At 48.9% G+C, this 45,003-nt stretch carries 63 protein-coding genes and 1 pseudogene; 49 read left to right on the top strand and 15 right to left on the bottom strand.

The annotated features are described in order from the left end of the window. From tuf to HZB31_11715, 46 genes and pseudogenes are all read left to right on the top strand, one after another. Window positions 1–208, top strand: a 208-nt coding sequence (gene tuf / locus HZB31_11940; protein MBI5848632.1) for an elongation factor Tu, incomplete at its 5' end; no start/stop codon positions are given. A gap of 2 nt (window positions 209–210) precedes the next feature. Next, entirely contained in the window at window positions 211–516 is a 306-nt protein-coding gene (gene rpsJ, locus HZB31_11935) for a 30S ribosomal protein S10 (GenBank protein MBI5848631.1), read from the top strand. Then, window positions 513–1,127, top strand: a complete 615-nt coding sequence (gene rplC / locus HZB31_11930) for a 50S ribosomal protein L3 (protein MBI5848630.1) — start codon at window positions 513–515, stop codon at window positions 1,125–1,127. Before rpsJ ends, rplC begins: the two co-directional genes overlap by 4 nt. Window position 1,128: 1 nt before the next feature. Further along, the gene (rplD, locus tag HZB31_11925; GenBank protein MBI5848629.1) at window positions 1,129–1,758 is read left to right on the top strand and encodes a 50S ribosomal protein L4; all 630 of its coding nucleotides are present in this window, start codon (window positions 1,129–1,131) and stop codon (window positions 1,756–1,758) included. Beyond that, window positions 1,755–2,045: a 50S ribosomal protein L23 gene (gene rplW / locus HZB31_11920; GenBank protein MBI5848628.1), complete on the top strand. Its 291-nt coding sequence runs from the start codon at window positions 1,755–1,757 to the stop codon at window positions 2,043–2,045. Before rplD ends, rplW begins: the two co-directional genes overlap by 4 nt. After that, a complete protein-coding gene (rplB, locus tag HZB31_11915) occupies window positions 2,045–2,863 on the top strand; it encodes a 50S ribosomal protein L2 (GenBank protein MBI5848627.1) in 819 nt (272 codons plus the stop codon). The genes rplW and rplB overlap by 1 nt, the downstream gene beginning before the upstream one ends. Before the next feature lies 1 nt (window position 2,864). Further along, the gene (rpsS, locus tag HZB31_11910; GenBank protein ID MBI5848626.1) at window positions 2,865–3,149 is read left to right on the top strand and encodes a 30S ribosomal protein S19; all 285 of its coding nucleotides are present in this window, start codon (window positions 2,865–2,867) and stop codon (window positions 3,147–3,149) included. A gap of 4 nt (window positions 3,150–3,153) precedes the next feature. Then, entirely contained in the window at window positions 3,154–3,489 is a 336-nt protein-coding gene (gene rplV, locus HZB31_11905) for a 50S ribosomal protein L22 (protein MBI5848625.1), read from the top strand. A gap of 14 nt (window positions 3,490–3,503) precedes the next feature. After that, window positions 3,504–4,166, top strand: coding sequence for a 30S ribosomal protein S3 (gene rpsC / locus HZB31_11900; protein MBI5848624.1), 663 nt, complete (start codon window positions 3,504–3,506; stop codon window positions 4,164–4,166). A 12-nt stretch (window positions 4,167–4,178) separates the two neighbouring features. Continuing rightward, complete coding sequence (gene rplP / locus HZB31_11895) at window positions 4,179–4,598, top strand: 50S ribosomal protein L16 (protein MBI5848623.1); 420 nt, start codon at window positions 4,179–4,181, stop codon at window positions 4,596–4,598. Further along, window positions 4,595–4,795, top strand: a complete 201-nt coding sequence (rpmC, locus tag HZB31_11890) for a 50S ribosomal protein L29 (protein MBI5848622.1) — start codon at window positions 4,595–4,597, stop codon at window positions 4,793–4,795. Before rplP ends, rpmC begins: the two co-directional genes overlap by 4 nt. 20 nt (window positions 4,796–4,815) lie before the next feature. Next, window positions 4,816–5,076, top strand: a complete 261-nt coding sequence (gene rpsQ, locus HZB31_11885; GenBank protein MBI5848621.1) for a 30S ribosomal protein S17 — start codon at window positions 4,816–4,818, stop codon at window positions 5,074–5,076. Beyond that, window positions 5,073–5,302 (top strand): annotated as a pseudogene (locus tag HZB31_11880) (uL14 family ribosomal protein). The gene rpsQ and the pseudogene HZB31_11880 overlap by 4 nt, the downstream one beginning before the upstream one ends. Window positions 5,303–5,310: 8 nt before the next feature. Next, window positions 5,311–5,628 (top strand): 50S ribosomal protein L24, encoded by a 318-nt coding sequence (locus HZB31_11875; GenBank protein ID MBI5848620.1) that lies wholly within the window; start codon window positions 5,311–5,313, stop codon window positions 5,626–5,628. A gap of 2 nt (window positions 5,629–5,630) precedes the next feature. Beyond that, window positions 5,631–6,173 carry a 50S ribosomal protein L5 gene (gene rplE / locus HZB31_11870; GenBank protein ID MBI5848619.1) on the top strand — a complete coding sequence of 181 codons (543 nt, stop codon included), beginning with the start codon at window positions 5,631–5,633 and terminating at the stop codon, window positions 6,171–6,173. A gap of 13 nt (window positions 6,174–6,186) precedes the next feature. After that, on the top strand, window positions 6,187–6,372 hold the full coding sequence (locus HZB31_11865; GenBank protein ID MBI5848618.1) for a type Z 30S ribosomal protein S14: 186 nt from the start codon (window positions 6,187–6,189) through the stop codon (window positions 6,370–6,372). Window positions 6,373–6,381: 9 nt separating this feature from the next. Beyond that, window positions 6,382–6,777 carry a 30S ribosomal protein S8 gene (gene rpsH / locus HZB31_11860; GenBank protein ID MBI5848617.1) on the top strand — a complete coding sequence of 132 codons (396 nt, stop codon included), beginning with the start codon at window positions 6,382–6,384 and terminating at the stop codon, window positions 6,775–6,777. Window positions 6,778–6,790: 13 nt separating this feature from the next. After that, the gene (gene rplF, locus HZB31_11855; protein ID MBI5848616.1) at window positions 6,791–7,333 is read left to right on the top strand and encodes a 50S ribosomal protein L6; all 543 of its coding nucleotides are present in this window, start codon (window positions 6,791–6,793) and stop codon (window positions 7,331–7,333) included. 54 nt (window positions 7,334–7,387) lie between these two features. Further along, a complete protein-coding gene (gene rplR, locus HZB31_11850) occupies window positions 7,388–7,747 on the top strand; it encodes a 50S ribosomal protein L18 (protein ID MBI5848615.1) in 360 nt (119 codons plus the stop codon). Window positions 7,748–7,777: 30 nt separating this feature from the next. Next, entirely contained in the window at window positions 7,778–8,287 is a 510-nt protein-coding gene (gene rpsE / locus HZB31_11845; protein MBI5848614.1) for a 30S ribosomal protein S5, read from the top strand. Further along, window positions 8,287–8,466, top strand: coding sequence for a 50S ribosomal protein L30 (rpmD, locus tag HZB31_11840; GenBank protein ID MBI5848613.1), 180 nt, complete (start codon window positions 8,287–8,289; stop codon window positions 8,464–8,466). Before rpsE ends, rpmD begins: the two co-directional genes overlap by 1 nt. A gap of 18 nt (window positions 8,467–8,484) precedes the next feature. Then, window positions 8,485–8,925 (top strand): 50S ribosomal protein L15, encoded by a 441-nt coding sequence (gene rplO, locus HZB31_11835; GenBank protein ID MBI5848612.1) that lies wholly within the window; start codon window positions 8,485–8,487, stop codon window positions 8,923–8,925. Between the two features lies 1 nt (window position 8,926). Then, window positions 8,927–10,234: a preprotein translocase subunit SecY gene (gene secY, locus HZB31_11830; GenBank protein ID MBI5848611.1), complete on the top strand. Its 1,308-nt coding sequence runs from the start codon at window positions 8,927–8,929 to the stop codon at window positions 10,232–10,234. 77 nt (window positions 10,235–10,311) lie between these two features. Next, window positions 10,312–11,061 (top strand): type I methionyl aminopeptidase, encoded by a 750-nt coding sequence (gene map / locus HZB31_11825; protein MBI5848610.1) that lies wholly within the window; start codon window positions 10,312–10,314, stop codon window positions 11,059–11,061. 21 nt (window positions 11,062–11,082) lie between these two features. Beyond that, window positions 11,083–11,301: a translation initiation factor IF-1 gene (infA, locus tag HZB31_11820; protein MBI5848609.1), complete on the top strand. Its 219-nt coding sequence runs from the start codon at window positions 11,083–11,085 to the stop codon at window positions 11,299–11,301. A 19-nt stretch (window positions 11,302–11,320) separates the two neighbouring features. Further along, window positions 11,321–11,434: a 50S ribosomal protein L36 gene (gene rpmJ / locus HZB31_11815; GenBank protein MBI5848608.1), complete on the top strand. Its 114-nt coding sequence runs from the start codon at window positions 11,321–11,323 to the stop codon at window positions 11,432–11,434. Between the two features lie 16 nt (window positions 11,435–11,450). Continuing rightward, window positions 11,451–11,825, top strand: a complete 375-nt coding sequence (gene rpsM / locus HZB31_11810; protein ID MBI5848607.1) for a 30S ribosomal protein S13 — start codon at window positions 11,451–11,453, stop codon at window positions 11,823–11,825. 3 nt (window positions 11,826–11,828) lie between these two features. Beyond that, window positions 11,829–12,215, top strand: coding sequence for a 30S ribosomal protein S11 (rpsK, locus tag HZB31_11805; protein MBI5848606.1), 387 nt, complete (start codon window positions 11,829–11,831; stop codon window positions 12,213–12,215). Between the two features lies 1 nt (window position 12,216). After that, on the top strand, window positions 12,217–12,843 hold the full coding sequence (gene rpsD / locus HZB31_11800) for a 30S ribosomal protein S4 (protein MBI5848605.1): 627 nt from the start codon (window positions 12,217–12,219) through the stop codon (window positions 12,841–12,843). Between the two features lie 76 nt (window positions 12,844–12,919). Next, on the top strand, window positions 12,920–13,912 hold the full coding sequence (locus HZB31_11795) for a DNA-directed RNA polymerase subunit alpha (GenBank protein ID MBI5848604.1): 993 nt from the start codon (window positions 12,920–12,922) through the stop codon (window positions 13,910–13,912). Between the two features lie 30 nt (window positions 13,913–13,942). Next, complete coding sequence (gene rplQ, locus HZB31_11790) at window positions 13,943–14,368, top strand: 50S ribosomal protein L17 (GenBank protein MBI5848603.1); 426 nt, start codon at window positions 13,943–13,945, stop codon at window positions 14,366–14,368. Window positions 14,369–14,983: 615 nt separating this feature from the next. Continuing rightward, complete coding sequence (locus HZB31_11785) at window positions 14,984–16,687, top strand: ammonia-forming cytochrome c nitrite reductase subunit c552 (protein MBI5848602.1); 1,704 nt, start codon at window positions 14,984–14,986, stop codon at window positions 16,685–16,687. Window positions 16,688–16,860: 173 nt separating this feature from the next. Further along, window positions 16,861–19,632 carry a nitrate reductase catalytic subunit NapA gene (gene napA, locus HZB31_11780; protein MBI5848601.1) on the top strand — a complete coding sequence of 924 codons (2,772 nt, stop codon included), beginning with the start codon at window positions 16,861–16,863 and terminating at the stop codon, window positions 19,630–19,632. A gap of 11 nt (window positions 19,633–19,643) precedes the next feature. Continuing rightward, the gene (gene napG, locus HZB31_11775; protein ID MBI5848600.1) at window positions 19,644–20,456 is read left to right on the top strand and encodes a ferredoxin-type protein NapG; all 813 of its coding nucleotides are present in this window, start codon (window positions 19,644–19,646) and stop codon (window positions 20,454–20,456) included. 1 nt (window position 20,457) lies between these two features. After that, on the top strand, window positions 20,458–21,264 hold the full coding sequence (gene napH / locus HZB31_11770) for a quinol dehydrogenase ferredoxin subunit NapH (GenBank protein MBI5848599.1): 807 nt from the start codon (window positions 20,458–20,460) through the stop codon (window positions 21,262–21,264). Between the two features lie 31 nt (window positions 21,265–21,295). Next, the gene (locus HZB31_11765) at window positions 21,296–21,841 is read left to right on the top strand and encodes a nitrate reductase cytochrome c-type subunit (GenBank protein MBI5848598.1); all 546 of its coding nucleotides are present in this window, start codon (window positions 21,296–21,298) and stop codon (window positions 21,839–21,841) included. A 20-nt stretch (window positions 21,842–21,861) separates the two neighbouring features. Beyond that, the gene (locus HZB31_11760; protein MBI5848597.1) at window positions 21,862–22,155 is read left to right on the top strand and encodes a chaperone NapD; all 294 of its coding nucleotides are present in this window, start codon (window positions 21,862–21,864) and stop codon (window positions 22,153–22,155) included. A 67-nt stretch (window positions 22,156–22,222) separates the two neighbouring features. After that, window positions 22,223–23,173: a permease gene (locus HZB31_11755; protein ID MBI5848596.1), complete on the top strand. Its 951-nt coding sequence runs from the start codon at window positions 22,223–22,225 to the stop codon at window positions 23,171–23,173. A 12-nt stretch (window positions 23,174–23,185) separates the two neighbouring features. Further along, window positions 23,186–23,425 (top strand): thioredoxin family protein, encoded by a 240-nt coding sequence (locus tag HZB31_11750; GenBank protein ID MBI5848595.1) that lies wholly within the window; start codon window positions 23,186–23,188, stop codon window positions 23,423–23,425. 6 nt (window positions 23,426–23,431) lie between these two features. Beyond that, complete coding sequence (locus tag HZB31_11745; GenBank protein MBI5848594.1) at window positions 23,432–23,809, top strand: metalloregulator ArsR/SmtB family transcription factor; 378 nt, start codon at window positions 23,432–23,434, stop codon at window positions 23,807–23,809. Then, on the top strand, window positions 23,806–24,888 hold the full coding sequence (gene arsB / locus HZB31_11740) for an ACR3 family arsenite efflux transporter (protein MBI5848593.1): 1,083 nt from the start codon (window positions 23,806–23,808) through the stop codon (window positions 24,886–24,888). The genes HZB31_11745 and arsB overlap by 4 nt, the downstream gene beginning before the upstream one ends. Further along, window positions 24,888–25,982 carry an acetyl-CoA synthase subunit gamma gene (locus HZB31_11735; protein ID MBI5848592.1) on the top strand — a complete coding sequence of 365 codons (1,095 nt, stop codon included), beginning with the start codon at window positions 24,888–24,890 and terminating at the stop codon, window positions 25,980–25,982. The genes arsB and HZB31_11735 overlap by 1 nt, the downstream gene beginning before the upstream one ends. After that, window positions 25,979–26,275: a 4Fe-4S binding protein gene (locus HZB31_11730; protein ID MBI5848591.1), complete on the top strand. Its 297-nt coding sequence runs from the start codon at window positions 25,979–25,981 to the stop codon at window positions 26,273–26,275. Before HZB31_11735 ends, HZB31_11730 begins: the two co-directional genes overlap by 4 nt. Before the next feature lie 96 nt (window positions 26,276–26,371). Next, the gene (locus HZB31_11725) at window positions 26,372–27,277 is read left to right on the top strand and encodes a cation transporter (GenBank protein ID MBI5848590.1); all 906 of its coding nucleotides are present in this window, start codon (window positions 26,372–26,374) and stop codon (window positions 27,275–27,277) included. A gap of 41 nt (window positions 27,278–27,318) precedes the next feature. Continuing rightward, window positions 27,319–27,912 (top strand): sigma-70 family RNA polymerase sigma factor, encoded by a 594-nt coding sequence (locus HZB31_11720; protein ID MBI5848589.1) that lies wholly within the window; start codon window positions 27,319–27,321, stop codon window positions 27,910–27,912. Window positions 27,913–27,968: 56 nt separating this feature from the next. Beyond that, on the top strand, window positions 27,969–28,226 hold the full coding sequence (locus HZB31_11715) for a carboxymuconolactone decarboxylase family protein (GenBank protein MBI5848588.1): 258 nt from the start codon (window positions 27,969–27,971) through the stop codon (window positions 28,224–28,226). Between the two features lie 163 nt (window positions 28,227–28,389). On the opposite strand, the gene selB is transcribed toward HZB31_11715, so the two are convergent. Continuing rightward, the gene (gene selB / locus HZB31_11710) at window positions 28,390–30,273 is read right to left on the bottom strand and encodes a selenocysteine-specific translation elongation factor (protein ID MBI5848587.1); all 1,884 of its coding nucleotides are present in this window, start codon (window positions 30,271–30,273) and stop codon (window positions 28,390–28,392) included. Between the two features lie 126 nt (window positions 30,274–30,399). On the opposite strand from selB, the gene HZB31_11705 reads away from it, so the two are divergent. Continuing rightward, a complete protein-coding gene (locus HZB31_11705; protein MBI5848586.1) occupies window positions 30,400–30,705 on the top strand; it encodes a hypothetical protein in 306 nt (101 codons plus the stop codon). A gap of 20 nt (window positions 30,706–30,725) precedes the next feature. Here HZB31_11705 and HZB31_11700 read toward each other — a convergent pair whose 3' ends face one another. The 12 genes from HZB31_11700 to kdsB form a co-directional block, all read right to left on the bottom strand. Continuing rightward, window positions 30,726–32,132, bottom strand: coding sequence for an L-seryl-tRNA(Sec) selenium transferase (locus tag HZB31_11700; GenBank protein ID MBI5848585.1), 1,407 nt, complete (start codon window positions 32,130–32,132; stop codon window positions 30,726–30,728). Between the two features lie 68 nt (window positions 32,133–32,200). After that, window positions 32,201–33,013, bottom strand: a complete 813-nt coding sequence (gene queC / locus HZB31_11695) for a 7-cyano-7-deazaguanine synthase QueC (protein MBI5848584.1) — start codon at window positions 33,011–33,013, stop codon at window positions 32,201–32,203. A gap of 120 nt (window positions 33,014–33,133) precedes the next feature. Then, on the bottom strand, window positions 33,134–34,183 hold the full coding sequence (locus tag HZB31_11690) for a DUF4388 domain-containing protein (protein MBI5848583.1): 1,050 nt from the start codon (window positions 34,181–34,183) through the stop codon (window positions 33,134–33,136). Continuing rightward, window positions 34,174–35,841: a tetratricopeptide repeat protein gene (locus tag HZB31_11685; protein MBI5848582.1), complete on the bottom strand. Its 1,668-nt coding sequence runs from the start codon at window positions 35,839–35,841 to the stop codon at window positions 34,174–34,176. Before HZB31_11685 ends, HZB31_11690 begins: the two co-directional genes overlap by 10 nt. Then, window positions 35,838–36,422 carry a glycerol-3-phosphate 1-O-acyltransferase PlsY gene (plsY, locus tag HZB31_11680; GenBank protein MBI5848581.1) on the bottom strand — a complete coding sequence of 195 codons (585 nt, stop codon included), beginning with the start codon at window positions 36,420–36,422 and terminating at the stop codon, window positions 35,838–35,840. Before plsY ends, HZB31_11685 begins: the two co-directional genes overlap by 4 nt. After that, window positions 36,419–36,961: a CDP-diacylglycerol--glycerol-3-phosphate 3-phosphatidyltransferase gene (gene pgsA / locus HZB31_11675; GenBank protein MBI5848580.1), complete on the bottom strand. Its 543-nt coding sequence runs from the start codon at window positions 36,959–36,961 to the stop codon at window positions 36,419–36,421. The genes plsY and pgsA overlap by 4 nt, the downstream gene beginning before the upstream one ends. Continuing rightward, window positions 36,942–37,487: an HAD-IIIA family hydrolase gene (locus HZB31_11670; GenBank protein MBI5848579.1), complete on the bottom strand. Its 546-nt coding sequence runs from the start codon at window positions 37,485–37,487 to the stop codon at window positions 36,942–36,944. The genes pgsA and HZB31_11670 overlap by 20 nt, the downstream gene beginning before the upstream one ends. Further along, the gene (locus HZB31_11665) at window positions 37,488–38,462 is read right to left on the bottom strand and encodes a KpsF/GutQ family sugar-phosphate isomerase (GenBank protein ID MBI5848578.1); all 975 of its coding nucleotides are present in this window, start codon (window positions 38,460–38,462) and stop codon (window positions 37,488–37,490) included. A gap of 6 nt (window positions 38,463–38,468) precedes the next feature. Continuing rightward, window positions 38,469–38,948 carry a hypothetical protein gene (locus tag HZB31_11660; GenBank protein ID MBI5848577.1) on the bottom strand — a complete coding sequence of 160 codons (480 nt, stop codon included), beginning with the start codon at window positions 38,946–38,948 and terminating at the stop codon, window positions 38,469–38,471. Continuing rightward, window positions 38,945–39,793 (bottom strand): 3-deoxy-8-phosphooctulonate synthase, encoded by an 849-nt coding sequence (gene kdsA / locus HZB31_11655; GenBank protein ID MBI5848576.1) that lies wholly within the window; start codon window positions 39,791–39,793, stop codon window positions 38,945–38,947. Before kdsA ends, HZB31_11660 begins: the two co-directional genes overlap by 4 nt. After that, window positions 39,790–41,463, bottom strand: coding sequence for a CTP synthase (locus HZB31_11650; GenBank protein ID MBI5848575.1), 1,674 nt, complete (start codon window positions 41,461–41,463; stop codon window positions 39,790–39,792). Before HZB31_11650 ends, kdsA begins: the two co-directional genes overlap by 4 nt. Further along, complete coding sequence (gene kdsB / locus HZB31_11645) at window positions 41,442–42,218, bottom strand: 3-deoxy-manno-octulosonate cytidylyltransferase (GenBank protein ID MBI5848574.1); 777 nt, start codon at window positions 42,216–42,218, stop codon at window positions 41,442–41,444. Before kdsB ends, HZB31_11650 begins: the two co-directional genes overlap by 22 nt. A 125-nt stretch (window positions 42,219–42,343) precedes the next feature. On the opposite strand from kdsB, the gene HZB31_11640 reads away from it, so the two are divergent. Next, entirely contained in the window at window positions 42,344–43,597 is a 1,254-nt protein-coding gene (locus HZB31_11640; GenBank protein ID MBI5848573.1) for a tyrosine--tRNA ligase, read from the top strand. Window positions 43,598–43,600: 3 nt separating this feature from the next. Next, window positions 43,601–44,266 (top strand): MgtC/SapB family protein, encoded by a 666-nt coding sequence (locus tag HZB31_11635; protein MBI5848572.1) that lies wholly within the window; start codon window positions 43,601–43,603, stop codon window positions 44,264–44,266. Here the strand turns inward: HZB31_11635 and HZB31_11630 are convergent. Both HZB31_11630 and HZB31_11625 read right to left on the bottom strand, forming a co-directional pair. Continuing rightward, window positions 44,263–44,598: a hypothetical protein gene (locus tag HZB31_11630; GenBank protein MBI5848571.1), complete on the bottom strand. Its 336-nt coding sequence runs from the start codon at window positions 44,596–44,598 to the stop codon at window positions 44,263–44,265. The two genes, HZB31_11635 and HZB31_11630, sit on opposite strands and share 4 nt — an antisense overlap. After that, window positions 44,595–45,003, bottom strand: a 409-nt coding sequence (locus HZB31_11625; GenBank protein MBI5848570.1) for an NUDIX hydrolase, incomplete at its 5' end; no start/stop codon positions are given. The genes HZB31_11625 and HZB31_11630, both read right to left, overlap by 4 nt.

Genomic DNA, 45,003 nt, shown 5'->3' with positions numbered 1-45,003 from the left:
CTATAGGCCGCAGTTCTACTTCAGGACCACGGACGTGACCGGAGTAGCAGAGCTGCCTGAGGGCGTGGAGATGGTAATGCCTGGTGACAACGTCAGTATGACGGTAGAGCTGATTTCGCCGATCGCGATGGAGAAGGAATTAAGGTTTGCAATCAGAGAAGGTGGTCGCACGGTTGGTGCCGGTGTCGTCACCGAGGTCATGGTTTAAACGTGAATCAAAAGATAAGAATAAAATTGCGGGCATATGACCATAAGGTCCTTGACCAGTCGCTGAAAGAGATCGTGGATACAGCGCAAAGAACGGGTGCGCGGGTTGCGGGGCCTATTCCCCTTCCTACGCATATCAGCAAAATAACGGTGTTGCGGTCTGTCCATGTTGATAAGAAGTCAAGGGAGCAGTTTGAAATCAGGACACACAAGAGGCTGATCGATATACATGATGCAACGCCGCAGACCGTGGACGCGCTCATGAAACTGGAGCTGGCGGCAGGCGTTGATGTGGAGATAAAACTATGACAGGAATTCTTGGCAGAAAGCTTGGGATGACCCAGGTTTTTGATGAAAGTGGCAGGATATATCCTGTGACTGTTGTTGAGGCGGGACCGTGCTGTGTTCTGCAGATAAAGACAAAAGAAAACGATGGATATGAGGCTATCAAGGTCGGCTTCGGTGAAATCAAGAAAGAAAAAAATGTGAACAAGGCCATGAAGGGTATATTCAAGAAGGCTGGAACGGGCTATTATCGTCTCCTTAAGGAGTTTCCGATGATCGACATCAAGGTCGGCGAGATGATTACAGTTGACAAGTTTCAGAAGGGAGATCTTGTCTCGGTGGCCGGAGTATCGAAGGGTAAGGGTTTCCAGGGTGTAATGAAGAGACACAATTATTCTGGTGGCCCTGCCTCCCATGGATCTACTTCCTATAGAGAAGTTGGTTCTATTGGCGCAAGCTCCTTCCCCTCCAGAGTTTGGAAGAATAAGGGGATGCCTGGACATATGGGCTCTGAGCTCGTTACGGTCAAAAACCTGAAGATAGTAGATGTCAAGGCCGAGCAAAACCTCATTCTTATTTTGGGTGCAGTCCCCGGATCAAAAGGGACATATCTCGAAATCAGAAAGGAAAACTAAGATGGCAGAAATCGATATAAAAGATAAAAACAATTCAACCGTTGGCAAGATAAATGTTCCTGACGCGGTGTTTAGTGTAGCAGCAAAGCAGGGAGCTGTGCATGACTCCATCGTGAATTACCTTGCTAATCAGCGTCAGGGAACCGCTGCGACAAAGACCAAGGGTTTTGTAAGTGGTGGTGGCAGGAAACCATATAAACAGAAGGGAACGGGGCGTGCAAGGGCAGGTAGCAGCCGTTCACCTCTCTGGAAGGGTGGAGGTACGGTATTTGGACCTCAGCCGAGAGATTATTCTTACAGTCTGCCGAAGAAAGCAAAAAAAGCTGCGTTGCATAGTGCTCTTTCTGCGAAACTGGCTGACAACGAGATAATGGTTATTGATGGAATATCTCTTGATAAGCCGAGTACCAAGAGCATTCTTGCGATTCTCAAAAATCTTGGGCTTGACGGAAAGTCAACGCTGATTGTTATGCCCGAGAAAAATGATAATGTTGTCCTGTCGGCAAGGAACATTCCGGGAGTCAAGGTCGCCAGAGTGACGGACCTCAATACCTATGAGGTGGCTGTGCATAACGTGGTGTTGATCACAAAGCAGGCTGTTGAGATGCTTGCGGAGGCGGGAAAGAAATGAAAAATGTTTTTGATGTAATTAAGAGGCCTCTCTTTACCGAAAAAGGAAGCAGTCTGAAGGAGTCTGAGAATAAGGTTCTTATCGAAGTTGCGAGAGAAGCGAATAAGATAGAGATAAAAAAAGCGGTCGAAGAACTTTTTAAAGTAAAAGTCGAGAAGGTTGCAACTATCAAGGCGCACGGCAGGATGAAAAGATATGGAAAGTTTTCCGGAAAGACGTCTGACCGCAAAAAGGCCTTGATTTCCCTCAAAGAGGGAGAAAAACTCGATTTCATCGAAGGTGCATAATGGGAATTAAAAAATATAAACCAACATCTCCCGGCAGGCGTTTCCGCACAGTTATGGATTATGCTGAGTTGACAACTGATAAGCCTCTAAAGTCCTTGGTTAAAAACCTTAAAAAGACTGGCGGAAGAAATAATCTTGGGCGCGTAACGGCATGGCAAAGAGGCGGCGGTAACAGGACAAAATACCGGATTATCGATTTCAAAAGAGACAAGGTTGGCGTGCCAGCTACAGTTGCCACGATTGAATATGATCCGAACAGATCAGCGCGCATTGCGCTCTTGAGTTACCGGGACGGTGATAAGCGATACATTATTTCTCCCGTAGGTCTTGGTGTGGGAGATGAGCTTGTTTCGGGTAGGGGTGCGGAGATAAAGGTTGGCAATGCATTGCCGCTGAGCGATATGCCACTTGGAACATTTATCCATAATATTGAGCTGAAGTCTGGCCAGGGCGCAAAGATGGTTAGAAGCGCTGGGACTTCGGCACAGCTGATCGCAAAGGATGATGACTATGTCCAGATCAAGATGCCGTCCGGTGAAGTAAGAAAGGTTCTTGCTCGCTGCATGGCAACCGTTGGCCAGGTGAGTAATCCCGAGCACGAGAACATATCCTTCGGCAAGGCCGGCAGATCCCGTTGGATTGGCAGGCGGCCTCATGTAAGAGGAGTTGTCATGAACCCTGTGGATCACCCGCTTGGCGGTGGTGAGGGCAGGAGCTCCGGTGGGCGGCCTCCATGTACTCCTTGGGGTGTGCCCGAGGGGATCAAGACGAGACGCAATAAACGGACGAATACGTTCATAGTTAAGAGGAGGAAGTAAATTGCCACGCTCATTAAAAAAGGGTCCATTCGTGGATGAAAAACTGCTGAAGCGGCAGCAGGATATGGTCACTTCAGGCGATAAGAAGCTTATTAAGACCTGGTCGAGGCGTTCTGTAATCTTGCCCGAATTCATCGGGTATACCTTTGCAGTGCATAATGGCAGGAAGTTTATACCGGTCTATGTAACGGAAAATATGGTTGGGCATAAGCTTGGCGAGTTTTCTCCGACAAGAACATTCAAGGGCCATTCAGGCTCAGGCAAGACCACTACGGTAAAGGGCTGATTCTATGGAGGCAAAAGCAATTCAGAAATACGCAAAACTTACGCCGCGCAAGGCTAAACGGGTAATGGAACTTATTAAGGGAAAGAGGGCTGGGGATGCACTGATTTCACTTAGGTTTATGCCATACAGGGGCGCAAGATTTATCGAAAAGGTTTTGAAGTCCGCGATGTCAAATGCGGAGCAGAAAAGCGCGAACACGGACTCGGAGGCATGGGTGATCAGTAAGGCTGTTGCTGATGCGGGATCTACCATGAAGAGGATTGAGCAAAGATCAATGGGCAGATCGAATGTAATTAAAAAGCGGTCCTGCCACATAACACTGGTATTAACCGAAGAATAATTCAGGAGGAGATTTTGGGCCAGAAGACACATCCGATAGGAAACAGGCTGGGCATTACCAAAACGTGGGATTCAAGGTGGTATCTCAAGAAAGGATATGCCGACCAGCTGCTCGAGGACATTGCGATCCGCAAGGAGATCAAAAAGAGGCTGTTCCATGCAGGTGTGTCGAAGATCGAGATCGAGCGCGCTGGTCAGAAGATCAGGCTTATTATATATACTGCCAGACCCGGAATAATAATCGGGAAAAAAGGCTCCGAGGTGGAGAAGCTTCGAAAGGATGTAGAAGCGATGAGTGGCAAGCAGGCTTCCGTTGACATCAAGGAGATCAGAAAACCTGAAATTGACGCTCAGCTTGTTGCTGAAAATATTGCCCTGCAGCTTGAAAAAAGAGTTGCCTTCAGACGGGCAATGAAGAAGTCGGTATCATCAGCGATGCGCTTTGGAGCTCTTGGTATAAAGATAACCTGCTCGGGCAGACTGGCCGGAGCTGAAATAGCCAGAACGGAATGGTATCGCGAGGGAAGAGTTCCCCTGCATACATTCAGGGCGGATATCAACTTTGGTTTTGCTCAGGCCAGGACAACATTTGGCATCATCGGTGTCAAGGTATGGGTGTATTTAGGAGATGTGCTGCCTGAAGTTGGCAAGGCTGAAGCCCAGGTAGCGGCGATATAAGGGGTATACGTTATGTTAATGCCGAAGAAAGTTAAATTCAGAAAGATGCAGAAGGGAAACATGAACGGCAAGGCCTATCGAGGGTCTGATGTTTCTTTCGGGGAGTTTGGTCTCAAGGCAATGGAGCCGGGCTGGATAACATCAAGACAGATCGAGGCGGCCAGAATTGCAATTAATCGCCATGTGAAGAGGGGTTGTAAAGTCTGGATCAGAATATTCCCCGATAAGCCGATTACCAAGAAGCCCGCTGAGACCAGAATGGGTAAGGGAAAGGGTGCTCCCGAATACTGGGTAGCCGTGATAAAACCGGGAAGAATTATCTATGAGATGTCGGGTGTAACTGAGGATGTGGCAAAAGAGGCCCTGAGGCTTGCGTCTCATAAGCTTCCCCTCTCAATGAAGTTTGTCAAAAGGGAGGAGAGCGTACAATGAAGGCCGGAGAGTTACGCGAAACGACAGTGGAAGAACTCAGGAAAAAAGAGCAGGACCTGAGAAAAGAGCTCTTCAATCTTAGATTTCAGCAGGCAACGGGAGAGATCGAAAACCCTATGCGTATCCGAGCAATTAAGAAAAACATTGCAAAGATACTGACGGTAATAACCGAGAAGAACAAGCAAAAGGCTTCATAAAAAGGATCTGGAAGGGAACCATGATTAACAAGGTCTATACAGGAAAAGTCGTAAGCAATAAAATGGAGAAAACCGTTGTCGTTGCGGTAACGAGGATGTTTCAGCACCCTGTCTACAAAAAGACGGTGAAGAAAGTCTCTAAGTTCAAGGCCCATGATGAGGTCAATCAGTGCAAAGTTGTCGATGAGGTCAAGATCACGGAGACACGCCCCCTGAGTAAGGACAAAAGATGGATTGTCCTCGAAATCCTTGATAAATCGGCGAGGAGTGCAAAAAAATGATCCAGATGAGCAGCATCCTTGAGGTAGCAGACAATTCAGGCGCTAAAAGGGTTCAGTGTATTAAGGTCCTCGGCGGATCAAAGAGGAGGTATGCCGGACTCGGAGACGTTATCGTCGTCAGTCGCAGGGTGAACCCATTGGAACAAGAATTTTCGGACCAGTCGCAAGAGAGCTAAGATGGAAAGAGTATATGAAGATAATTTCCCTTGCTCCTGAAGTGCTGTAGGAGGAGAGATGAGTTTAGGAATAAAGAAAGAAGATGCCGTGGTCATTATCGCCGGCAAAGAGAAGGGCAAAAAAGGCCGTGTCCTTGCAGTCAACCGGGATAAGCATCAAGTCCTTGTCGAAAAGATCAACATCATCAAGAAGCATATGAAGCCGAACAAAAAGTATTCTCAGGGCGGCATTATTGAAAAAGAGGCTCCGGTTCATATATCCAATGTCCTTCTTTCCTGTCCCAAGTGCAGCAAGCCAACGAAGGTCGGCGTGACTGTTCTTGAGAGTGGCGAAAAACATAGGACATGCAAAAAATGCAAGGAGGTCATTGACTAATAATGACTCCACGACTGAAAGAGAAATATACCAAAGAAATCATTCCTGCCATGATGAAAGAGTTTTCCTATGGCAACATTATGGAAGTCCCCAGGTTACAGAAAATTGTGCTTAACGTCGGGCTTGGCGAAGCCATCCAGAACATTAAGCTCCTTGAGTCGGCTCAGAAGGAACTTGCAACGATTACGGGACAGAAGCCAATTGTCTGTAAGGCGAAGAAGTCAATAGCAACATTCAAGCTCAGGAAGGATATGCCGATAGGCAGCAAGGTTACGCTGAGAGGCAGTTCCATGTATGAATTTTTGGACAGATTTATCAGCATTGCTTTGCCGAGGATCAGGGACTTCAGGGGTGTTTCTGGCAAGTCATTTGATGGCAGGGGCAACTATGCTATAGGTCTAAAAGAACAGTACATATTCCCTGAGATTGATTATGACAAGGTGGAAATGGTTCACGGACTTGATGTAATCGTATGCACTTCGGCCAAGACAGACAAGGAGAGCAAGGCGCTCCTTCGTTACTTCGGCATTCCCTTTAGAAATTAGAGAGGTATTGAACATGGCAAAAACATGCATGATAGAGAAGTCAAAGAGGCCGCCGAAATTTGCGGTGCAGGCCCATAACAGATGTAAGATATGCGGAAGACCGCGAGGCTATCTCAGAAAGTTTGGGATGTGCAGAATCTGTTTTAGACATCAGGCGCTCCGGGGTCAGATTCCCGGAGTTACAAAATCAAGCTGGTAGAGGTGACGGATGGTAACTGACCCAATTGCAGATATGCTGACAAGGATAAGGAATTCTGTCATGATACGGGCTGAAAAGGTTGATATTCCTGCTTCGAAGATGAAGCTTGAGATAGCCAAGATCATGAAGGAAGAAGGGTTCATCAGGGCATACAAGATTCTGAAAGACAAAAAGCAGGGTATCCTGAGGGTTACGCTCAAGTATGCGCCCGACAATGAACCCGTGATAAGCGGAATAAAAAAGATAAGCAAGCCAGGAAGAAGAGTGTATGTCGGTCATGATACGGTTCCGATGGTTATGGGCGGTGTGGGCATATCCGTGCTGACCACGTCAAAAGGTCTGATGAGCGACAGGACATGCCGCCGCGAAAATGTTGGCGGTGAAGTGCTCTGCTATATCTGGTAAAAGGAGAAGCGGGATGTCAAGAATCGGAAAGAAGCCAGTAGATATTCCATCGGGAGTGAATATCACATTGCTGGATAATACTATAAAAGTGAAGGGTCCAAAAGGAGAGTTGCAGTGGGCGCACCCTTTTGGGACAAGAGTATCGGTTGCCGCAACCAATATAGTGGTTGAGCGGGCTGATGATACTAAGAAGAACAAGGCGTTGCACGGCCTCACAAGAAATCTGATCTCCAACATGGTGACGGGTGTGACGACCGGATATCAGAGAGTGCTCGATATTGTCGGTGTTGGCTACAGGGCTCAGGTGCAGGGGAAGAAGATCGTTATGACCCTTGGTTATTCCCACCCTGTTGAATTTAATCTGCCGGATGGTATCACTGCGGCGGTTGATCAGAAGCAGACGCAGATAACCCTGAACGGTATTGACAAACAGAAGATCGGCCAGGTTGCTGCCAACCTAAGGGAATTAAGAAGCCCCGATGCGTACAAAGGCAAGGGCGTCAGATATTCCGGAGAGCGCTTAAAGCTAAAAGTTGGCAAGACGGGCAAGAAATAGTCAGTAGTATTTGGCCCATGGACGGAAATCATAGGCTTTAATCAGGAGGACATTTTGGCTAAGAGTAAAGAGATAGGCAGGAAGAGGCGCCATGTGCGCATTAGAAGGAGAGTTATCGGTACGACTGAGCGGCCGAGGCTTTCTGTATATAGAAGTCTGAATCAGATATATGCTCAGGTCATCGATGACTCAAAGGGTGTAACCTTTGTATCTGCATCTAGCCTTGACGCATCTTTTAAGAGTGCGAAGGGAAAAGGGAATATTGCGATGGCAAAAGAAGTTGGTGGGCTGATCGCTAAAAGGGCCGTTGAAAAGGGGATCAAGCAGATCGTTTTTGACAGAAGCGGGTACCTGTATCACGGAAGGATCAAGGCTCTTGCCGATGGCGCGCGAGAGGCAGGGCTGGAATTTTAATGAAGATTCATATTGTTGCAAGGAGGTAAGGTGGGAAGGATTGACCCAGAAGGACTGAATCTCAAAGACAAGGTGGTTTTTATCAATAGAGTCGCCAAAGTCGTCAAAGGTGGAAGAAGATTTTCTTTCAGTGCCCTTGTTGTGGTCGGTGACGGTGCCGGCACGGTTGGTATTGGGAAGGGTAAGGCTACCGAAGTTCCCGAGGCGATACGGAAGGCGGTCGAACAGGCCAAGAAGTGTCTCCTGAAGTTTCCGCTTAAGGAGGGGACAATTCCTCATCGGATAATCGGACGGTTCGGAGCGGGAAGCGTTGTAATGAATCCTGCCCAGAAGGGCACGGGTCTTATTGCAGGCGGCGCGGTCAGGGCAATCCTTGAGGTCTCCGGTATTCAGGATATTGTCGCAAAGTCACTTGGCAGTAATAATCCCTATAACACGGTTAAGGCAACCGTTGACGGGTTGGTGAATCTCAAAGATCCCGATGTAGTTTCAAGGCTTAGGGGTCGAAGTGAAGAGGAAGCACAGGAGGCTGCAAGCTGATGCTGAAGATAACATTAAAGAGAAGCTATATCGGAATTCCCGAGAAGCAGCGGAAGGTTCTTGCATCGCTCGGTCTGAAAAAGATCGGTAGAAGTGTTACGCAGGCAGAAAATGAAGCAATCAAGGGAATGGTTCACAAAGTCTCTCATCTCGTGGCAGTGGAACGAGTAGATAAATAATCAGGAGGTTGGCGTCCTATGAGAATAGAAGATATACAGCCTGCTGAGGGAAGCAGGAAAAGAAGAAAGAGGGTTGGACGAGGAGTTGGCTCGGGCCATGGTAAAACTTCCTGTAAGGGGCACAAGGGCCAAAAAGCCCGCTCTGGGGGACCTAAGGGTGCCGGCTTTGAGGGCGGTCAGATGCCGCTCCAGAGAAGAGTGCCGAAAAGGGGTTTTACGAACAACTTCGGCGTCGAGTACGCTATTGTGAATCTTGATGCCATTGAAAAACTGAGATCAGAAGGCACAATCACTCCTGAACTGCTTTATAGTAAGGGGGTCATTAAGAACATGAAGAGTGGGCTTAAAGTTCTCGGTAACGGCTCCGTTCAGGGACCTGTGACGGTCAAAGCTATGATATTTAGCGCATCTGCTGCCGCGAAAATTGAGGCAGCCGGCGGAAAGGCAGAGGTGTTATAGCTTGACTTTTCTTTCAAGAATTCAGAACATATTTAAGGTCGAGGAGCTTAAGAACCGCATATTCTTTACCCTTGCGCTCCTTACGGTATACAGAATAGGCTGCCACATCCCCACTCCTGGAATTAATGGTGAAGAGCTGAGCAAGTTTCTCACCCAGAACGCCGGGGCATTTATGGGATTTTTCGATATGTTCTCGGGAGGCGCACTCTCAAGGGTCACCATATTCGCGCTTGGTATCATGCCCTACATTAGTGCATCGATTATTATGCAACTTCTGACTGTGGTTATCCCGTCCATCGGCAAACTCGCGAAGGAAGGCGAGGCTGGCAGGAAAAAGATCGTGAAATATACGCGATATGGCACAGTGCTCATCGCTGCGATACAATCATTTGGCATCGCAGCAGGACTTGAGAAGATGCAGGGTGGCTTATTTGTACAAAATCCAGGCATTGCCTTTAAGCTGATTACCATGATTACGCTTACGTCTGGCACTGCTTTCATCATGTGGCTTGGCGAGCAGATTACGGAGCGCGGTATTGGAAACGGAATTTCACTTATTATCTTCGCAGGTATTGTTGCCAGGTTTCCTAATGCAATCATCAGTACTATCCGTCTCATACAGGCCGGTGAGCTGAATCTCTTTTTTGTGATATTTCTTGTTGTAATGATGGTGGGTGTTGTTGCTGCTATTATTATGCTCGAACGAGGGCAGAGAAAAATACCCGTGCAATATGCTAAACGCGTTGTGGGCAAAAAAGTCTATGGAGGCCAGTCTACGCATCTGCCGCTGAAGGTTAATACGGCTGGCGTAATTCCGCCGATATTTGCCTCATCGATTATTATGTTTCCTGCGACTGTCGCCGGGTTTATTGAGATTCCTTGGGTACAAGCTTTTGCAAAGCAGCTTTCACCCGGAACTGTTATATATACGATGCTCTATGTAAGCATGATATTCTTTTTCGCATACTTCTATACCGCAATTGTATTTAATCCTGTTGACATTGCCGATAATCTCAAAAAATATGGCGGCTTTGTCCCGGGTATCAGACCAGGTCAAAAAACATCGGAATATCTCTACAAAGTTCTTTCGAGATTAACATTTGTTGGCGCTATTTATTTGGCTGTCGTGTGCGTCATACCGGAAGTGCTGATACGGAGATTTAACGTCCCGTTTTACTTTGGGGGGACATCACTCCTTATTGCAGTTGGCGTAGCGCTTGATACGGTATCTCAGATTGAGTCACATCTCGTTACCCGCTCATACGAAGGTTTTTTGAAAAAAGGCAGGATCAGGGGAAGAAAAAATTAGGCCTGAGTATATTAGGCTGATTAGAGATAATACTGAGTATGAGGATAGAAAAAGCATTGCCTTGCTTGAGGGATTAGGTGATTTATCTTAAGTCTCCTCAAGAGGTAGAGATTATGGCGCTGGCCGGCCAGATCGTAGCTGAAGTGATGGGATCACTGAAAAAGGTCATTGCGGTCGGTGCAACGACAAGAGATATAGAGCAATTTGCTGACGACCGAATCAAGTCTCTCGGTGGAAAATCCGCTTTCAGGGGATACAGGGGCTACCCATCGAGCATCTGCGCTTCGCTCAACGAAGAAGTTGTGCATGGTATCCCGTCTTCCAGAAAGCTGAAAGAGGGGGACATAATCAGTGTAGACTTAGGCGTCTTGTATAAAGGTTTTTTTGGCGATGCTGCCTATACGTTCCCTGTCGGTAAAATCGACGAGGAAGCTGCCTTGCTTATGAAAGTGACGGAAGAAGCTTTATACTGCGGCATAGATAAGGCTGTTGTTGGAAACCGGGTAAGTGATATTTCGCATGCCATACAGAACCATGCTGAACAGTATGGATTTTCCGTTGTTAGGACCTTTGTGGGGCATGGCATTGGTCGTCAACTGCATGAGGAACCGCAGGTGCCAAATTTTGGGGCTCCCGGGCATGGTCCCCGATTGAGAGAGGGGATGACACTTGCTATCGAGCCTATGATAAATGCCGGGACCTTTGAGGTAAGAGTTTTGGAGGATGGCTGGACCGCAGTTACTGTGGACGGCAGGCGGTCAGCGCATTATGAGCATACGATTGTGGTTATGCCCGACAGGGCAAGAATATTGACTAAATTTCATTAAAGTGGGTATAATTGTCGTTCTATGGCGAAAGAAGATAATATTGAAGTTCAGGGAACAATAGTGGAAACTCTGCCAAATGCAATGTTCAGGGTGGAGCTGGAAAATGGCCAGGTCATACTGTCCTATGTATCAGGCAAGATGAGGATGAATTTCATAAAGATACTTCCGGGCGACAAGGTTACGCTTGAGCTTTCCCCCTACGATTTAACCAGGGGGAGAATTACTTACAGGTTTAAATAGGAACTGAAGGAGATAGCGTATGAAGGTCAGATCATCAGTAAAACCAATCTGTTCTAAGTGTTCGGTAATAAAGAGAAAAGGTGTAATCAGAATTATTTGCGACAACCCGAAGCACAAACAGCGCCAGGGTTAAGTTAAGGAGGTTTCAATTGGCAAGAATCGCCGGAGTTGATTTGCCCAAGAACGAGCGAATCGAGATAGGTCTCACAAGGATTTTCGGTATCGGCCGTCCGCACTCGAAAAAGATACTTAATGAAGCAGGTGTGAACCCCGACACCAGAGTAAAGAATCTTACTGATGAGGATACGGTCAAGATAAGGGCCGTGCTTGAGAGGGACTACAGGGTCGAGGGCGACCTGCGCCGCGACATTTCTCTGAGTGTTAAGCGACTCACGGATATCGGCTGTTACCGGGGGACAAGGCACAGAGCCGGTTTGCCGTGCAGAGGGCAACGGACCAAGACGAACGCTCGCACGAGAAAAGGTCCGAGAAAAGCGGTAGTCGGCAAGAAGAAGGAGGCATAGAGGATGACACAGAAGAAGAAAGGCATCAAGAGAGATAGAAAAAGCATCAGCTCTGGTGCTGCTTACATACAGGCGACGTTTAATAATACTATCGTGACCATAACGGATCAGATTGGTGGTGTTATAACATGGGCAAGCGCCGGCCATATGGGGTTCAAAGGATCAAGGAAGGGCACGCCTTATGCGGCGCAAATGGCTGCTGAAGCAGCGGCAAAGAAGGCTGTCGATGCCGGCATGAAGCAGGTTGACGTATATGTGAAAGGCCCTGGATCGGGCAGAGAGTCAGCCATTAGGGCACTTCAGGCTGCCGGTCTCGATATCAATCTCATCAAGGATGTTACCCCCGTGCCTCACAATGGATGCAGGCCGCCGAAGAGGAGGAGAGTGTAAATTGGCTAGATATTCAGGAGCATTATGCAGGATCTGCCGCAGGGAAGCTGAAAAGCTTTTCCTTAAAGGGGATAGATGCTATACAGAAAAGTGCGCTATTGAGAGGAGGCAGTATCCTCCGGGACAACATGGACAGCGCAGGAGCAAGCTTTCTGACTATGGAGTTCAGCTCAGGGAAAAACAGAAAGTAAGAAAAATTTATGGTCTTCTTGAAAAGCAGTTCAGAACTGCCTTTGGCAGGGCAGAGCGCAAGAAAGGGGTTACCGGAGAAGTGTTGTTGCAGCTTCTTGAGTCGCGGCTGGACAATGTGGTTTACAGAATGGGATTTGCGCCCAACAGAAACAGCGCCCGGCAACTCGTTACCCATGGCCATTTTCTTGTCAACGGCAAAAAGGTTGATATCGCCTCATTTGCTGTCCGTGTAGGGGATGTTGTGGAACTCAAGGAAGCTAGCAGGAATATCGTAATCATAAATGACAATATCTCCAAGATGGAGCACCGCGGCGTTCCCGTGTGGCTCGAGATGGATTTCCAGAGCTTTAAGGGGAAGGTCACGCAGGTGCCTACAAGGGAAGATATTCAGTTAACGGCGAATGAACAGCTTATCGTTGAGCTCTACTCAAAGTAATGCCGGCGACGGGTTTATCATTGATAACGAATATCAACCATACATTGAAATATAAATTTAAGATACGGGAGGCCTGATGAACCTGAAGAAAAAAGGCTTTCAGCTACCTGAGAAGATCAGGTTTGATGAAGAGACATTAACAGACACCTACGGCAAGATTGTCGTTGAGCCCCTTGAACGCGGTTTCGGAGTTACGTTAGGTAACGCCTTAAGGAGGGTGCTCCTTTCTTCTCTTGAAGGCGCAGCCATAACGTCAGTGAAGGTCTCTGGCGCGCTTCATGAATTCTCATCCATAAACGGCATCAAGGAAGATACGATCGATATTATCCTCAATCTGAAGAAGTTGAGGTTCAAATCTCATGGCGATACCAGTAAAATAGCCCAGTTTAATGTCAAAGGGCCTGCGCTCGTGACCGGTGCAGATCTGCAGAGTGATTCCTCCATTGAAGTCCTGAATCCGGAGCAGGCGATTGCGACGCTTGATAAAAATGCGAATTTCAATGCCGAAGTGTACATAAAAAAAGGCAAGGGCTATCTCTCGTCTGAATATGGCAAGAAGGAAGACCTCCCTGTCGGCATGATTGCTGTGGATGCAGCTTTTTCTCCGATCAGAAAAGTGAAGTTTGATGTAGAGAAGACAAGAGTTAAAGAGGCGACTGACTATGACAGGCTTATCCTTGAGATCTGGACAGACGGAAGTGTGATCCCGCAACGGGCTCTTTCCGATGCAGCTTCGATTTTGATCGATCATATGGATATTTTTGTGGCTGATGAAGAGTATGAGACTGTTCAATTAGAAGCCTCGGAAACCGGAGAGGGGCCAAGTATTTCCGGTTCTAATCCGAATCTTAATAAGACTGTTGATGAGCTTGAGCTTTCAGTCCGTTCCTATAACTGCCTGAAGAATGCCGATATTAAGACTATTTCGGAGCTTGTACAGAAGAGTGAACCTGAGATGCTCAAGACAAAGAATTTCGGAAGAAAGTCTCTTAATGAGATCAAGGAGATCCTGAGCAGAATGGGACTCCACCTCGGCATGAAGATAGATGCCGATACAAATGGCAAATAAGCGTCACAAAGACCGGAGGAAATAGATATCATGCGTCACAAGGTAGATGGAAGACTATTCGGACGGCCTTCGAACCAGAGGAAGGCATTGTTGCGATGTATTGTAACAGCACTTTTTGAGAACCAAAGGATTGAAACAACCGTTGCTAAGGCAAAAGAAGCAAAAAGAATCGCGGAGAAAATGATCACATTCGGAATCAAGGGAGATCTTCACTCAAAGAGGCAGGTTCTCTCGTATGTAACCGCGAGGGATGTTGCATCCAAGCTCTTCAATGAGATAGCTCCCCGCTTTGCCGGAAGGCCGGGTGGTTATCTCAGGCTTGTCCAGACCAGACAGAGGCTCAAGGACTCTGCACCGATGGCAATTCTCGAGTTCATTGATTATGAGGCTGTCAAGAAGCCAAAGGGTAAGGCTGCAAAAGCAGACAAGGCCAGCAAGGCCGAGAAGAAAGATTAGTGCACGACCTGCTTGTAGGAATCGGCATTATCGCAGCCTGGATTATACTGCAGGTTTATGTCTTCCCTAGACTTGGGGTTCCGACCTGAGCTGTACCAACCCCGAAGGTATCGGGCAAAGAGAGAAAAAACTGTAAATAAATAAGGGCTCGCAAGAGCCCTTAGCTGTTTTTACTTCGCCACAATAACAGGTGCGCTGACACCGCAAAGTATTTAATAAAGTAATTCAGATAATGTCTTTCCTCCTCTGTAGTAAACTCGCCCTAATTTCCCTTTAGCGTGACCTGTAGAGTATCTCCAGTCATAAATCGTTTCCGCTTCAGACAAAAGCCAATTTTATACAACAAAACAGTGGCAGAATATGACGCATATCATAGAAAGTCACGTACAAAGAGCATAGTATCAAGCAACTACGATAATTATTTATAAAGTTTCATTTATATAAATATTATTAAATTGACTATAAATTATAGCTTGATAGACTTGTACTGTGTGTACATACAGTATGTTGGAAGAGTCTGAGTCAAGGGCCTCAATACTGAGCTGAAATGAGACGATAAAGCAAAAAAATTGCAGCACAAATTCTCGTATTAATAACCACACTAAGGAGGGTGCAATGAAAAGGAAGATTTATGCAGTATTAGTATTGGTCGTAGCCGTAATGATGGCAGGAATGTATTACACAATCGCCGACGCAGAGAAGTACAAACCAGCGAAGTCAGCTGAGGCGAAGTCCGGAGAGAAGGATGTAAAGGTTGACGTCTGTTATGGCTGCCACGCGCCGGTCAAGGATCTGCACAAGATGGGGAAGCATGCCAAGCTAAACTGTATCAAGTGCCACAGTGGACTCGAAAAACACTTGAAATCGCCTAGTGCTGACACGAGACCAGGCACCAATCTTTCGTGGGAGGCCTGCGGGCAATGCCATAAGGATCAGCTCGAAAGTTTCATGCAAGAGGCATATCATCGCCCAGCCCGAGATGAAAAATCGCAGTTAACCAGCAGGTCCCCGAACCCTTACTGGGACAAACTCATGGCAGGTCACGGATTTACAAAAGAACATAACACTACAAGGAGTCACATTAATATGCTTGTCGATCAGTTCGTAGTTGATCGTGCCTTCGGTGGAAGGTTTCAAGGTAAAAACGGATGGAACTATATCTTTGACAAAGGCAAGGTATGGGATGTGCTCGTGGACAAATATCCAGATAACAAGGAGCAGAAGACGTTTATTCCACAGACCGCTGCTGCAGCAAACCCGGTCTGCATGCAGTGCAAGACCCAGGACCAGATACTTAAGTGGTCCTATATGGGGGACAAGGTAGAAGGCAAGACAACCTGGGACCGGACATCCAATGTCGTAGAGTTCGTAAAAGATCTGCAGCACGGACTTAACTGCATCACCTGCCATGACCCGCATGCCGCAAAGCCGAGGATCGTGCGGGACGGCCTTATCCAGGCCCTTACCAGAAAAGAGGCTGATACGCTCTGGCACAAAGACCCGAAGCATACCAACATCAAGGTCATTGATATGGGAGTCAGGGGCTTCACCAGAAAAATCGCACTTCTGGATAAATACGACACAAAGCTGCAGTGCGGTCAGTGCCATGTTGAGTACAATTGTAATCCAGGGTATGATCCAAAAAATACGGATACCTCGAAGTATTCAGTGACAATGGCTGATCAGAGGACAAACCATTTCCCTTACAAAGATGTATTTGGCCTCTATGACCACTATATGAATCAGGTCAGTTTTCTTGATTTCAAGCACGGATTGACTGGCGGACTGCTCTGGAAGGCCCAGCACCCCGAGTCAGAAACTTATTACAATTCAAAGCATTCAAAGGCAGGGGTAGGCTGCGATGGTTGCCATACACCGAAGTTGAAAAACAAGGCCGGCAAAGTGTACACATCACACTTTGCGGTCACTCCCAAGGTCCAGCTCAAGGAGACATGCTTGAAATGCCATCCTAAATGGACAGAAGAAATGGCCCGCTATTCCATTGATTCAGTCAAGGCACATATAAGAGGAAAGATGAGAAAGGCCGAGTTCCATTTGTCGGCTCTTATCGATAAGATCGTAGAGGGTAAGAGGATCGGACTTAGTGATGAAGTGATCAAGCAGGCTCAGGATCAGCATCTAAGAGCACATATACTCTGGGAATACTGGACTGCTGAAAATTCTGACGGCTTCCATAATCCCGAGATGGCTCGTGAATCACTCACCAAATCAGTTGATGATTCAATAAAGGGCATTAAGATCGTCAATGATGCAATTGCAGCCAAAACTGCAGGCGTTTCTCCGACCACAAGCAAGTAACGCAAGGATCAAGAGAGGCGGGGTGATCCCTCGCCTCTTTTTTGACAAAAAGCAAGGACTGCTTTCAATAATGCGTGCCAATGTAATTATGGAAAGTACCAGGGACGCCACATTGAATTGAAAGACTGCAAGCAAGTGTTCGTATGAGTGTATAAAGCAAAAGGAGGGTTCATATGAAGCTCACGCGGAGAGAACTGTTGAAAACGACCGCAGCGGTTGCAGCTGCGACTGCTGTTGGCATGAGCGTGCCGAAGGAAATGCAGGCTGCAGTAAAAAAAGCCGAGGCCGGCTGGAGATGGGACAAATCGGTCTGCAGGTTTTGCGGCACCGGCTGCGGCATTATGGTTGCGACAAAGAATGATCGCATTGTTGCAGTCAAGGGTGATCCCGCTGCACCCGTGAATATGGGGCTTAACTGTATTAAGGGTTACTTTAACGCCAAGATCATCTATGGCGCCGACCGGCTGACCGAGCCGCTCATGCGGGTGAATGATAAGGGTGAGTTTGACAAGAAGGGCAAGTTCAAACCGATCACCTGGAAGAAGGCCTTTGATGAGATGGCAAAACAGTTCAAGAAACACTACAGCACGTTGGGCCCAAAGGGCGTGGCAATATTCGGATCTGGTCAGTACACCATTATGGAAGGATATGCAGCTGCCAAGCTGATGAAAGCCGGCTTCAGATCCAATAACCTGGATCCCAATGCTCGCCTCTGCATGGCAAGTGCGGTTGCTGCATTTATGGAAACCTTTGGCATTGACGAGCCTGCGGGAAACTATGATGACATGCACCACTCCGACACGATTGTTCTCTGGGGAGCAAATATGGCAGAGATGCATCCGGTACTCTGGTCCAAAATCACAAATCGGAAGCTTGCGGACACCAAACGGGTGAAGGTAGTCAATCTCACCACATTTACGAACCGCTGCTCCAGCCTCTCTGATACAGAGATCATCATAAAGCCGAACACTGACCTGGCCATCCAGAATTTCATCCTGCGCGAGATCGTGTACAACCGGCCGCAGGCCATTGACTGGGATTTTGTGAACCAAAACTGTGTCTTTGCGACCGGGCACGTGGACATCGGTTATGGCCTCAGACCGAAGATCGACCATCCCAAGTATCGGAAAGAAGAGCTCGATACCGCAAGCAAGGAATCCTTCAAGATTATTACGAAAGAGGAAGCAATTGCCATGGGTGCGCTGGGGATCAAGGAAGGCAGCAGAATGGATATGAAAAATACCAATACGGCCGGCGCACACTGGGCGATCAGTTTTGAGGATTTCAAAAAGGGTCTTGATCCCTACACGCTTGATTTTGTTGCGGCCCTTGCTAAAGGCGACACAGACGAGCCCCTGGACAAGTTCAAAGAAAAGCTGATGAAGCTTGCAGACCTCTATGCAGAGAAGGACAGAAAGGTCGTGAGCTTCTGGACCATGGGGTTCAATCAGCATGTGCGCGGCACCTGGGTCAATGAGCAGATCTATGCCATTCATCTGCTCCTGGGCAAACAGTCCATGCCGGGCAACGGGGCGTTCAGTCTCACCGGACAGCCGAGCGCCTGCGGGACCGCCCGTGAGGTCGGAACCTTTGCCCATCGTCTGCCTGCAGATATGGTGGTGATGAATCCCAAGCATAGGGCAATGTCAGAAAAGATCTGGAAGGTCCCTGAAGGCACTATCAATCCGGTCATGGGTTCCCATTTTATCAAGATCATGCGCGACCTTGAAGACGGTCTGGTCAAGTGGGCCTGGGTACAGGTAAACAATCCATGGCAGAATGCTACCAACGCGAATCACTGGGTATCGGCTGCACGCGATATGGATAATTTCATTGTTGTGTCAGATGCGTATCCGAGCATCTCTGCAAAGGTTGCTGACCTTATTCTTCCCGCTGCCATGATCTTCGAAAAATGGGGCGCGTATGGAAACGCGGAGCGCAGGACCCAGCACTGGCGGCAGCAGGTCACTCCTATCGGGAACTCCATGTCAGACACGTGGCAGACGGTGGAGTTTGCTAAACGCTTCACTCTTGCCGAGGTCTGGAAGGAATGGAAGATCGATGACAAGAACACGCTTCCGAGTGTAATCGAAAAGGCCAAGGCAATGGGATATAAGGAGACGGATACGCTCTTTGACGTTCTCTTTGCAAATAAGGAAGCGAGGACCTTTAAATGGCCTGATGCGATAGGCACGGGCTTTCTGAACAGCGAGGCTGCCGGAGACAAAAGGAATGTTGAGGGCTTTAAGGGATATGGCTTCTTTCTTCAGAAATACCTATGGGAAGAATACCGTATATTCGGCGTCGGGCACGGTCATGATCTGGCTGATTTTGATACCTATCATAAGGTGAGGGGACTCAGGTGGCCGGTTGTTGATGGTAAAGAGACCCTCTGGAGATTCAACGCAGAATACGATCCCTATGCAAAGAAAGAGAATAGGGGCAAATTCGCCTTTTACGGTGATGCAGGAAAGGAGATACCGAAGGGAGATCTGTCCGGCCCCAAGGGCGATGAGAAGGTGAAGCTCCCGAATAAGGCGAAGATATTTCTGCGCCATTACATCGAGCCGCCGGAAAATCCGAGCAGTGAATATCCCTTCTGGCTCTGCACCGGCAGGGTGCTTGAGCATTGGCATACCGGCACCATGACCATGCGTGTGCCCGAGCTGTATCGGGCTGTTCCTGAGGCGCTCTGTTTCATGCATCCCCAGGATGCGCAGAAGGGCGGCGTGAAGGACGGAGAACTTATATGGATTGAGTCCAGAAGAGGCAAGGTAAAGGCCAGGGTCGAGACCAGAGGCAGAAATCTGCCTCCTAAAGGCCTTATCTTTGTTCCGTTCTTTGATGAGCATGTATTTATCAACAAGGTGACACTTGATGCGACATGCCCAATATCGAAGGAACCTGACTACAAGAAGTGTGCTGTGAAAGTGTATAAGGCCTGATAGCAACGCAGATGACTGCACCGGAGGGATCAGAGAAGATGCCTGAGAGAAGACAGTTTCTCGCAGACCTGTTAAGAGGCGCAGGTGCAGCCGCTGTGGGCGGTTTGGCCTGGGCCGGATTTCTAGACGGCAAGAAGGCATATCCTACGGTACTGAGGCCGCCAGGCGCTGTGAAGGAGGAGAAGTTTCTCGCTCTGTGCACCAAGTGCGGCCTCTGTGCCGAGGCCTGCCCATATAAGGCACTTGTCATTGCCAAACCGGGCGACGAACGGCCTGTCGGTACACCCTATTTCACCATGCGGGAAAATCCGTGCAGAATGTGCCGCGACATTCCCTGCGCAGTTGCCTGTCCCACCGGGGCTCTTGACAGTTCACTGATGAGAGATAAGGATGAGCAGGGCAGGGACAAGCTTAATATCAATCTTGCAAAGGTAGGATTGGCGGTCATAGACCGGGAGACCTGCATTGCATACTGGGGTATCCAGTGTGATGCCTGTTACCGGGTCTGCCCGGTGATCGACAAGGCCCTGACTGTTGAAAAAACCGTTAACGACCGTACCGGCAAGCATGCAATACTTGCTCCTGTCGTCCATAGTGAGCACTGTACCGGCTGCGGTGTATGCGAGAGGGCATGTGTTACGAAGAAGGCGTCCATCTTCGTTCTACCTGTTCATATTGCCATGGGAGAGTCCAGCGACCGGTACGTGCGCGGCTGGGATGAGAAGGACGAGCAGAGGATCGAGGATGTTTCAGAGGAGACCAAGACCGTGACGCCGAGAAGTGAGAAGTCTGCCCTCGAATATCTGAATAAGGATGGATTTTGAGATGAAGGATCTTGTTGTGAGGAACCGGTATCTGATATTGCGGAGATTCTCCCAGATCTCGATCCTTGCCTTTTTCATCGGAGCCAATAGGTATGGATGGAAGGTTTTGAAAGGCAATCTCAGCAATTCAAGACTTTTTGACACGGTTCCGCTAACAGATCCGTTTGCCCTGCTTCAGCTGACTGCAACCGGCAATATTGCGTCGCGCGAAGCCCTTATCGGAGGCGCTCTCATATTTGTATTTTTTGCCGTTGTCGGCGGCCGGGCATTCTGCAGCTGGGTCTGCCCCCTGAATATGATCACCGACCTTGCCAACAGGCTGAGAAGAGTTCTGCCGGCAAAGGCAGGCATATCTTTGCGCATGGACCGGAATGTCAGGTACTGGGCGGCCGGACTTGCATTCGTGCTTTCAGCCGTGCTCGGCATAGCAGCCTTTGAGTGGATCAGCCCGATCTCGATCCTTCATCGCGGGCTCATATTCGGTATGGGAGCCGGGTGGACTGCCATCGTCGCGGTATTTCTTTTTGATCTGCTGCTGGTGCCGCATGGATTCTGCGGCCATGTCTGTCCGTTGGGGGCCTTCTATTCGCTCGCAGGAAAGTTCAGTTTCATCCGGGTGCGGCACCTGAAGGATAACTGTACGCAGTGCATGCAGTGTATCGAACACTGCCCTGAGCAGCAGGTGCTTCCGATGGTGGGGATAGCAAGCAGTTTTGTCACTTCAGGTGAATGCACGAATTGCGCAAAATGCATAGATGTATGCAGGGACCATGCAATGAAATTGGGATTTCGAACAGGTAAACTGTAGTAACGGTTAATCAAGGCATAAAGGAGGGAGTATGAAATCCATTACCAGAAGATTTTTTGCATCAGGAATCGCTGTGGTATTCTGTCTTGGAAGCGGGCTTGTCCTGGCTGATTCCAAGAAGAAGGAGCAGAGCGAAGAGGATATGGGCTTTAGAAAGCAGTCGCTTTACAGTGAAGAGAAGGAAAAACCCGATCATGGCGAATATTCAAAGACAGAGCCGGGCAAGAGCAAGCGGATAGGGCGGGCTTTTGAAAATAGCCCGCCGCTTATACCCCATGACCTGACGGGGATGCTACCGGTTTCAGAGACGAACAATGCATGCCTGAACTGTCACCTGCCTGAACATGCAAAGGGCCTGGGTGCCACGCCGCTTCCCAAATCCCATTTTGTTGATATGGATACAGGCAAAGACCTTAAGGGGCAACTGGATGGCAAGAGATATCCCTGCATGCAGTGCCATGTGCCCCAGGTGAATATTCCTGAGCCGATCAAGAACACCTTCAAGGCTGACTTCCGAAGCAAGAAGTCAAAGACCAGTTCCGGTCTCCTCGATACATTAAACGAGGGAGTAGAATGAACAGCGGGCAGGATCTTCCGATGAATGTTTCGAGCCTTGTGATCAATACTGCACCTGAGCATATTGAAAAGGTCATTGGGCTGCTGAAAACTTCAGGGCTCTGTGAGGTCTTTTTTTATGATGCCTCCGGCCGGATCGTCGTGACGATCGAGGGCAAGAATGTGAGCGAAGAGATGCGAAAACTGAAGGATATACAGGCTATCGCCCATGTAGCTGCTGCGGATCTTGTGTACTCATACAGCGAACATGAGGTAATGGAGGATCTCGGAAAGATCGATACCGACCCTGTGCCTGAGGCGCTGAGGAGTTCCTGAGCCGTATGGAGGCAGAGAGAAACGGTTCATCATTGACATAACATATCAACTTATGTTTATATGATGCATGCTTCATGAATTCGCTTCTCTTGTCACATATCAGTGGTTTGCCCTTGCTTCAGGTTCAAGGCTGGCCGCTGCAGTAGAATTCTTTGTTTACGACACGATAAAGATATTTCTGCTGCTTTCGGTCATTATTTTTGCGGTGTCGGTCATCCGCTCATATTTCCCCCCTGAGCGGACAAAGAAAATACTCTCCCATAAAAGAGAGTTTATAGGAAACATACTTGCCGCACTGCTGGGCATTGTTACTCCTTTTTGCTCCTGTTCTGCTGTTCCTCTCTTTATCGGCTTTGTGGAGGCCGGTGTGCCCCTTGGCGTAACCTTTTCCTTTCTCATATCCTCCCCCATGATAAACGAAGTGGCTGTCGTCCTCCTTTGGGGACTCTTCGGATGGAAGATAGCTGCGATATATCTGGGTACCGGCCTGTTGGTTGCCGTCATAGCCGGTTTTATTATCGGTAGATTAAAGCTCGAGAAGTGGGTCGAGGAATATGTTTATAAGATCAGGCTCGGGGAGGGGCAGGAGATTGCAAAACAGGTCTTCAGGGATCGTCTGCAGTATGCAAAAGAAAACACAGTCGATATCCTGAAAAGGGTCTGGCTCTATATTTTCGTGGCTATTGGAATCGGCGGGGTTATTCATGGGTATGTTCCCCAAGACTTTCTGCTGAAGTACGCAGGGCCGCAAAACCCCTTTGCTGTGCCGATTGCGGTAGCGCTTGGGGTCCCTCTCTATTCGAATGCTGCCGGTGTGATACCGATAGTTTATGCCCTTATGGAGAAGGGACTGAGTACGGGAACGGTCCTGGCGTTCATGATGGCAGTGACTGCACTTTCGCTGCCGGAGGTGATCATTTTGAAAAAAGTATTAAAAGTCCCGCTGCTTGCAGTATTTGTCGGAATTATGACTGTTACTATTATTGCAGTCGGCTATTTGTTTAATGCGATTTTATAGGAGGTTGAACATATGGAAATCAAGGTATTAGGTCCGGGATGTGCAAACTGCCACACAATGGAACAGCTTACACTAGCAGCCGTGAAAGAACTCGGTATTGAGGCAAGAATTGAAAAGATTTCCGATATTCAGGAGATCATGAAATATACGATGTCTACTCCAGGGCTTGTGATAAACGGCAAACTCAAACATTCAGGTAAGCCGCTGCCGAGCCTTGAAAAAGTGAAAGACCTCATAAAGGCTGAGGCTTAGAAATCCATGGAAGATCTGCTCATGGTATTCAAGGCCCTCTCCGAGGGGACAAGGCTCAGGATCATCAAGCTTCTGGAAGCCGGTGAACTCTGCGTCTGCGATCTTGTCGCTGCCCTGGATATGAGCCAGCCGAAGGTCTCCTTTCATCTGAACGTAATGAAAGAGGCAGGCCTGATAAAGGACAGGAAACAGGGGAAATGGACCCATTACAGAATCGAACCGGAAGATATGTTCAGGAGGATGCTCATACTCTCGGTCACCGAGAAGATCGAAAAGGAGATGTTGTCCGGAGACAAAGCCAGGCTTAATGATTTTATTGACGGCAAGCCGGGGAAAGGGTGCATTGCTCCTATGCAAAACAAAAAAAGATGCTGTGGGGAATGACGATGACGGAAAAAACAGGCAAAAGACTTTCTTTCCTTGACCGCTTTCTTACGTTATGGATATTTAGCGCAATGGCCCTTGGTGTCGGCCTTGGATATTTCATTCCAGGGACTGAGGGGTTCATCAACCAGTTTCAGGTCGGCACCACGAATATACCGATTGCCATAGGTCTCATTCTCATGATGTATCCGCCATTGGCAAAAGTTAAATACGAGGAGCTGGGGGAAGTCTTCAGAAATAAGAAGATCCTTCTGCTGTCGCTGATCCAAAATTGGGTTATAGGTCCGGTTCTGATGTTTCTGCTGGCGATCGCTTTTCTCTCCGGGTACCCGGAATATATGGTCGGCCTGATCATGATAGGCCTTGCCCGGTGCATTGCGATGGTTATCGTATGGAACGACCTTGCCTGCGGGGATACCGAGTATGCAGCAGGACTCGTTGCCTTTAACTCAATCTTCCAGGTGCTCTTTTTCTCGGTTTATGCCTACATCTTCATCACTGTGCTGCCGTCGTGGCTTGGGCTGAAGGGCGTGATCGTAAATATAACCATGGTCCAGATTGCAGAGAGCGTATTTATTTATCTTGGCATCCCCTTTCTGGCAGGTATGCTTACCCGTTTCGTTCTGCTTAACGTAAAGAGCCGGCAGTGGTATGAAAAGGTCTTTATACCCAGAATAAGCCCTATTACGCTCATCTTTCTGCTTTTCACCATTCTCGTGATGTTCTCTCTCAAGGGTAACTATATTGTCAGACTGCCGCTGGATGTCGTACGCATTGCAATTCCCCTCCTTATCTATTTTGTGGTGATGTTCCTAGTCTCTTTCTATCTTGGGAAAAAGATCGGGGCAGATTACCCAAAGACCGCTACACTCTCGTTTACTGCAGCGAGTAATAACTTTGAACTTGCAATAGCGGTTGCTGTTGCCGTCTTCGGAATTAACTCTGGTGCGGCATTTGCAGCGGTAATTGGTCCTCTGGTCGAAGTGCCGGTTCTGATCGGGCTGGTGAATGTCGCGATCTATTTTCAAAAGAAATATTTCACCATTGGATATTGCAGTGTAAAAGGTCTTGACCTGTAATGGCAGATCTGAAGTTTATAAAGATGAATATCGAAAAGAACCGCCCTGCATGGGTAACCGGGACCATCACGACTGAAATAGGTGCTATTTACAGCGTATCGCCTGACCTTACCAGGGTTGATTATTGGGAACATCTGAAGTGCAGGATCAGCGCATTCAGGAATAACTATATCGTTAATCCCGGACTGTACGCTGTCGGCGTGCCGGATAAGAACTCGGACGTTCTGGTAAGCGCCAATTATAAACTCAGCTTTGATGCCTTCAGGAAGGCATTGAAAGGGCTGAATGTCTGGATCCTGGTCCTGGACACAAAAGGCATAAATGTATGGTGCGCAGCCGGCAAAGGGACGTTTGGAACTGATGAATTGGTGAGAATAATCTCCGTTACAAGACTGGACAGGGTGGTCGATCACAGGAGGATAATCGTCCCCCAACTCGGGGCTCCGGGGATCAGCGCCCACAAGACAACAAAAGCCACAGGGTTCAAGGTCTGCTACGGACCAGTGCGTGCTGAAGATATCGGCGCTTATATCGCCGCGGGATATCAGGCGACAAGGGACATGAGGACTGTGAAGTTCCCGCTCGTCGACAGACTGATCCTTACACCAATGGAAATCAATCCTGCCATGAAAAAATACTATCCATGGTATGCCCTGATAATACTCACGATATTCGGTCTTCAGCCAGGAGGCATTCTTTTCATGGATGCCATTTCTGCTGGTTTGCCATTTCTCCTGCTTGGCCTCATATCCGTAATTGCCGGTGCGCTGGTAACTCCTGTTCTTCTTCCGTTTATTCCTTTCAGATCATTTGCGGTAAAGGGCTGGATAACAGGAATACTCGCAGTCTTTTTGTCCACAACGTATATTTCAATGCTCGGACATTTAAGTAAGGTCCTCCTCATTGCTGCGTATCTGTTTTTCCCTTTGGCGAGTTCCTATATCGCTCTTCAGTTTACCGGAGCAAGTACGTTTACCGGAATGTCAGGCGTTAAAAAGGAATTGAAGATCGGCATTCCCCTGTATATTTCGGGTGTGGCGGTCTCACTAATTCTCCTGCTTATCTATAAGCTTGGAGAATGGAGGGTCTTATGAAATATCTCTCAAATACTGTGAGCCTCGAAATTTTCCCGGAACACTGTATTGGCTGCGGCAGTTGCGTCGAGGTATGCCCGCATGGAGTCTTTGCCATCGAAAACAAAAAGGCTGTTATCCTGGACAAGGACCGGTGTATGGAATGCGGGGCCTGCGTTGGCAATTGTGCCTTCGGTGCGCTGACCGTTAACAAGGGCGTTGGCTGCGCTGCTGCTGTCATCAACAGCATAATAAGCGGAGGAGAGCCTTCATGTGACTGCAGCGGCGAGAACAAAACAGGCAATTGCTGCTGAACAGGCAAGAAGTTCTCCCGTTGCAAAAAGGCCAAGCAGTGCCATACTCTTAATTGTGTATATATTTTGATATGACAAACCTTTCAGATGACACGAATGGATAATTCTTCAATAAAACGGCTCGGCTGGAGCCTGGTCGTTACCCTGATTATTTTCATCGCCGAAGTGATAGGCGGATTGATGAGCCACAGCCTTGCGCTTCTGAGCGATGCCGGCCATGTCCTGATCGATGCATTTGCGCTCGGCCTGAGCCTCATTGCGCTTCTTGTCATGAAGAGGCCCTCAGACTATAAGGCAACCTATGGGTACCAGCGCATCGGCCTGCTTGCAGCACTTATTAACGGAATCAGTCTCGTAGCCATCGCCGTCTTCATTTTTATCGAGGCGTACAAGAGGTTCCATGCTCCGCCCGAGATCAATGCATCGGTCATGCTCTCCATAGCTGCTGCCGGGCTTCTGGGCAATCTCATCATGGCGTGGATATTGGGACATAAGCATCATGACCTGAACATGAAAAGCGCCTGGCTTCATGTACTCGGCGATACCATAGCTTCAGCCGGCGTAATTATAGCCGGACTGATAATTACCTTTACCGGCTGGGTGCTTGCCGATACCATAGCGAGTGCCATTGTCGGTTGCCTTATCATTGTCGGCGGAACCCGTGTCATAAAAGAAGCTCTCTGGATACTCCTGGACCTCAGCCCTATGGGCTTTCATGCAGAGGATCTGGCAAAGGTGATAGCCGAAATGCCGGGGGTACGCAATGTTCATGACGTTCATATATGGTCCATTGGCCACGGCATACCGGCCTTTTCAGCGCATGTCCAGGTCCATGATCAGAAGATCAGCGAGGCTGATGCCATCAGAATAGAAATCGAGCATATGCTCGAACAGCGGGGAATAAAACATGCCGTGATACAGATAGAGTGCGCAGACTGCTGCAGCAATGAGATTTACTGCAGTCTGAATACCGATAGCAGCCATCTTGGCCATCACCATTAAGAAAAGATGCTGAAAGGAGTAGTATGAATCCTGAAGTAGACCTGGAATTCCAGACTATCTATGCGCAATTTAAGGAGAAAATAGAGCGCTATCTTGCCCGCATGGTGAACGAAACTGAAGCCGAAGACCTTGCACAGGAAGTATTCGTAAAGGTCAGCCGTGGGCTGAAGAATTTCAGCGGCAGATCCAGTTTCTCAACATGGATCTACAAAATTGCAACGAACACTGCACTGGACAGGCTGCGTGAACTTTCTTTGCAAAAAGAGACTTCTCATCTTAAACGGGAAAACAATGGAGGAGACGTCGAGGCTGTGTATCTGGAGACGGAAGACCGAAAACCTTCGCTTGAGGCTTCACTGATTAAAAAGGAGATGAATGACTGTATCCGGGGTATTGCGGAGGGGTTGCCAGAAAATTATCGGCCTGTGCTGGTTCTGAGCGATTTTGAGGAGTTGAGTAATGTTGAAATTGCCGATATCCTCGGCATATCTCAGGAAACAGTAAAAATCAGGCTGCACAGGGCCAGGATGAGGCTCAGAGAACAGCTGAAGGCCAAATGCAATTTTTATCGTGATGAGCGCAATGAACTGGCCTGTGAGCGGGCTTCCACTTTTCTGCTTCCCTTTAAAAAATAGGTGTATCTTTTTCTGCCCCTTTTTCGTCTATAGAGACGGAAAGGAGGTGATATGTCATGAAGCTCGATAATCGCATTGCAGAACTGATTGCGATCGGCGCATCGGTAACGGCAAACTGTCAGCCGTGCCTGCAGTATCACGTTGATAAAGCCCTGGAAAATGGTGCCAGTGACGCTGAAATTGCACAGGCAATTGAAGTCGCAAAGACGGTCAGAAAAGGTGCCGCAGCGAAGATGGATGCGTTTGCCTCAACCATCAGTAAAACGGTGCCATCAAATGCAGGGACGCCGACGGCGGGGTGCGGATGTAGCTAAGAAACAGCAATAAGGTTAAATGGGAAGTGCCTTGCAGCCGGTGCAACAGATGTACGTGCTGCAAGGCACTTTCAGAATTGTGCCTGTGCAACAGCCTATCCGATGAATTTGTACTATTTACGGCAGCTAATGCATACCGCCCGGAGATACTCTGCACGGGGACTTAGTTTTTCAGTAGTAATTTTCTCGCATCTCCCAGTCTGAGGGTTACCCGTGCAGCGTCAAGGTGCTCGAGAAAGGGAAGGGCGAATTTGCGAGAGGTATTGAGCAGATCGCGGAATTCTGCAACCGTGAGTTCAGGCTTTTTAGCAAAGAATGCCTTCAGGGTGTTTATCATCTTGTCATATGCAATGGTTGAAAGATAGATTGATTCGTTGACTCTGACTACGGAACGCTCTTTTGCCAGGATATTCAGAATGTCGGTTATCTGTTTTTGGTCCATCTTCAGAGCTTCTGACATTTCTGTTTTTGTGGGAGGCTGAAATTCTCCCTTCGTGAGAAGGTCGATGATCTTTGCCTTATGTGCTTCAGCTGCGCCTGACAGTGCTACCGTGAAATTTTTTAGTCTGAGCAGATCTTTGTCAACGATCACGTCTCTGAGAGACGTCAGAAGAAAATTGAAAAGCCGCGGGTCGCTATTGAGCAGTGTTCTTATCTCTTCCTTTGGCATACCAGGCTTTAGTGGATGTTCTTTGTGAAATACTTTGAGCAGATTAAGCACTCTGGTGTTCAGCAGGTCAAAGGCATGCTTGTGAATAAGTATCTCCTCGTGTTTAATGATCAGGCCTGCCCGCGTGAGTCCATTGAGTGCGTTCTGTATTGCCGAAAGATCGGCATTGATCCAGCCATGAATGGCATGAGCAGAGATCCCTGACGGGCCGGCTTTTTCGATCTTCAGCGCAAGTTTCTCATCGAGCTTGCCTGCATGCAATAGGGAAAGATCCTGAACGCCGTCTTTTCTTTTTCTTCTTACCGGTGAGGGATCAAGCACTTCTCCGCCGCCGATCGTCTCAAGGGGCGAGAATCTTCTGATGATATACCGGTCGCCAGACATGGCAATAACAGACTCCTGCAGCCTGAACTGACAGAAACAGCTTTCGCCTGCCTTAAGCTCCTCTTTCTCATAGAGGATGACGCGTGCAACAGACTCGGAGGTCCCGGCATAGAAATGCACAAGGCTTCTGTTTTTGAGTGCCGGAACATTTCTGAGTAGTTCAAGGAAAAGGTCCAGTGTCCTTGTCGGGACAAAACTCGACGGAGCAACCGCAACATCTCCCCGCTTCAGGTCATCTTTTTCCACCCCCTGGAGATTGATCGCAACTCTCTGGCCGGCATATGCCTTCTGAATTGCCTTGCCATGACTGTGCAGACCTCTTACTTTGGTCGTTATTCCTATCGGAAGGATCTCGACAGGCGTATCAACAGCTATCATGCCGGATACCGCGGTACCTGTGATAACAGTGCCAAACCCCTTTAGCGTGAAGACTCTGTCTATCGGCAGCCTGAATATCCCGTCTGACGTTTTTGGATGGATGGTGAGCGCAAGGTCCCTTATAGATTTCTTGAGGGCATCAAGATTTTCGCCTGTTTTTGAAGAAACAGCAATAATGGCGGCCTGTTCAAGGAAGGTGCCTTTTACAAAATCCTTTATATCGTCTGCAACGAGGCCAAGCCATTCTTTCTCGACAAGGTCTGCCTTGGTAATTACGATCAGGCCTGCCTTGATCTTCAGAAGATCGCATATGGCAAGGTGCTCGCGGCTCTGAGGCATGATGCCTTCGTCTGCGGCAATGACCATAAGAACAAGGTCTATACCGCCTGCGCCTGCAAGCATGTTGCTGATCAATTTCTCATGACCGGGCACGTCGACGATTCCGACCGTCAGCCCCTCCTCAGGATAGGCCAGATCAGCAAACCCGATATCAATAGTGATCCCACGGTCTTTTTCCTCTTTCAGCCTGTCAGGGTCGATGCCTGTGAGGGCCTTTACGAGCGAGCTCTTTCCGTGGTCTATATGTCCGGCAGTGCCAAGGATGATATGGCGCATCTGTTATACCTTTCTACGCATACCGTCCATTATAATATTTTTCAGACGGTTCTGTAATTTGTTATAGTATCTAATAGAAAAGAAAAAGGCGCTTAAAAAATATAAAAACGAATCACGGAGGTATTGATGAAGAAGCTTAACTGCTGGGAGATCAAACAGTGCGGTCGTGAAGCGGGCGGCAAGCATGAAAAGGACTTGGGAGTCTGTCCTGTCACCGTGGAAGTCAGGCTCGACGAAGCGCACGGCGGCAAGAATGCCGGACGAAGCTGCTGGGTTGTGGCGGGAACGCTCTGCAAAGGCGAACTGCAGGGGACTTTTGCCCAGAAATATAAAAACTGCGAAACTTGTGATTTCTACAAACAGGTAAAACGGGAAGAGGGCCATCAATTTGTGTTGTCTGCAGTACTCCTCAGCAGGATAAGGGGCAAGTAATCTCTATCTGCGCTGTCATCTTACGGTATTAGCGCAGAAGATACGAGCCGGGTGAGTTCCCTGATATCCTGATCCTGTATTGTCCTTGCATCGAGCAGAAGAAGGTTGTCTTTTATTCGAGCGATGATTGGCCTTGAACCTGTTCTCAGGCGTGCTTCCAGCTCATTGACGGCAATTTGCCGCGGAGCTAATGAAACTGCATAGGTCTCAAATTCAGCCTCTGGCAGCGAACCGCCTCCGGCCTTTGAAGATCCTTTGACGATGGCTATGTCCGCCTCCGCAATCTGTCTGCGGAGTTCTGTGACGATTTTCCTTGCCCGTGTCTTGATCGTTTTTTGTGGCTGGAAGAGCATCCGGATGACTGGTATGTGCTGCAACGCTTTCTCAGGGTCAAGATAGTCCTTGAGTGTTGCCTCAAAGGCAGCAATCGTCATCTTATCAACCCTCACAGCGCGGGCAAGCGGATTTTTCCTGATCTTTTCAAGAAGATCCTGACTGCCGACAATAATGCCGCCCTGCGGGCCTCCGAGAAGTTTGTCACCACTAAAGGTTACGAGGTCGGCGCCTGACCTCATAATCTCCTGCACAGAAGGCTCTCCGTGAATGCCATAGGGTTTCAGATCGATCAGGCAGCCGCTGCCGAGATCATACATGACGGGGATGCCGCGCTCTTTACCTAATGCTGCCAGTTGTTCTATGGATACATCTTCGGTAAAGCCCGTGATTTTGTAGTTTGACTGATGGACCTTGAGGATAAGGCCGGTCTTATCATTGATCGCCTTACGGTAATCATGGAGATGTGTCTTGTTTGTTGTCCCGATCTCACGAAGGGATGCACCGCTTGCAGACATTACATCCGGTATTCTGAAAGAGCCGCCGATTTCGACAAGTTCTCCTCTTGATACGATCACTTCCCTGTCTTTTGCAATCGTGGCGAGGGAGAGAAATACTGCTGCAGCGTTGTTGTTTACGATCAGGGCATCTTCCGCCCCGGTAAGCTGCCTGAGAATGTTCGTAGTATGGGAATGGCGCTTCCCTCTCTTGCCTGCAGCAAGGTCATATTCGAGGTTGGAATATCCCCTGCTTACGGCGATGACATTTTCCACTGCTTCCTCGGAAAGCACGGCCCTCCCAAGATTCGTATGCAGCACAATGCCGGTTGCATTTATTACAGGCAGCAGGCTGAAAGAAGAACATGCCCTGATTCTTAAGCTGATCTGGGATGCGAGGGCTGGCGAGGAGATATCGGGATGCTCTCCATGAAGCATCCTGGTTCTTTTCTCCGCAACGATATCTCTGATCGCCTGAACTACAATGGTTCGGGGGAATGATTCAAGCCATCGACTGCCCTCAGGACTTTTCAGGAGTTCATCAACAGACGGAAGCGCTGAAAGGAGTGCAGCAGTTTCACCCTTATTATTTTTCACATAGGCTCCATAATTGCAATTTGCATCGTGAATGTGATTGCTCAGTCATACCTTATTATGTCCGATAACTACATTGATATTAAAGGGTCTTTAAGCCCTGCTTCTTTGAATCCTTTTTCCCGCAGCCTGCAGCTGTCACATTTTCTGCAGGGGGAAAAAAGATGTCCAGCTCCAACATTCGGCGCTTTCTGATCAACCTGGATCTTGGATCCTGGATCTGTTTTTGCCGGCTGCGGATCATAGCAGCTCCAGGTAAGAGCATAATCTATCCCAAGTTCTATGCCTTTCCTTATGATCTCTGCCTTGGTCATAGAGATAAGCGGCGCCCTGACATGAAAATGAAGACTCCCCTCTACCGATGCCTTGGTTGCAAGATTTGCCATTTTTTCAAATGCCCTGAGATATTCAGGCCTGCAGTCAGGATACCCGCTGTAGTCTACGGCGTTGGCGCCGATAAAAATGGTCCCGGTCTCAAGCACCTCTGCCCATGCAAGGGCCAAAGACAGGAAGATCGTATTGCGGGCAGGGACGTAGGTTATGGGAATCAGGGGTTGGGTGTTGGGGATTGGGGATTGGTTCTTTTTTTCACCAGCACCTGACCCCGAATCCTGAATCCCTTTTTTTGGGACATTCAGATCAGAAGTAAGTGCAGAGCCGCCGATATCACGGAGGCTGACGTCAATGATCAGGTGTTTTTTTACTCCTAACGCCGATGCAAGGGAGCGGGCGGATTCAAGTTCCCGAACATGCCGCTGCTGATAGTCAAAGGTAAGGGCATATAAGTCATACCCTGCTTCTTTGGCAATTGCGAGGGTCGTTGCCGAGTCCAGGCCTCCGCTCAAAAGAACAATTGCCTTTTCGGGATGTTTGCGCTGCTTCATGCTATTGCCGTTTGCATTTAAAATGATAACAGAGCGGCAGGGAGTAAACGGCGCAGTCGTTGGCAGGCCGAGGAGCAAACAACAGTGCCAGCGCAGTGTACGTTTGCATCTGCACTGGATTCAGTATACATCATCGCTGGTTCCATCAGTCCGGTCTGGCCCTGAGCTCTTTACGGAAAACCCGGTGTCTGATACCGAATAGATATAGGGACGACCCCAGGGGTCTGGTTCCTTGGTCATGGATGAAAGGGACGGAGGATATGCTGCATCCTTCAATCTTGCAGCCTCTATGGCGAACCTGAGTTGGCCAATCCTTTTTGATGCATTGAATATCTTCAGTGTGTCATCCTTCTGCATAAATACAACCACAAAGGAAAGGATAAGAGATGCGGCAACCGCAAGGTAAGGAAGATATTTCAGTGTAGTCCCTGATTTTTTCCGCTCAAAGCCGGTATCAATCGGAATAACGGGTGCAGCTTCCTGGGCATCGACCAATCCTTTTTCCATGAGTGTTAGGAGAGTTTTTGAGACCAGGTAGTTGTCCAGACCGGTAAGGTCAATAATAGTACTGACGTCATTGTTGCCGTCAACGCAGGTAAAAACCTCATGTTCCTCTTCGGATAGGCCGGAGGTATCACCGTCCTTTCGCATAAAAAGCGTGTCAAGCGTGATCCTGTCCTTGATGATCGAGAGCTCATCAAGGATCCTGAGCCCTTCCATCAGCAGGTGTTGGGTGTCGAGAGAGAACGGAAGCTCCTTGTCCTGCGGCACGCCCTGTGCCGCAAACTCGTAGGTCCCCTGCTTCCAGCCGAAGAGCTGGACGACCGTCTCTGTGATCTGGCTGTTCAGGATTTCTTTTATCTTTTCTTTGTCGATCAGTTCTCTCTGTATCAGTGCTGTGCCGAGCTTGATGCCGGTCCTGCGCTGCTCTTCAAGCACGGCCTTGAGATCCTCATCTTTTATGAGCCCTCTTTTTGTCAGGATTTTGCCAAGGCGGTTATCCTCGTTTCTCCTCTTGGACTCCGCGCCAACAATGTTCCCATCCACAAACAGGAGCTTGACCTTGTCTGTCTTGCCATCAAGGGCAAGAACGCCGGTCTTCCTATGGAAGTAGATGAGCTGAAGTATATCAGCCAGTCCGAAGTCTTTTAATGAACCTTCTAAAGCCATCCCTTGGATATCCTCTGCCGCGTAAAGATGTTGGAAATGATAAGCACTATTGCCGCTATCAGCAGTGAAGCGAAGTTTACTACCCAGTGAGTTCCCCGGGCGTCAGGAGGCATAAAGGACGTCGTAAGAGGGAACAGCACAAAAAACATAAAAGGCCAGATGAAGAAAAAGCCATACAGAATCTTTCCTGCATAGACCTGAGATGATCCGGGGATGATGAATGAAAGCAGTTTCATGATATCCCTGCGCCTCTTCTGGTGTTCATAAATGGACAACAGTTGTGCTACCCGCTCTTTTACTTCAATCTCTTCGAGTTTAATGAGGGACCGGAAGCATTGGGGGCACATCTGTCCCCACATAATATGTTTTTCACAGCGCGGGCAGAAGATTCCATTGCATCTTCTGCAACGGTAAGCCTTGTTTCCTGCATGCCTGCTCATCAGATAAAAGGTGAACATCAGAAGAAGGGCTGCAAGAGAAATAGTCCATCCCGGAAGCACGGAAAGGTTAAACGTGGCTGTCTTCCCGGACGTTTTCCATGCAAGGTCCCAGAGAGATGAAGAGGAAAGAGCCTCATCAGCAACGATTCTGTTTGGGTTTCTGCCGGAGGTGGCTCGGTATCCTGCAACTGCATTGCGGTCAATCTCAAGTGCCTTGCTAAAGTATTCATTGCCCTTCTCAAAGTCAAGGCCCTCTCTGGAGACTTGGGAGAGATTGTAATATGCTGAGGCAAGGGGCCGAATCGTAATAGAAGTCAGGTAGCTTCTGGCTGCTTCGTCCATGTTATTCTGAGCGACATACATATTGCCGAGGTTTACATACGCAGGAGCATCAACCTTTGTTTTAATAAGCTTATGGTATGCAGCCACGGCTTCTTCATACTGTCCGGCGCGCTTCAGTGCCAGCCCATAGGAAAACAACGCAGGAGTCTCATCTGAGGATTTGAGGGCAGAGAGGGCATAGGCATTGCCCTTTGATTCATTGACCTCGACAATAGCTTTTATGGTCCCCGATGAGGAGACTTGCAAAAACTGCGCCGCTGTCCTGAAGAAAAAAGGAGAGGCGATGAGAAAGAGCAGAAAAAAATATACGAGAGCCTTGTCTATTTTGGGCATATACAGACCAAGCAGCACCAGAAGACCGGCAAGGAAGAGCAGCGGGCTGATCAGGGATAATACAAAGAGGACTATAAGCAGGACGCCATTTCCCCGGGATTCCTCAACCTCATGGGAAAGCAGCGGCAGATCACTGAATATACGGATGATCACGATAATGAATATGGCGCTGATGAACGACAGCACGAGGCCAAGGAAGGCGCCACCGGTCAGGCTGAAAGACCACCAGAAATTCTTCGAATAGGCATTGATGCCTGCGACCATATGATCAATGCTGTCGAGGATTCCCGCGTAGTTCAAAGAAAACGTTGCCTTGGCAAGCCCAAACTGCACTGCCGGGAGATCAGGCGAGTGCGTCGAGGCCCTGTTCAGAAGGGTAGCTGACTGCGCCTTGTTCGTCGCTGCCTCCTGGAGCAGAAGATAGGAGGATACTTCCGAGTTTCTGATCCCGTTGTTTAACTGGGATTCGGTAAACTCATCGGCAAGACTGATTGCCGGCGATAATACTATGCAAAGTAACAGAAAAACAGTCAGTTTTCTCATGCCTTCCCGCCAACCCTGGATTCTGTGCCTGCTATCAGGCGCCTGATATTGTCTCTGTGCCGCACTAACAATATTATACTCATAATAATCGCAATGGGAAGTTTTTCCTGTGTATCGAGAAGCGCGATGCTCAGGGGAAGGCTGCAGAAAGAGATAACGGCGCCGAGTGAAGAGTATCGGGTTAAGGCTAAGGTCAAAAGCCAGAGGATAGCCGTGACCAGTGCTGCAAGTGGAGCATAGATACTGAGGACTCCGAGACTGGTTGCGACCCCCTTTCCTCCTTTAAATTTCAGGAATATTGAGAAGTTATGACCGAGCACGGCAATAATCCCTATGGCGCCCTGATGCAATATTCCGACATCAAAAAACCTCGCCAGCAGGACGACAAGCATTCCTTTGGCAAAATCCCCTATCAGCGTGAAGAGCGCCGGCAGTTTCCCGGTAGTGCGGAGGACATTTGTGGCGCCGATATTGCCGCTGCCAATTTTCTGCAGATCTATACCACGTCTCCCGGCAATAATCTGACCGACCGGTATGGAGCCGATCAGAAAAGCGGCAAGAGACAAAAAGGCGAGTTTCACACTTTTCTCCAGAACGAGATTGTGTATTGCACGCCTGAGGTAACGGACAGCACAACAGCGATCCAGATAAATGCCAGACCAATGTCATAGAGGTCCAGGGGGAGGTTGTCAAAGACGCTGCCCACGAGTATCAGACAGAGGACTGACGTGATCTGAGCGGTAGTTTTGAGCTTGCCGCCCATTTCTGCCGGGATTACAATGTCTTTTGAAAGCGCAACAACCCGCAAGCCTGTTACCAGAAAATCCCGTACAATAAGTATGATCGCAACGAAAGCCGACACTCGTTCCATGTCAACAAGTACGATGAGAGCCGATATGACAAGGAACTTGTCTGCAAGAGGGTCCATGATGATGCCGAACTTGGTGATCTGTCCGGAGCGCCTTGCTAGATAGCCGTCAAGAAAATCCGTGATCGAGGCGATACTGAATACCAGTGCGCCGATCACCGGATGGTTATAGACGGTCAAGACGAAGAAGGGAATAAGAACGATCCTGCTCAGTGTCAGGATCGTAGGCAGGTTAAGTTTCAAAGTATGCATCGAACAACCCTGTCCAGAGGCCTTTTGCCTTAAGAATAAAGTCTGTTATCTCTCTGACAGCACCCCTCCCTCCCTGGTTCTTCGTGAGCAGGAGGGCATATTTCTTCGCCTCATCAGCAGCATCAGCGACTGCGACCGGCAGGCCGACAACTGCCATGATCGGCGCATCGATGATATCGTCTCCGATATAGGCTACTTCACAGTCTTTCAGCGAATGCTGCTTCAAAAGCTGTGCATAGGCCACCTTCTTGTTCAGGCATTTCTGGAAGACGTCTGTGATGCCGAGTTCCTGAGCCCGTCGTTCTACAACTTTTGAATATCTGCCTGTGATGATAGCAACCTTGATGCCTGCATTGATGAGCATCCTGATGCCATGGCCGTCCCGCACGTGAAAGGCTTTGTATTCGTTTCCATTATTATCCAGGATGATGCTTCCATCCGTGAGGACACCGTCTACGTCCAGGATCAGAAGCTTTATCCCTCGTGCGATTTTTTTTGCCGTGCCCTTAGCCTCTTGCCGCCTCATCTATGCTATCCCCTTTTTCAAAATGTCATGGAGATGGATTATGCCGACTATCCGGCTGTTATCGCCTGTAACAACAAGCGCTGTTATGGCGAGCTTTTCCATCACTGCCAGGGCTTTTGCTGCAAGTTCATTTTCTGAGATGACCCGGGGATTTTTTGTCATTACGTCGCCGGCCTTCATGTCAAAGAAGTCTTTGCCCCATTTCTCAATGCCTCTTCGCACATCACCGTCGGTAATAATGCCGCGCATGGCTCCGTTGCCTTCTGCGACAACGGTTATGCCCAGTCGCTTTGAAGATATTTCGATGACCGCGTTCGTAATCGACGCATCAGGAGAAGTGAACGGCAGAGAATCGCCGGCATGCATAAGGTCCTTTACCCTGATGAAAAGTCTTTTCCCGAGGCTGCCGCTTGGATGGAAAGAAGCAAAATCATCCTGTTGAAACCCTCGCTTCGTCAGAAGGGCAACCGCAATTGCATCTCCCATGGCAAGCGCTGCTGTTGTAGACGATGTCGGTACGATGCCAAGCGGGCAGGCCTCTTCCCTTACCGATATATCGATATTTACTTCTGCGGCTTTTGCAAGCGTGGAGTCGTTATTCCCTGTCAGGGAAATAAGTCCGACATTAAATCGCTTGAGAAAAGGTATGATACTGAGGATTTCATCCGTTTCACCGCTATTGGATATCGCAATGATAACATCGTCAGCAGTTACCATGCCGAGATCGCCGTGGCTTGCTTCAGCCGGGTGCATGAAGAAGGAGGGTGTGCCTGTGGAAGCAAGCGTGGCAGCTATCTTTTTGCCCACCAGTCCTGATTTGCCCATGCCGGTAACAACGACTCTCCCCTTGCTGCTAAGGATGATCCCGACAGCTTTTTCAAACGACTGATCAATCCTGTCAATAAGGCTGCGTACTGCATCTGCCTCTGTCTGCAGGACCTTTCTTGCAATATCAATGCTGTTTATGGGATTCATATTTTTCTAATCGAACTGGCATCTAAGCCAGCCCGGCGGTATGCTCTTTCTGTGGGCTTCGTTTTCGATATCCGTAAGATCTCCTTCAGCAGAAGACAGATGGTCTTTTGCTTTCTTAAGCCGGCTCTGCAGAGTGTTCATTTTCCTGCTGGTATGAACACTTTTTGACCGTTCCCTCGAGATCTCTTCTTCCTGTTCTTTGACTTCCCGTTCTGCCTTTTCAATCTTTCTCTTTGCAACTGCAGCTCTCTTGCACCAGTATTCCTGCTCCTGCTTCCCCCTGGCTTTCGTTCCCTCGTCCTTTTTTGCTGATGGAGAAATTTTTCCCTGCTCCTGGGGCTTATTGTCTGAAGATTTTCGGTATTTGTCTATATCATCATTGGTAAATAAGAGGGGTTTTTCCTCACAGAAGCCTGCTTCTGCAAAGAGAAAAAGCATGGCAGCGGCCAATGCCAGAGTGAGCAGACGAGAAAAGAGGTCTTTCATGCCAACGCCCCCCCGGTTGTGCCGGCCTGCGCTGCAATGAGGTCATGCACAGCCTTGACCCGTCGCAGGAACCCCTGCATTTCGTCAAGTCTGATCATGTTCGGGCCATCGCACAACGCCTTTTCAGGGTCCGGGTGGACCTCCATGAAGAGGCCGTCAACGCCTGCGGCAACAGCAGCCTTTGCCATCGGCTCGGCAAACTCCCTCTGCCCTCCTGAACTCGTGCCCTGTCCGCCTGGCAACTGCAGGCTGTGAGTTACATCAAAGATCACAGGATATCCGAATGACCGCATGATCGGAAATGCCCTGAAATCGACCACAAGATTGTTATACCCGAAAGACACTCCGCGCTCTGTGATAAAAAGGTTTTGATTGCCGCTTGATATGAACTTATCAATGATATTTTTAACATCCCAGGGAGCAAGGAATTGCCCCTTTTTAATATTCACCGGCTTGTTGGTCTGTGCCGCTGCCAGGACGAGGTCTGTCTGCCTGCAGAGGAATGCAGGTATCTGGAGTGCATCAAGTACCTCGGCAGCTGGATGAATCTCTTCTATGGCATGAATGTCGGCAATCACCGGGACCTGAAGCGTTGACCTGATATCCGCAAGGATTCTGAGGCCTCTGTCTATGCCAGGGCCCCGGAAGGAAGAAACTGATGTCCTGTTTGCCTTGTCAAAGGAGCTCTTAAAGATAAAGGCGATGCCCAGCTCCGAACATATCGTTTTCAGCCGCTCTGCTGTTTCGAACGTTATGGCTACGTCTTCGATAACACAGGGGCCGGCTATGAGAAAAAGGTCCCCGGGATGCAAGGCTGCAGAGCCTACAGATAGAGACCTTTTCAACCCTGGCTCAGCTCCCTGATATCTGCTTTCGTATCAGGGAAGAGAGAGCGCTTCCCCCGAAGCGATGCCTCAATGAACGCACTGAAGAGCGGATGAGGTTCAGTAGGTCTGGACTTGAACTCGGGATGGAACTGGCAGCCCAGGAACCAGGGATGGTCTTCTATCTCGACGATCTCGACCAGCTCGCCGTCAGGGCTTGTGCCGCTGATCTTCATACCCATCCTGGTGAGAACTCCCTTGTATGCGTTGTTGAACTCATAACGGTGCCTGTGGCGTTCAGAGATCTCTTTTTGTCGATAAGAGGCGGAGGCCCTGGTGTTTTGCTCGATGACGCAGGGATACGCGCCGAGCCTCATGGTGCCGCCCTTATGGGAGCTCTCGGTGCGCTCTTCGATCCTGCCTTTTCTGAAGTCAAACCATTTCTCCATAAGGTAGATGACCGGCGCCTGGGTGTTGAGGTCGAATTCGGAACTGTTGGCCTTGAGTTCGCAGACGTTTCTTGCAAACTCGATGACCGCGCACTGCATGCCGAGGCAGATGCCGAAAAATGGTATTTTCTTTTCCCTTGCATAGCGGACAGATTCGATCTTGCCTTCTATGCCCCGGTACCCAAATCCGCCAGGCACCAGGATGCCGTCCACATCTGCAAGATACTTTCCTGGGCCATTAACCTCGATCTCCTCGGAGTCAACCCACAGGAGATCTACCTTGCAGTCATTGGCAATGCCGCCGTGGATCAAGGCCTCGGTAAGACTTTTGTATGAATCCTTGAGTCCGACATATTTCCCGACGATAGCTATGGTCACCTCATGCTTCGGCTCCTTCACCTTCCTCACAATGTCTTTCCACTGAGAAAGATCCATCTCTTTTTGGGCCAGATTGAGCTTTTTGACGATAAGCTGCTCGATACCCTCCGCATTGAGCGCAAGGGGCACTTCGTATATGGTGTCTACGTCGATTGCATTGATGACTGCGTCTGTTTCAAGGTTGCAGTGGATCGCTATCTTCTTTTTTGCCTCAGGCGGGATGAGCCGGTCAGTTCTGCAGAGCAGGATGTCCGGCTGGATACCGATAGCACGCAGCTCCTTTACGCTGTGCTGGGTCGGCTTAGTCTTGAGCTCGCCGGAGGTCTTGATATAGGGAACAAGGGTCAGATGCACGTAGAGGCAGTTTTCCTTGCCCACATCATATCTCATCTGCCTGATCGCCTCGAGAAACGGCAGGCTCTCGATATCGCCGACTGTGCCGCCGATCTCGACAATGACAACGTCGTTGCCTTCCCCGACAGACTTGATCGCCTGCTTGATCTCGTCGGTAATATGGGGTACTACCTGGACCGTATCGCCGAGGTAGTCGCCGCGCCGCTCTTTGGAGATGACATTGTAATAGATCTTTCCTGTGGTGAAATTATTTTTCTGCGATGTCCTGATATGGGTGAACCGCTCATAATGGCCGAGGTCAAGGTCAGCCTCAGCTCCATCATCGGAGACAAAGACCTCTCCGTGCTGAAACGGGCTTAAGGTGCCTGGGTCAACATTGATATACGGATCAAGCTTCTGGATCGTTACCCTGAGGCCGCCTGCTTCGAGCAATGCGCCGATGGATGCAGCCGCGATCCCCTTTCCTAATGATGATAAGACCCCGCCGGTTATGAAGATGAATTTAGACATTGTTCTACCCTTTCTAAGTCTTGGGGCGTATCCACCCCGATTGTTTCAAATGACGTTTCCCTGACCTTTATCCTGAACCCGGTTTCTATTGCCCTGAGCTGCTCGAGTTTTTCGATGTTTTCAAGCCGCGCTGGCGGCAGCGATGAGAGCTTAAGCAACACATCGCGCCGGTAGCTGTAAATCCCAATATGTTTATAACAGTCATGCACGACCAGATCGCTCTTTGTCCTTAGCTCCCTGCTCTGCGCCAGGGGGCCATTCCATTCGTCCCGGTGATAGGGGATCGGAGCACGCGAGAAATACCATGCAAACCCTTCAGAATCAAATACAACTTTTACCACATTGGGGTCGAAGATTTCTCTGCTGTCTCGAATCGGTATAGCCAGTGTGCCGAGAGATGCCCTTTTGTCGTCAAGAACAGAGATGACCGCATCGATCATCTCAGGCCTGATGAGGGGTTCATCCCCCTGGACATTGACCATTATATCACAATTCATTGCTGCTGCAACCTCAGCGATTCTGTCCGTACCCGACTGATGATCAGGCGAGGTTATGACCGCTTTGCCGCCAAAGGACATTACGGTTTCAAAGATCGTCTCGCTGTCGGTTGCGACGATCACCTCGCCGGCCAGCCGGGCATTGAGAGAGTTCTGATATACATGCTGGATAAGGGGCATGCCTTTGAGGAGTGCAAGAGGCTTACCCGGGAAACGGGTCGATGCGTAGCGGGCAGGTATAACGACGATTGCGGACATAGGTATCTTGGAAGTCATTATATACTAATTGACGCAAATCTTGACAGTCGAAGCTGCCTTTTGTTTTGCATACTATGTTGTTCCCAAATTGACTGAGCTTCCCTTCAGCGGGTATCATAACGACTATGCTTTCACCCGAAAAACAGCTTGAAACAATAAGACGCGGTACGGTCGAGATCATCAGCGAACCAGACCTCCTGAAGAAACTCGAGCGGTCATATAAAGAGGACAGACCCCTTCAGGTAAAGGCCGGTTTTGACCCGACAGCGCCTGACATCCATATCGGTCACACCGTGCTTCTTGAGAAGATGCGCCAGTTTCAGGACCTTGGCCATGAAGTGACCTTCCTGATCGGCGACTTCACCGGCATGATCGGCGACCCCACCGGCAAAAACGAGACGCGCAAACCCCTCACAAAGGAAGAGGTGCTTAAAAACGCCGAAACCTATAAGACTCAGGTGTTTAAATTACTCGATCCCGTAAAGACACGGATACGTTTTAATAGCGAATGGCTTGAAAGTTTGGGAAGCATGGAGATTGTAAAACTTGGATCAATGCAGACTGTTGCAAGAATGCTCGAAAGGGATGATTTTAAGAAGAGATTCAAAAATGAACAGGATATAAGCATATTGGAATTCTACTATCCTCTTTTTCAGGCGTATGACTCTGTTGCGCTCAAGTCAGATATTGAGCTTGGCGGCACAGACCAGAAGTTCAACCTTCTGATGGGCAGGACCTTGCAGCGGAAGAGTTCAATGGAAGAGCAGGTTGTTATTACGATGCCGCTTCTTGAGGGGCTTGACGGTGTAAACAAGATGTCCAAGAGCCTCGGCAACTACATCGGCATCAATGAGCCTGCCTTTGAATACGTAAACGGTGAGCTTGCCGGCATGTTCAAAAAGGTGATGAGCGTCCCGGATACCCTGATAGAGAGATACTTTGAGCTCCTGAGCCGCATCTCGGTGGACGAGTTCAATGCCTTGAAAGAAGGCCTGAAGAACGGCTCGAAAGATCCCCGTGAGGCAAAGAAGGATCTTGCTTTGGAGCTGGTATCGAGATACAACGGACAGGAAGAGGCTGAAAAGGCAAGAGACAAATACCATGCAATATTCGAGGAAAAAAATCTCAGTGATCTTGAGTCAACTTTTCCGGTGCTGAACGTCTCTGCAGGCAGTGCAGAAAACGCCACATGGCTTCCACAGATCATGAAAGACGCAGGACTTGTACAAGGTACTGGCGAGGCAGTCCGGCTGATAAAGCAGGGTGGCGTGAAATTAAACGATGCCGTAGTCTCTGATGCGAATTTGAGGCTTCAGGTCGGCGAACATATTGTGAAGGTCGGCAAGAAGAAGTTTTATAAGATCATTGTGAAGGCCTAACCAATGGCCCCTGCTGAAATAATTCTTAAACTTCTTTTAGGAACGCTTCTGGGCGGTATCATAGGGTTCGAACGCCAGACCCATGGCAGGCCGGCAGGCTTCAGGACGCAGCTCCTTGTCTGCGTCTCCTGTGTGCTCCTCATGATCATCTCAGAAGGGTATTATGCGGACAGCACCCAGTCCGGCCTGACGAGGATTGATCCTACGCGGATCGCTGCAGGCGCCATGACCGGTGTCGGTTTTTTAGGCGCAGGCGTTATCCTCAAGACCGGTGCCTCGGTGCAGGGGCTGACTACGGCTGCATGTGTCTGGATCGTCTCTGCTATTGGTCTTGCAATCGGTGCGGGGCAGTATTTTGCCGGTATTGCCGGCTTTGTGATAACTTTTGTGTCTCTCTGGTTTCTGCGGCTTCTGGAAACAAGAATGCCGAGGACCGTGTACAAATTCGTGACACTTATCACTGACAGATCAGGAGACGAAAAAACCATCCGTGAGGTCTTTGAGGAAAAAGGATTTACGATCACCAAAATGGATTATGAGATTCAGTTTCCTGAAATAGAACGAACATACGTCTTTACCGTTGCAGGGAAGCATAGCTCACCTATCAGGCAGGTGATCGAGAGCCTCTCTGCGCTCAGTTTTGTCAGGCGGCTTGAGATAAAAAGTTAGTGGTGATGGCTCTGTTCTGAATGGCCTCCGGCGATAACGTATACGGCCTCGGAAGCTCCTTTGTTTTCCAGATAGCAGGTCTGTTCCCCGGAAAGATGAATTGCTGAACCTTCTTCGATTATCCCTTCAAATGCACCGGTAACGCTGAAATTGCCACATGCGGCAAGCAGCATCTCCTCATGACCGACGCCTGGCGTTATTTGACGCCCCTTCTCTCCGGGCAAGAGTCTGCCGTAGATCAGGTAACAGGCATGGGACCCTGTATCTGCAGAACCAAAGACATATTCATTATTCTGTTTCTCTGCCATCGCCTTCAGATCTATTTTTTTCATGGTTCATTATCCTTTTTCGTATGTAAAAAGTTTTTTGCCATCTCGATCATACCGTAAACCTTCAGGTCAATGTGGTCTCCGGTCTGCCGCATTTCCTGAAGCCTGGCAACGACGTCCTTATATGGAACCGGGATCACTTCGATATCCTCGGTCTCATCGCGCTGGCCGATGCCGACATGACGCAGCCCCGTGGCAAGGTAGACCGAGAGGATCTCTGAGGAGGAGCCTGAGGACATAGGTCCTTCCGCGAGGAACTGCACATCTCCAGCCTCATACCCGGTCTCCTCGATCAGTTCCCTGCGTACGGCCTGTTCAAATCCTTCTCCTGAATCAACAAGTCCGGCTGGAAGTTCAATCACGAACCCGTTTATGGGCGGTCTGAACTGCCTGATCAGGACCACCTCG

It is taken from the genome of Nitrospirota bacterium (assembly GCA_016235245.1).
GTDB lineage: Bacteria > Nitrospirota > Thermodesulfovibrionia > Thermodesulfovibrionales > UBA6898 > UBA6898.
This window is presented reverse-complemented; position numbering and strand designations above follow the sequence as displayed.

Excerpts from the sequence above, each read along its gene's own strand:
- rplC (MBI5848630.1), top strand. The coding sequence starts at position 513 with ATGACAGGAATTCTTGGCAGAAAGCTTGGGATGACCCAGGTTTTTGAT.
- rplD (MBI5848629.1), top strand. The coding sequence starts at position 1,129 with ATGGCAGAAATCGATATAAAAGATAAAAACAATTCAACCGTTGGCAAG.
- rplW (MBI5848628.1), top strand. The coding sequence starts at position 1,755 with ATGAAAAATGTTTTTGATGTAATTAAGAGGCCTCTCTTTACCGAAAAA.
- rplB (MBI5848627.1), top strand. The coding sequence starts at position 2,045 with ATGGGAATTAAAAAATATAAACCAACATCTCCCGGCAGGCGTTTCCGC.
- rplV (MBI5848625.1), top strand. The coding sequence starts at position 3,154 with ATGGAGGCAAAAGCAATTCAGAAATACGCAAAACTTACGCCGCGCAAG.
- rplP (MBI5848623.1), top strand. The coding sequence starts at position 4,179 with ATGTTAATGCCGAAGAAAGTTAAATTCAGAAAGATGCAGAAGGGAAAC.
- rpmC (MBI5848622.1), top strand. The coding sequence starts at position 4,595 with ATGAAGGCCGGAGAGTTACGCGAAACGACAGTGGAAGAACTCAGGAAA.
- rpsQ (MBI5848621.1), top strand. The coding sequence starts at position 4,816 with ATGATTAACAAGGTCTATACAGGAAAAGTCGTAAGCAATAAAATGGAG.
- HZB31_11875 (MBI5848620.1), top strand. The coding sequence starts at position 5,311 with ATGAGTTTAGGAATAAAGAAAGAAGATGCCGTGGTCATTATCGCCGGC.
- rplE (MBI5848619.1), top strand. The coding sequence starts at position 5,631 with ATGACTCCACGACTGAAAGAGAAATATACCAAAGAAATCATTCCTGCC.
- HZB31_11865 (MBI5848618.1), top strand. The coding sequence starts at position 6,187 with ATGGCAAAAACATGCATGATAGAGAAGTCAAAGAGGCCGCCGAAATTT.
- rpsH (MBI5848617.1), top strand. The coding sequence starts at position 6,382 with ATGGTAACTGACCCAATTGCAGATATGCTGACAAGGATAAGGAATTCT.
- rplF (MBI5848616.1), top strand. The coding sequence starts at position 6,791 with ATGTCAAGAATCGGAAAGAAGCCAGTAGATATTCCATCGGGAGTGAAT.
- rpmD (MBI5848613.1), top strand. The coding sequence starts at position 8,287 with ATGCTGAAGATAACATTAAAGAGAAGCTATATCGGAATTCCCGAGAAG.
- rplO (MBI5848612.1), top strand. The coding sequence starts at position 8,485 with ATGAGAATAGAAGATATACAGCCTGCTGAGGGAAGCAGGAAAAGAAGA.
- infA (MBI5848609.1), top strand. The coding sequence starts at position 11,083 with ATGGCGAAAGAAGATAATATTGAAGTTCAGGGAACAATAGTGGAAACT.
- rpmJ (MBI5848608.1), top strand. The coding sequence starts at position 11,321 with ATGAAGGTCAGATCATCAGTAAAACCAATCTGTTCTAAGTGTTCGGTA.
- rpsK (MBI5848606.1), top strand. The coding sequence starts at position 11,829 with ATGACACAGAAGAAGAAAGGCATCAAGAGAGATAGAAAAAGCATCAGC.
- HZB31_11795 (MBI5848604.1), top strand. The coding sequence starts at position 12,920 with ATGAACCTGAAGAAAAAAGGCTTTCAGCTACCTGAGAAGATCAGGTTT.
- rplQ (MBI5848603.1), top strand. The coding sequence starts at position 13,943 with ATGCGTCACAAGGTAGATGGAAGACTATTCGGACGGCCTTCGAACCAG.
- HZB31_11785 (MBI5848602.1), top strand. The coding sequence starts at position 14,984 with ATGAAAAGGAAGATTTATGCAGTATTAGTATTGGTCGTAGCCGTAATG.
- napA (MBI5848601.1), top strand. The coding sequence starts at position 16,861 with ATGAAGCTCACGCGGAGAGAACTGTTGAAAACGACCGCAGCGGTTGCA.
- napG (MBI5848600.1), top strand. The coding sequence starts at position 19,644 with ATGACTGCACCGGAGGGATCAGAGAAGATGCCTGAGAGAAGACAGTTT.
- napH (MBI5848599.1), top strand. The coding sequence starts at position 20,458 with ATGAAGGATCTTGTTGTGAGGAACCGGTATCTGATATTGCGGAGATTC.
- HZB31_11765 (MBI5848598.1), top strand. The coding sequence starts at position 21,296 with ATGAAATCCATTACCAGAAGATTTTTTGCATCAGGAATCGCTGTGGTA.
- HZB31_11760 (MBI5848597.1), top strand. The coding sequence starts at position 21,862 with ATGAATGTTTCGAGCCTTGTGATCAATACTGCACCTGAGCATATTGAA.
- HZB31_11755 (MBI5848596.1), top strand. The coding sequence starts at position 22,223 with ATGCTTCATGAATTCGCTTCTCTTGTCACATATCAGTGGTTTGCCCTT.
- HZB31_11750 (MBI5848595.1), top strand. The coding sequence starts at position 23,186 with ATGGAAATCAAGGTATTAGGTCCGGGATGTGCAAACTGCCACACAATG.
- HZB31_11745 (MBI5848594.1), top strand. The coding sequence starts at position 23,432 with ATGGAAGATCTGCTCATGGTATTCAAGGCCCTCTCCGAGGGGACAAGG.
- arsB (MBI5848593.1), top strand. The coding sequence starts at position 23,806 with ATGACGATGACGGAAAAAACAGGCAAAAGACTTTCTTTCCTTGACCGC.
- HZB31_11735 (MBI5848592.1), top strand. The coding sequence starts at position 24,888 with ATGGCAGATCTGAAGTTTATAAAGATGAATATCGAAAAGAACCGCCCT.
- HZB31_11730 (MBI5848591.1), top strand. The coding sequence starts at position 25,979 with ATGAAATATCTCTCAAATACTGTGAGCCTCGAAATTTTCCCGGAACAC.
- HZB31_11725 (MBI5848590.1), top strand. The coding sequence starts at position 26,372 with ATGGATAATTCTTCAATAAAACGGCTCGGCTGGAGCCTGGTCGTTACC.
- HZB31_11715 (MBI5848588.1), top strand. The coding sequence starts at position 27,969 with ATGAAGCTCGATAATCGCATTGCAGAACTGATTGCGATCGGCGCATCG.
- selB (MBI5848587.1), bottom strand. The coding sequence starts at position 30,273 with ATGCGCCATATCATCCTTGGCACTGCCGGACATATAGACCACGGAAAG.
- HZB31_11705 (MBI5848586.1), top strand. The coding sequence starts at position 30,400 with ATGAAGAAGCTTAACTGCTGGGAGATCAAACAGTGCGGTCGTGAAGCG.
- queC (MBI5848584.1), bottom strand. The coding sequence starts at position 33,013 with ATGAAGCAGCGCAAACATCCCGAAAAGGCAATTGTTCTTTTGAGCGGA.
- HZB31_11690 (MBI5848583.1), bottom strand. The coding sequence starts at position 34,183 with ATGGCTTTAGAAGGTTCATTAAAAGACTTCGGACTGGCTGATATACTT.
- HZB31_11685 (MBI5848582.1), bottom strand. The coding sequence starts at position 35,841 with ATGAGAAAACTGACTGTTTTTCTGTTACTTTGCATAGTATTATCGCCG.
- pgsA (MBI5848580.1), bottom strand. The coding sequence starts at position 36,961 with ATGCATACTTTGAAACTTAACCTGCCTACGATCCTGACACTGAGCAGG.
- HZB31_11670 (MBI5848579.1), bottom strand. The coding sequence starts at position 37,487 with ATGAGGCGGCAAGAGGCTAAGGGCACGGCAAAAAAAATCGCACGAGGG.
- HZB31_11665 (MBI5848578.1), bottom strand. The coding sequence starts at position 38,462 with ATGAATCCCATAAACAGCATTGATATTGCAAGAAAGGTCCTGCAGACA.
- HZB31_11660 (MBI5848577.1), bottom strand. The coding sequence starts at position 38,948 with ATGAAAGACCTCTTTTCTCGTCTGCTCACTCTGGCATTGGCCGCTGCC.
- HZB31_11650 (MBI5848575.1), bottom strand. The coding sequence starts at position 41,463 with ATGTCTAAATTCATCTTCATAACCGGCGGGGTCTTATCATCATTAGGA.
- kdsB (MBI5848574.1), bottom strand. The coding sequence starts at position 42,218 with ATGTCCGCAATCGTCGTTATACCTGCCCGCTACGCATCGACCCGTTTC.
- HZB31_11640 (MBI5848573.1), top strand. The coding sequence starts at position 42,344 with ATGCTTTCACCCGAAAAACAGCTTGAAACAATAAGACGCGGTACGGTC.
- HZB31_11635 (MBI5848572.1), top strand. The coding sequence starts at position 43,601 with ATGGCCCCTGCTGAAATAATTCTTAAACTTCTTTTAGGAACGCTTCTG.
- HZB31_11630 (MBI5848571.1), bottom strand. The coding sequence starts at position 44,598 with ATGAAAAAAATAGATCTGAAGGCGATGGCAGAGAAACAGAATAATGAA.